The sequence below is a fragment of the Candidatus Avelusimicrobium aviculae genome, from assembly GCF_949292495.1.
GTDB classification, from domain to species: Bacteria; Elusimicrobiota; Elusimicrobia; order Elusimicrobiales; family Elusimicrobiaceae; genus Avelusimicrobium; species Avelusimicrobium aviculae.
On the sequence record NZ_CASEZB010000003.1, the window covers coordinates 56411 to 112855 of the forward strand.

Genomic DNA, 56445 nt, shown 5'->3' on the forward strand with positions numbered 1-56445 from the left:
GGAAGCACGCTCAAACTTGCGGCCGCGGCGTCTTGAGTCTCTGCGTTCGGAAGAGGCGTAAGCGTCTCTTTCGCGCCGTTTGCCGCCGCTGCGCCCGCGTCCGCCGCGTTTTTTGCGCGGTACGTCCATATAAATTTGGGCGTCCAATTCACTGGCGCTCCAGCGTTTTTGGCGTATTTCCACCAACGCCGGTTTGGCGCCTATACCCAAAAAACCCTTTTTGGGGTGTTCCAGTACGGTTACTTCCACTTGGTCACGTCTTAACCCTAAATCTTTCAACCCCTTCGCAATAGCGGAGGATACATCTTTTGCTTGTATTTTTACTTTAGTAGGCATATCAATAAACTCCTCTAATTTTGCTTGGCTACTTGTTTATTAACAACGGTTTGGATACCAAAGCTGATTAAACTGTTGGTTAACCAATACAACACCAAACCGGACGGAAAATTCATAAACAGCAGGGTGAATATAAGCGGCATATACTTAAACATGGCCGCTTGGGCAGGATCCGTACCGGGGGGCATGTTCCCTTTTTGCTGAAAGAACATCACCACACCCATTAAAATAGGCAGTACATAGTACGGGTCTTTGGAAGACAGGTCCGTAATCCAGCCCACAAACCCGGCCCCGTGCAGCGCCCATGAAGTGCGAAGCGCATTGAACAAAGCCAAAAAGATAGGCAGCTGTATCAGCATGGGCAGACAGCCGGAAAGCGGGTTTACATTATACTTGCGGTATAAGTTTAACATCTCCCGGTTTAAGGCTTCCTGATTACCTTTGTATTTTTCCTGCAGGCGTTTCATCTCCGGCGCGATTTTGCGCATCTGCGCCGTGGATTTAAGAGACATCATCGTCAGAGGAAACATCAGCGCCTGTACACACACGGTAAGCAGAATAATGGCCACGCCGTAGTTACCGGTCCAGCCGTAGAACGTTTCCAATACTTTACGGGCAATTTTACCCAAAGAACCAAAAAAGCCGAATTCTATGCTGCGGTCCAAATGATACGGCAGAGCCAAAAACTCTTGGTAATCTTTGGGGCCAAAGTAAAAGTCGGAATTATATTCTTTGGAAGAGTTGGCCTCCACGGTAACGGAAGGCATTTGAACCGTCATCTGCGGGCCTTTTTCATCAGCTTGGCCAAAAAGCCCCCACATGCGGTCCTTTTTTCCCACAACGCTGGCCGTGGCTTCCAACACGCCGGGCGTCCAATCCTGCGGGATAATGACGCTTAAAAAGTAGCGGTTTTGCACGCCGGCCCAAATCCAGTTAAATTCGTCTTCATCGGCGGATTTTTCTTCTTCACGCTCGGCGGCGGGGTTATATACTCCGGCGTTGTCCCCTTTGGGTTTTAAGGTTTCCAAAGTGGCTTTTTTGCGGCCTTCGTACTGTACCAAATAAACGGCTTTGGACTCGCGCTCGTTGTCTTTTTCTTCACTCTTTACCGTACCCAACCCGGGGCCAAAGTTAAAGGTCCACGGTTCCAGGGTGATATCATGGGCGGTATTGTTAACGAAGGATACTTTCAGCGCGTTCAGGCCGTTTTCGGCAAAGGTGTAGGTTTTGCGCACTTCAAAACCGGGTAAAATATCCCCGGTGAAAGTAATGGAATTTTGGGTGCGGGAAAATTCTCTAAAATCCAACTCCGGCAGGGTGGCAAAAAAACCTTTGGTGTCAAAAGGCGTAAGGTTTACGTCTTCCACCACGTCTTTATAAATGTATTTTTTAATGCCGGCCCCTTTGGAAGAGAACGTTACGTCCGCGTCCTGATAGTCAAAAGAAATCAACTCTTCCGGCTGGGAAGAAGCGGCCGCGGCGGCAACGCTTGTTCCTCCCTCGGCAGTGGCCAGCACGGCAGGGGTTTGTTCTTTAACGGCTTGTTTTAATTTTTCTTCCGCGGCGGCTTTTTCGGCGCGTGCCCGGGGAAGCGCTACAAACTGGTTATAGCCGGTAATGACCAAGAGAAACAGCATCAAGGTCGTTAAAAACTGTCTGTTCATAAGACTCCTTTCAAATCCTTCCCGGTTTTAGCGGGACGGCTTTTAAAAGAGCGCTAAACACTAACAGAAAAATGATGTATTACGGCACCGGATCGTATCCGCCCGGGTGCCACGGGTGGCATTTTAAAAGCCGCTTAACGGCCAGCCACCCCCCTTTAAAAACGCCGTGTTTTATGATTGCTTCCCGCGCGTATTGGCTGCAAGTGGGGCGGAAACGGCACACCCCGCGGGGCCCCAGCAAGGGGCGTATTAACAACATAAACGCGCTAAGCAAAAACAGCGCTGTTTTTTTGAACAAATGCGAAAATTTGTGCATCAGCCCTTCAATAATTTACAAATTGTCTGAAGAGTGTAATATACCGGCTTTCCCGCAAAGCGCCAATAATGCGCGCTGGGCGGAATGTACATCCGCTAAGATTTCGCTGGAACGCGGGCTGACTATTAAGTCAGTGCCGGGTTTTAGTTTTTCCCTGTTAAGTCTAAAACTTTCTCTTAAAAGCCTTTTGACGCGGTTGCGTACCACCGCGCCGCCCAACTTACGGCTTACTACTATTCCCAGGCGGGTACGCGCGCCCGGATAAGAAGACGGCCTCCACCAAATTACCATTCCTTCACCCTGCAAGCGGTAAGCGTTGCGGATAATTGCCTCAAAATCTTTCTTTAAGTGCAAGCGGAACGGTTTGGGAAGGCCGTAAAGCATAAAACTAGGCTCTGATAAGTTCGTGGCGGCCTTTGGCGCGGCGCGCGCTTAAAACTTTGCGGCCGCCGGCGGTGGCCATTCTGGCTCTGAAACCGATGTGTTTAGCTCTTCTTCTTTTATTAGGTCTATAGGTAGGTAACATACTCACATTTATACGTAATTTCTGGCACCGCTAAGGAACTGGAAAAAACGTATCTCCCATTAATTAATTTAAAATCGTTTCTGCTTGAAACTTACAGATATTATATCTTTTCTGGCGTTTCTTTGCAAAACTTTTAGACGCTAAAACCACGTCTTTCTTTATTATCCCAAATATGAAGAAAAACGGCAAGTTTTTATTTAGGGGCATATATAAACACGGGGCTAAAATTTTGCTATATTTATTATATGGTTTTTACAGATGAAGGCATTGTGCTTTTCCGCCAGCCTTTCCGCGAAGCGGACCGCGTGGCCTGCCTTTACACCCGCCGGCACGGACGGGTGAACGTGCGTTTCCCCAGCGTGGCAAAACCGCTTGGCAAATTAAAAGCCTTAAGCGAGCCTTTTTCTTACGCGGATTACCGCGTATACGTGCGCCGCGGCGGCGTAATGGGCACGGTAACCGGCGGGAAAACGCTCAACGTGTTTAGCCGCGTGCGGGCGGATTTAAAACGCCTGTCTTTAGCCATGCACTTTTGCGAACTGGTTTTGCGCCTAACCCCCCAGCACCAGCCCAGCGAAGAGAAATTTGAGCTTTTGCTAAAAAGCCTGACGGAACTGGAATATGGGGAACCTAACCCGGCTTTTGCCGCGGCGTTTACATTGCGCTTAATGCGCGCGGCCGGTTTTGGTTTGGAACGCCCTGTTTTAAAAATTTCCCCCCGGTTTTGGAAGCGCATCCACGAGGACAGCCTGTCTTCTTTAACGTTTAACGAGCCGGAAGACCTGCTTTCCTTATCCAAATGCAACAGCGTCTGCCGACGTTTTTTAAGCCAATATTTGGCGTATCCGCTTAACACGCTTAAAAATTTCACACTGGAAGAAGCGGAGCTGTTGCCCGAAAACGCCACCTATACCCTGCAAGAAGAAATCGTTTTTCCCCAACCAACGCTTTCCAATGTGCGTTAGCCCCGGTCCTAGAATCATTTAGGCCCAAAGACCCTTGTAAAACAGAAACTTTTTCTGATACTAATATTGATTAGTATATTTTTTGGGAGGATAGCATAAATTATAAATTATGGGCGGGAGTATTGTTCGCGCTGGCTGCCTGCGTATACCCGGCGGCACTGCGTGCAGAGCAGCAGGATGCCCCAAAACTGTTTTTTTGGCAACGGGTTTTGGAAAAGGAAAACCAAAATGTAAACAGCAGGGTCTCTTCCTCGGTACTGGGCACGTCGGCTAATGCCAATATACGCCTAATCAGCGCGCAGGCGCAAGCCGCCAAAGTAATGGAAAATTTATTTGCCTCTTTACTGAAAAAACAGCGCAAGTCAGAAAGTGAAATTCAAAAGTGCAAAGCCAATTATCAAGATTTGCAAAAAAGCGCAAATACCAATAAATTATTTAAAGGCTACGTGCTAACAGCCATAGTCCCTAGTGATTTTTGTCTGCTTTCCAACGAAGAAAAAGCCTTTTTAAAACGCTTTTTTAACAACATAGAAACCCCGCAGGAGGCCCGCCAGTATAAAGGGGCGCTGCTGCTTAGCCTAAATTATCAGCATGCGGACATGTGGCTGGTCATTAAACCGAAGGAAAAACTGATTATCTTTAATTATAATGACCCGGCGGATTTGAAATCCATCAAAGAATTAAACGGCAAATCAATCGTTCTTTCCGTCAAATAATAAAAACCCCGCTTAACGGCGGGGTGTTTTATGGGCAGTTATTACGCTAAAAGCTCGTCCATATCTGGGTAAATGTCTTCTAAGGATTTGTAAATTTTAAACGCGTTTTGCCTGACAAACGTGTCCGGCTGCCTAAGCTGGGGCACCACGCAGGTGCGCATTCCGGCCGAAATAGCCGCCGTGGCCCCGGCTACGGAATCTTCAAACACCAGGCATTGCGATACGTCCGCCCCCAGCTTTTTGGCTGAAACCAAGTAAACCTCGGGGTCCGGTTTGGGGCGGGTAACATCGTTGGAAGTGGTAACCGCCATAAAATAGTGGCGTATTCCTCCCGCTTTCAAAAAGTGTTCCGCCCAGCGCGTAATGTTGGAAGAAGCCAGCGCCAGTTTTAACCCACGGCGGTGAAAAAACTCCACCGCTTCTTTAGCCCCGGGGCGGAAGTGTATGGGGCCGCCGTCCTGCAGGTATTTTTCAAAATGGGCGTATGTGCGGGCATGCAGGGCTTGGGTGTCAAAATCCGGGCCGAAATGGTGGCGGATTAGGCGCGCCGCGTCCGCCTGGCTGATGCCCACGCAAGCTTCAAACAGTTCTTCCGGAAAAGTAAGGCCTTTTTCCCCCGCCGCTTTTTTGTAACACTCAAAATAAAGCGGCTCTGTATTAAAAAGCAGGCCGTCCATATCAAAAATAACGCTGGTAATCATAATTATATTTTATAAAAAATAGTTATTTTACGCTTACAAGCATTAAGCGCGCCGCCTTTGTATTTTATATAATGTAATTACTTATGAAATACGGTATGAATTTTCAGGATATGATATCCGCTTTAAACGAATATTGGACTAAGCAAGGCTGCGTCCTTGTTCAGCCCTATGACGTGGAAAAAGGAGCCGGCACCTATAACCCGGAAACCTTTTTCGGGTCTTTAACCAAAAAACCCGTACGCCGCTCCTATATAGAACCCTGCCGCCGCCCGGCGGACGGCCGCTACGGCGAAAACCCCAACCGCCTGGGCAAATATTACCAATACCAGGTAATTATGAAACCCGCACCCGAAAACGTGCAGGAATTGTATTTGAATTCTTTAAAAGCCCTGGGCTTAGACCCTAAAGAACACGACGTGCGCTGGATTGAGGATGATTGGCAGTCCCCCACGCTGGGCGCCTCTGGCGTAGGCTGGGAAATTTGGCTGGACGGCATGGAAATTACCCAGTTCACCTATTTCCAAAATATGGCCGGATATTCCTTAAATCCCATTACCGTAGAAATTACTTACGGGTTGGAACGCATTGCCATGTACTGCCAAAAAATTGACAATGTGTTTGACATCCGCTGGAATGATGAAATCACCTACCGCGACGTACATTGGGAAGGCGAACGCCAGTTTTCCCACTATTATTTTGAGGAAAGCAATATAGACCACCTGCGCCGCTATATTGAAGAGTGTGAAAACGAATGCTACGCCCTTTGCAAAAAAGGCCTGTACCTGCCCGCTTACGACGACGCCATGAAAGTTTCCAACTATTTTAATATGCTGGAAGCCCGCGGCGCCATCAGCGTGTCGGACCGTACCAACATTATCACCAAAATCCGCAATTTGGCCAAAGCTTGCGCAAAAGCCTATGTACAAAGCGTAGAGCCCAGCCAGGAAAAGGAGGCCGCCTAATGAACGCGCTTTTAGAAATTGGAACCGAACACCTGCCTTCCCGCTTTGTGGAACCGGCATTAAAACAACTGGAAACTTTGGCGGCGCAAATTTTACAGGAAAAACGCCTGGAGTATAAGTCCGTACAATCTTTCGGCACCTACCGCCGTTTGGTTCTTTTTATAGAAGACTTGGCTGAAAAATCGGCCGATGTACAAAAAGAAGTAAAAGGGCCGCCCGCCAAATTATTAAAAGACGCAAACGGGCAGTTTACCCCCCAAAGCGCGGGGTTTGCGCAGAAAAACGGCATCGCTCCGGAAAAATTATCCATTGTGGAAACGGACAAAGGCCCCTTTATTTACGCCAAAATCAAAATAAAAGGAGAGAAAACCCCCAAACTGCTTCCGGAAATTTTCACCCGCATCGTAACCGGGCTGGAATTTGCCAAAAACATGGTGTGGGAAGAAAGCGGCCTGCGCTACGGCCGCCCGATTAGAAGCCTGATTGGTTTATACGGCGATAAAGTAATTAAATTTACCGTAGCGGGCGTACAATCCAACCGCTACACCTACCCGCTTTCTTCTTTTGGGCGCAAACCCATTAAAGTGGAAAGCGCAGACAAACAGGCTTATGTGGACCTGCTTAAGAACCAGCCGCAGCCTATTTTGGTGCTGCCGCAGGAACGGCGGGAAGCGCTGATAAAAACCGTCAGCGCGGAAGCGGCCGTGCGCGGCTACAAGGCGGATTTAGACGAAGACCTGATTAAAGAAACCGTTTATTTTACCGAACACCCGGTAGCCGTTGGCGGAGATTTTGACCTTAAATTTTTAACCCTGCCCAAAGAACTTATTACCACGGTGCTTAAGAAACAAATTAAAATGTTCCCCGTGTTAAATGACAAGGGAGAAATACAGCCGTACTTTATCGCCGTGCGGGACGGGATTTCCGTCAACCAAAACGAAGTGCGCGACGGGTTTAAAAAAGTCATGTCCGCCCGCTTGGCCGACGCCGTATTCTTCTTTGAGAACGATAAAAAGGAAGGCTTGGAACATTTCCAGCAGAAACTATCCCAAGTGCTGTTTTTGGAAGGCCTAGGCTCCATGCTGGACAAAGCCTCTCGCACGGAAAAATTGGCCCTTTGGTTGTGTGACAAAACCCAAAACACGGCCCTGCGCCCGGCGGTGCAATACGCCGCTTTGCACGCGTACGCGGATTTAACCAGCCACGTGGTGTATGAATTCCCGGAATTGCAAGGCTATATGGGCGGTGAATACGCCGCTCTCTTGGGCAAAAAGCAGGAAGCCGCCGCCATGCGGGATTTTTATCTGCCGCTTACGTCTTCTTCCCCCCTGCCCGCCACGCTGGAAGGCAACTTGGTGGCTTTAGCCGGTAAAATAGACACCTTATGCGGCAACTTTTTAATAGGCCAAATTCCCAGCGGCAGCGAAGACCCCTTCGCCCTGCGCCGCCAAGCGTTTGCCGTGGTGCGCATTCTGCTGGAAAAAGGCCTAAACGTAAGCTTAAAAGAATTGGTGGAAGCCGCCGCTAAAGAATATCCGCAAAACACGCCGGATAAAGGCTTAAGCCAATTGCCGGGTTTCTTATTTCAGCGTTTAGCGCTGGTACTGGAACAGCGCGGCCATGCCGCCGGCATCATCAACGCGGTAACCAACTGGTATGAATTGCCGCTTCCCCAAGTGGAAGCTTTGGTAAGCGCGTTGGAAACGGTCAAAAACGGGGAAGAGTTCGCTTCCGTGCTGGAACCCGCCAAACGGGTTTGCAACATCCTTAAAAAATCGCCGGACGTAAGCGAAACCGTAACCGAAAGCCTGCTGGAGCTGCCCGCGGAAAAAGATTTGTACAACCAAATCCACGAGGTAGACTCTTCTTTAGGCTGCCGCGTAAACACCGCCAAAACGACTGACGATTACCTGTCTGTGCTAAAGACCTACGCTTCCTTTAAAGAGCCGTTGGAGCGGTTTTTTACGGACGTAATGGTAAACGCGCCGGAACCGGCCATACGCAACAACCGCTTGGCCTTGTTAGCCCGGGTGCGCCGCTATTTAACGCAAACCGTGGCGGACATTACCAAACTGTAAAAAAGCTTGTATTCTTTAAAACCGCTTGGCTGTTATAGCCAAGCGGTTTTTTATTGTTAAAACGCAAAAGGCCAAAGGACCTATTTATCATATAGGTCTAAGGGCCCTGTCGTCGGGATTTTAAACTTTTTATAATGTATAAATACTACAAAAATTATGAAAAAAATCTTTATCTTTCTAGTGCCGGTTACGGCGCTTTTTTTTCCTTTCGCCCTGCAGGCGGGGCAACAAGAATTGGAGTGGTTCCCCTGGGCCCAATCCATTATGGAAGAAACCCAGTCCGCGGATTTTATATATAAGATAAAATCCGTCTTTAACACGCAGCATAAAAGGCCCTCTTTTGCCGAGGTTTACCGCAAATTGCAAAAACAGGTGTCTATATCTTCGCAGGCGGATTTATTTTTAAACCGCGCCCGGCAGTTAAACGCCGCGTTAAACGAAAACCCGATATTTAAAGATTATGTTTTTACCGTGCAATTCGCGGCGGATTTGGGGCCTAATTTAACGCAAAGCGATTTTGAATACTTGCATCGTTTTCTATCTTCACCCCATACGGTAAAAGATTTTAATTCCCATTATTTGCCGCAGGAAGCGCTGCATTATGAAAATGGAACGGTGTTTTTCCGTTTAGTAAACCCGGATTCCAAGACACAAGATCCTATTTTCCTGATAGTCAATCCAACCTCTAAAACCGTAGAATTTGTTTATTCAGACCCACAGTTTGACCGCCAAGCCCTGCAAGGCCGTTCTTACCGGCTGTGGTAAAACTTCCTACATGCCCGGCCTCAGCCGGGTTTTTTAATATTTTTACGTCGAAAATTATAAAAATTTACGTCGCAGAAATTTAAATTTGGGGTTTTAAAATACCCCTTGATTTTTTTTCTTTTTTTATTATACTGTAAGTATGAAGTAAAGCCCATGGCGTTTTTCTTGGGCATAAGGCTGTTACAAGCGGAAATGCGAGAAACTGTGAAGTGCTTGGCTGTACGGGACGCATTTCAAGCGGCGAAAGGCAGTTGTTATGGCAGTTACGTGGTTGCAGGTTCGGTGTCGGGAAAGCCGATAGCGGAAGTTGTAAAGCGGAAACTGTAATGATAATAGTTGTTGGACGTTGTGCCCGCCGGGCGGCCGTCCGTACCGGGTGAACGGGAGCTTGAAATACGTAACGGATGTAGTTGGTTGTATCCGTGCTCAGCCGAAGGAGCGGTGGGTTACATATGCTTCACCGTGAAGTAGGCGGCACCGGTAGTAAAGCGGTTGACGGTTGTTTGCCTGACAATTGGTTGATGTATTGGTTCGGCCAATGGGGCAAATGAAAAGTAACGGTAAGTCCTTATGTTTAAGAGGCGCTAACCAAAAGAGAAGGAAGGTAATAATGGAGACGTCAAGATGAACCCCTCGGTTTAGTTAAACCGGGGGGTTCTATTTTGCGTACTAAAAAGAAGTATTAATCCATTAATACGCTGGGCACCGGCAATTCAGAAGAGGCATCCGGCGCGGACGGAGTAATGTCCATCGTGTTGGAAGAAGCGTCTTCCCCTCCGGCCGGCTCTTCGGTTTCTTCGTCCTGCATGGGGGTTAAAATCATTTCTTCGTAGGAATCATCCGGTATAAAAGAAGCGATATTTTCCTCCTGCACTACAGGCATTTCCTGTACCGGCGCAGGCCGGGCGGAAGGCGGAGTGCTCCCCGCGGAATGGGAAACAGCGCTTGCTTCATTGCCATATGCGCCGCTTGGGTTCCACCACTGGGGCGGATTCCCGGCGCAGGCGGCCGTTAACCCCAAGGAAAAAAACATTATTAAAAATCTTTTCATATGTATATTATATACTATTTAGCCTGTAAACTGCCCACCGCGCGGCGGTACAATGCCCCCGCCCGGTAGCTGCTGCGCACCAACGGGCCGCAGGCTGCCCCCTTAAAACCAATAGACAGGGCGTATTTTTCCCATTCCTGATATTCCTGCGGCAGGGGATATCTTTCCACCGGGTGATGGGCGGAGGACGGGCTTAAATACTGCCCTATGGTTAATAAATCCACACCGGCCAAACGCAAATCCCGCAAAGCGTTTTTTATTTGCTGGTCAGTTTCACCTAACCCTACCATAATGCCGCTTTTGGTCAGCACATGCGGCGCCAGTTTTTTGGCGGTTTCCAACACGGTTAAAGAACGGCGGTATTCCGCCCCCCCGCGTATTTGTTTGGAAAGTTCCTCCACCGTTTCTATATTATGCGCCAAAACGGCGGGGTTCGCGTCCAAAACGGTTTGGATGTCCGCCGGGTTGGCTTTTAAATCCGGGATAAGCGGTTCGCAAAGAACGGAGGGATTTATTTGGGTAATCCGGCACATGACAGCCGCAAAATGCCCGGCGCCTCCGTCCGGCAAATCGTCCCGGGTGGGTGAGGTAAGCACCACATAGCGCAAATTCCAGTCTTTTACCGTTTGGGCAACGCGCAGGGCTTCCCCTTCGTCCACCGGAGAAGGACACCCCTTACGCACGGCGCAAAAACGGCAGTTGCGGGTGCAGGTGTCGCCCAAAATCATAAAGGTGGCGTCCCCGCAGTTAAAACATTCCCCGCGGTTGGGGCATTTTGCTTCTACGCATACCGTATGCAGGGCGCATTTATCCAGTTCATGCTGCGCGTTTAATGCCGCCTGCGTACGTAAGGCGGCTTTATTTTTGCCTACTAAATCTTTAAGCCATTGTGGTAGTTGTTGCGTCATAGTTTTGTAAAATATAAAAATAATATACGTTATATCTTACAAAATTTCATTCACGGGGCGAATATGGGATTAGGCTATAAAATAAAAACTTTTTGCGTGTTTACAGCCAGTTTTTTGCTGTTTGCCGCCGCAACGCACGCCGCCCCGGCAGATACTGAAAATAATGACGCACAAACCCAGCTAAAAGAGGCGGCGGATTTATATTTTTCTTATAAACCGAAAGAAAGCTTGGAAAAATATTTGGAAATATCCAAACAAACTCATGATAAAGACGCTTTTTTAAACGCCGCTTTTATCGCTATGGAGCTGGGCAGTCCCAAACAGGCGGTAGACATTATGAGCGCCGCCCATAAATATTATCCCAACGATGAAACCATTACCGAGTTTATGGCGGAAGCTTACCTGGCTGACGGGCAATACTCCGCGGCGGAGATGCTGTTGTCTTTGCTGGTAAGCAAACCAGGGAGGGCGGAATTTTTATATATTAATCTGGCGCGCGCCCAAATGGGCATGGGGGAAGACAAACTGGCCCTCTACAACCTGCAAACCGCCGCCAAAGGCAAAAACCACCGGGCTTTATCCAACTACTTATTGGGGCTGTTGTATGAGAAAGAAAAAAACTATCAGAAGGCGGCCCAGCATTTTAAAAAAGCGTCCACGTACGACCATCAAGCCTTGGAAGCAAAAGAACATTACGCCGCCGCACTGGCCAAGCTGGGGGATTATAACGAGGCTTACCGCCAATACCGCATGATTTATTCTTTAGAAAAGAACTTGCCCTCCGTTAACAAAGCCATGGCGGATTTGCGCCCGCGGCTGACAAAATCAGAAAAAGAATTAACCCCCACCAAAGAATTAACCCAGCACACGTTCATAAAAAAATTCATTGTTCCCCCGCAAGACGCGCAGGAAATACGCATCGGTTTGGGAACCCGTTCCAGCGGCCGCCCAAGCGCGCGCAAAACGGTTAAATTCTCTCCCTCACATGATTTTACGGTAAAAGAATTAGCCGGCGGGAAAAAGCTGCTTCGCGGAAAAGCCAAGGAAGAATGGACCGCTGAATTAAAAGACGGAAAACCCTTTTTGCTTTCCCCTTCCGGCAAAAAATACCCTTTTAAAAAAGGAGTACGCGTCACGGTGGACGTTCCCTCCGGCGAAGACGCCCCCACCATTATCGTGCGCGCGTTGATGAGCGGCGCCGGCATGACGTGGGCCAGCGTGGACGACAAAGAATACCGCGGCGATTTGGAAATACTGCATAATACGTCTTTAAACGCGTTGGTGCCCGTCAACGTGCTGATGTTGGAAGAATACCTGGAAGGCGTGATTTCTTCTGAAATGCCTATTCCTTTTCCCATTAACGCGCTGCGCGCGCAGGCGGTGCTGGCGCGCACATACGCTTTAAAACACATGGGCAAGCACAACGCTTACGGTTATGATTTGTGCGACACGCAAAACTGCCAGGTTTATAAAGGCGTCAGCGCGGAAAGCGAGCGGGGAAACGCGTCGGTAGAATCCACCATGGGCGAAATTATGGTCTATAATAAAAAACCGATAGAAGCCGTGTTTTCAGCCAATTGCGGCGGCATTACCCAAAGCGCTAAAGAAGCGGGCTGGTTTGAACACGTGTATTTACACCCGGTGTCTGACTATAAAGATTTTGATTTTGACCATTTACAGCCCTATCATTTTAAAGACCTTCTCCAACACGCGCACGACGCTTACAGCCGCTATGATAAGAACGTAAGCCTGGCCGCTTACCGCTGGACCCGCGTGGTGGAAGAGGAAGACCTGCGCCAAGTCATCCGCCGCAAACGCCGCAAAGACATAGGCTCCATTACCGCCATTATTCCGCTTCGCCGAGGGCGCTCCGGCTATGTAAACCGGGTACAGGTAAAAGGCACGAAAGGCAGCGTTATTTTAAATAAAGAAAACGTCATCCGCGGCAATTTGGGGCCCGGCATGCTTAGAAGCAGTTATTTTATCGTACAGCCCAATTACGAAAATAAAAAACTGAAAAACTTTGTTTTCTACGGCGGAGGATGGGGACACGGCGTGGGATTTTGCCAAACGGGCGCCGCCGGCCGGGCCGAAGCCGGGCAGGATTACAAAACCATTTTGTACCACTATTTCCCGCAGGCAAAATTAAATAAAGATAAATAACCCCGCCGCGGTAAGCCGGTATTTTTTAGGGTCTGTTTTACAACAGACCTTCTTTATTTTACTCTACCAAGTCAAATACCCTGTCCATAAAACAGGGAGAAATTTTCTCACTCATAAACACGGCGTTAAACATTTGTCTTATTGCAAAAGAAATAAAGACACCCGGAACCTAAAATCCCCCTTTGAAACAGGCGGGGCGGGTTGCTGGGTTAAGCTTTGCGCCGCTATGTATACAGGAAATAGTTTAGGGGTATTTAGTTATCCCTATAAAAAACCCCGCAAAAAGCGGGGTTTTGAAATAACTTGGATATTGTTTACTGCGCCGGCTGGGGCTGAGGCACAGACACCTGGATATTTTGCAGCTTTTGTTGGGCCGCCTGCTGAATGCGCTGGGCGTCCTGCTCGTACGATTTTTGGTCTTTGGCGTTAACAGCCGCCTGGGCAAGCTGTTTGGCCATATCGTCCAAAATGGCGCGGGCCTGTTTTTCATACTCTTTCTTTGCGGAAGAAGGCCATTGGCGCATTTCTTCGCTTTGCATGATTTGGGAAAGGGTTTGCTCGTTTTGTTTCTTTATTTCCGTTTCCATTTGCGCGGCTTGCTTTTGTTTAAAAGCCGGGTCATTTTGGGCTTTTTCCAGCAAAGCCTGCACCGCTTGGTTGCGCTTTTCCACAGCGGCTTGGTTCTTTTCGTTTACGGACAAACGCCCTTCCTGGGAATCAAAATTTTCCAGCACTTCTTTTTCGTACGCCATATCAATTTGCTCAAACTGGGCCGCCACTTCCGGGCCGTAAGCCTGTGCTACTGCTTTTACATCTTTGGCTCGCTGAGCGGCAAAATTATCGCGGTATTTTTGTTTTACATCTTCAGAAACATAGACGGTTTGGTCCTGCTTTAAGCCGGCCTCCACGGCGGCTTTGTCACGCTCCATTTGCGCTTTGGCGGTTTGGCGGTTGATGTTTTCCAACACTTCCGCCGTATCCATACGGGTGGGATTGGCTTTAAAGACGGCTTCTTTTACTTTGTCATCAGCCTCTTGTTTGAGTTTCAAATATTTTTCCTGAAAATCCGCCGCGGGCAGCCCTTGCTGGATAAGCTGCATTTTTTGCGTGGTGAAATTATCCAATATTTCACGGGCGGCGGATTCCGTTTCCGGGTTAAAATTGCTGCGAAGCAAAGCCAAATAGTCTTCATTTTCCTGGCGTTGTTCCGCTTCCATTTTTTGCAAGGAGCCGGCACGCGTCAACTCGTTTAACTGGCGTTGGTATTTATTGTTTAATTTGCGTATTTCATCGCCTTTTTGCTGTTGGGTTAAATCCGTACGGTTAGCCACGGCGGAAGCTTCTTTTTGAAAGCTGTCCATAATTTTACCCGCCTGCTGCCCGGCCGCGGCGCCAAAGTTATCCGTCATGCTTTGCACCACGGAAGATTTTTGGGAAGCAATTTGGCTTACTACGTCCGCAAACGGATTATTGTTCCCTTTTAAAGCCTCCGGCCCGGAACGGCGGGTATATTTTTCCACCATGGCCTGGCGTTTGGATTTAGGGGCCATGGCGCGCGCCAGAGCGTTACTTAAATTATTGCTTAAAGTATCCATTTCCCGCATAAGCGCTTCTTGTTTTTGGCGGTCCTTAGGGGCTAAATAAGACAAAAGCGTTTCATTGGCTTTTTTATAAGAGTCGCTATCGCGCAAATCCGCGCCGCCCTGAACCGCGCCGCCTGAGCTGACTTCCATGGCAGAAGAAGCCCCCCCTTTCCCAGCCGTAGAAGCGGAAGCAGATCCGCCCGGCAGCCGTCCTTTTAAACGGGTCTCTTGCTTGGGCCCGCGCGCCGGCGCATAAGCGGAAACCGGAAAAAAACTTTCCTCCCGGCCCGAAGGCAAACCGGCCTCCAGCAAGGGTGCGCGCCCGCTGGCGGCAATACCAGGCCCGGCCGGCGGCAAAGATTGAGGGGCGGGCAAGCCCAATAATTCCTGGTCTTTTAAATCCGCCAACGTACGTTGAAAATGGGCGGGAGAGGCCGGGTCTGTTACGGCGGAAGATGAACCCATATACATCGGTTGTTCCTGGCGGTTGGAAGGAGATGAGGACACCAACGCCAACACCCCCGCGCATAATAAAAGAATAATAAAAACGGCTAAGTAAATTAATATTTTGTTTTTCATAATCTAAATATGCTCAAAACCCGAATTCCAACACACCGGGATTTATTTTTTATCTTTTTGCTCTTTGTTTGATACGTTCGTTAAAACGTTTTTGCATATTGGCCAGCTGCTCTTGATAAATCTTATTTAAACGGTCCAATTCTTCCCGTTTATAGCTTTGGCGCGTATCCGCCGCGCCTACAGCGGCGGCATTTTTTAAAATTTGATTAAAAAACGGGCGTATTTGCGCCACGGCTTCTTGCCCGTACAAACGCTCAAACTTGTTTTCCACTTCCTGATAGGCGGCAATCATTTCCGCGCGCATAGCCTGCAGGTCTTCCTCGCTCATGGGGCCTTTCGGGTCCCCGTATTGGGCCACAATGGCGGCCAGCTGCGCGTCTGAGTCTTGCATAACCTCCCGGCTGCGCCGCTGCATTTCCGCTCCGTCTTTGGCAGAGGCAAACACCTGCATATAGTTTTCAACCGCCGTTTTTAATACCGGTTCCGCTTTTTGCGCGCAGACGGGCCCGTATAATTCCCCTATATTTTTTAACATCTCTTTATTTTTATGTTCCATTTCCGCGCGAGCCAAATCCAACTGCTTTTGCGTGGGAATAACCCACTTCAGAGCCACTTGCTCATCTAAAAAAGCGTTTAATTTTTGCTGGTATTGTTCATCCAACCGGCGTAAAGCGGCGGCCATTTCTTGCGGGTTTTGGGCTTGCTTGGCGGCGGCTTGCGCGTCTTTATGGTAGGCCAAAATAATAGCGCCCGCTTGGGCGGCGGCAGCCTCACCGTATTCATCACGCACGCGTTTTTCTAAATTGGCTTTTACCGCGGCCATTTCCGCAGGCAGGGTAGGAAAGAAGTCCTCCCCCGCCTGGGTTTTAACCTGCTCCACATTAACCGGTTTTTGGGCGTTAATAGGTTGGCGGCGTTCTTGCGCCAAGCGTTGGTTTTCTTTGGCTTTGGCCAAATAACGCGCCACATTGGCTTCACGCGTGGGCCGGGCGGAAGCCAAGTCGTCCCCCTGTCCGGAAGGAGAACAGGCCGCCGCAAAGAGTAAAACAGAAAAGCAAAAACGCGTTATCTTCATACTATTTTTATTATGCCATAAAACGCTAAAGCGTGTAAAAATAACCCCGGGCGAGCCCGGGGTATTTACTATTCTTTTACAATAGCTAAAGCCAATTCTTTTAACTGGATATCGTCCACCACGTTAGGGGAATCCGTCAACGGGCAGACGGCCTGCGCCGTTTTGGGGAAAGCGATAACCTCACGGATAGACTCTTCCCCCGCCAAAAGTGCGGTAATGCGGTCCAGCCCCAGGCCAATGCCGCCGTGAGGAGGCGCGCCCGCTTCCAACGCGTTTAACAACATGCCAAAACGGCGGGCGGACTCTTCTTTAGAGTGTTTCATCAAAGCCAAAATGCGTTCCTGCACGTCCCGGCGGCAGTTGCGCACGGAACCGGAGGCCAGCTCGTTGCCGTTAAGCACCAAGTCAAACTGATAGGAACGCACGGAGCCGGGGTCCGTTTCCAGCTTATCCAAATCTTCTTCGTGGGCGGCCGTAAAAGGGTTGTGGGCCGCGTCCCAGCGGTCTTCTTCCGGCACGTATTCCAAAAGCGGGAAATCCGTAATCCAGGCAAAAGCCCACTTACACTTGGGGGTTAAATTTTTAACCAATTCTTTGCGCAAGGCCCCCATAAAAGCGCACAGCGGGGCGAACTGGTCGCTCCCCAGTAAAATTAAATCTCCCTCTTGGGCGCCGCTGTGGGTGATTAAATCTTTCAGTTCCTGTTCGGTAAAGAATTTGGCGGAAGGGCTGTCCAGCTTCCCTTCTTTGTATTTGAACCATACCAAGCCTTTGGCGCCGTTCTTTTTAGCCAAATCCACCAGCTTATCCACCTGCGCGCGCGGCGTGGCGGCCCCGCCTTGGGATACGAGAGAGCGAACTTCCCCCCCTTTTCCCAACACGTCAGCAAATACTTTAAAAGAAGTATTTTTGAACACGTCGGAAACATCTTTCATTTCCAAATCATAGCGCAAGTCAGGCTTGTCGGAACCGTATTTGCTCATGGCTTCTTTATAAGGAATTTTTGGGAACGGAACGGAAATATCTTCCCCCGCGGTGGCAAAAAGCGTTTTCATTAAGCCTTCCACCACCTCGTGAATATCATTAATGGTAACGAAAGACATTTCCATATCAATCTGCGTATGCTCGGGCTGGCGGTCCGCGCGCAAGTCTTCATCGCGGAAACAGCGCGCCAGTTGGAAGTAGCGGTCAATCCCGCTGGCCATTAACGTTTGCTTAAACATCTGAGGGCTTTGGGGAAGGGCGTAAAACTCCCCATGGTGCACGCGGGAAGGAACCAAATAATCGCGCGCGCCTTCCGGCGTGGAGCGGGTTAAAATAGGGGTTTCCACTTCTAAAAAGCCCTGCCCGTCCAAATACCGCCGGGCCGCCTGGGACAAGCGGTGGCGCAACAATAAATTGGCGTACATTTTTGGGTTGCGCAAATCCAGGTAGCGGTATTTTAAGCGGGTTTCTTCCGTTACCGAGCGGGATTTTTCCACATCAAAAGGAAGAGGAATAGACGTGTTTAAAATTTTAAATTCTTCCGCCACCAGTTCAATTTCCCCGGTTTTTATATTTGCGTTTACGGCGCCCTCAATACGTTTGGTTACCGTGCCGGTAACTTCTATTACATATTCGTTGCGTACGGTTGACGCTTCGTTAAAAAACGGTTTGGAAGGCTCCACCACCACTTGGCATATGCCGCTGCGGTCACGCAGGTCTATAAACAGTACGCCGCCGTGGTCGCGGTAGCTGTTCACCCACCCGCAAAGGGTTTGGCGCGTGCCTAAAAATTTGGAGGTTACCTCCCCACAATAATTGGTTCTTTTCATAATGCTTTTTTTACCTCTTGGGTTAATACGTCAAATGAAATCTTTTTCTGTTCCCCGGTGGCCAAGTCTTTAAAAGTGGCTTGGCGCTGAGCCAGTTCGTCCGTCCCTAAAATAACCGCGTAAGAAGCGTGGCAGCGGTCGGCCTGTTTCATTTGGCCTTTGATGTTTTTATCAAAAAGTCCGCCTTCGGTGCGGATGCCCGCCTCACGCAAAGACTGCATGATATTAAAAGCTGTTTCGTTGCATTGTTTGTCCATAGACACCACACACACGCTTTTTGGCTGCGGGCGGGTTACTTCCCCCCGGGCGGCTATCACGCGTTCTGCCCCCATCGCCCAGCCGATAGCCGGCGTGGCGGGCCCGCCCATATTTTTAACCAGCGTATCATAACGGCCGCCGGCCGCTATGGCGTTTTGGGAAGCGTCCCCCGCTTGAAACTCAAACACGGTGCGGGAATAATAATCCAGCCCGCGCACAAGCATAGGGTCTACCACAAAGTCTATCTTGCCTTTTAAAAGGGATTGCACTTCGTCAAAATGGGCTTGGCACTCCGGGCAGAGCTGCATGGTGGGCACGCGGCCGGCAAAGCGGGCGCCGTCTATCTTGCAGTCTAAAACGCGAAGAGGGTTCTTCTCCAAACGGGTTTGGCAGTTTTCGCATAAAGTGTCTTTTTCTTGAGACAAGAAATCAATTAAAGCTTGGCGGTAAAGCGGGCGGCATTTGTCACACCCCAGGCTGTTAATTTTAACGCAATAGTTTTTTGCGCCAAAACGCGAAACGATGTCTTTTAACATCAAAATCACTTCCGCATCCGCCGCCGGGGCGGAATTGCCGATATATTCCGCGCCGATTTGCTCAAACTCACGGTAGCGGCCCGCCTGGGGGCGTTCCGCGCGGAACATATTGCCGATGTAATAAAATTTTTGCACGGGCGCGGCCTGCACAAAGTTATTTTCCAAATAGGCGCGCACCACGCTGGGAGTGCCTTCCGGGCGGATAGCCAACTGGCGGTGGCCGGCGTCCTCAAACGCATACATTTCTTTTTGGACGATATCCGTCGTTTCGCCGGTGGATTTAATGAATAATTCTTTCAGTTCCACGGTAGGCAGGCGCAGTTCGCCAAAGCCATATAAGGAAAATACGCCGCGGGCGCAGTTTTCCAGCTCAGTAAAATTTTGGGATTGGGGTTCAAAAATATCTCTAAACCCGCGTACTAATTTAGCCATATAGTTTTATTTTAGCATTTTAAGAGGAAAGAATAGAAATATCTCCGTCAAAACCCGGATTAAACAAGCCGCCCTGCGTTTGCAGAACAGCTTTTGGAAAGCGGTCCCAAACAAGAGATAAAGCGGAGGTTGGGCCATATGTATTAAAAGCGCTACTTCGGAAGCGTTCCAGCGCCTCTTATGAAATAAAAAACCACGCTTAAGCGTGGTGTTTAAAATGGTGGACGTGACCCGGACCCGCCCGAGCGACCTCCTGCGCTCACTTCGGAAGCGTTCCAGCGCCTCTTATGAAATAAAAAACCACGCCTAAGCGTGGTGTTTAAAATGGTGGACGTGACCCGGACCCGCCCGAGCGACCTCCTGCGCTACTTCGGAAGCGTTCCAGCGCCTCTTATGAAATAAAAAACCACGCTTAAGCGTGGTTTTTAAAATGGTGGACGTGATCGGGATCGAACCGACGACCTCCTCGTTGCGAACGAGGCGCTCTCCCAGCTGAGCTACACGCCCGAAATTTGGTTGGATTTCTTAGCGCGGGAACTTCTAAGAACATATTTATTATAGCATATACAAACCTAAAAATAAAAATTTTTTACTGTACTCCTCGGCGGAAAAAAATAAAAATAATCGTTTCTTCTTTTCCCTGTAAATGAGGCGGTTTTATTTTCCCCCTCAAAAAGCTAAAATATAATAAGTATTTTATTTCATTGTAAGAGGAAGAATATGTCTAGTAAAATTCGCGTCAAAGACGTGGGCCAATATCTAGGCCAAGAAATCACTTTAAAGGGCTGGCTGTATAACAAACGCTCCAGCGGAAAATTACACTTTTTACAGCTGCGTGACGGTAGCGGCATTATCCAATGCGTCATGTTTAAAGGCGAAGTTTCTCCCGAACAATTTGAATTGGGCGATAAAGTAACCCAAGAGTCCTCTATCCTGGTTACCGGCACGGTGCGGGAAGACAAACGCTCCCCCCTGGGCTATGAACTGGGCGTAAAAAATTTGGAAGTGCTGCAAATGGCGAAAGACTACCCCATCTCCCCAAAAGAGCACGGTCCGGAATTTTTAATGCACTACCGCCACTTGTGGCTGCGCTCCGCCAAACAAACGGCTATTTTGCGCATACGCGATGAAATCATTTTTGCTATCCGTGAGTATTTACACAAAAACGGTTTTATCCTTTCCGATTCCCCTATTTTAACCCCCGCCGCCTGCGAAGGAACCAGCACCTTGTTTGAAACCGATTACTTTGGCGAAAAAGCTTTTCTCTCCCAAAGCGGTCAGCTGTATGGGGAAGCCTCCGCCATGGCTTTGGGCCGCACCTATTGCTTTGGCCCCACCTTCCGCGCCGAGAAAAGCAAAACCCGCCGCCATTTGACTGAATTTTGGATGGTGGAACCGGAAGTGGCTTATAATGATTTAGACGATAATATGGACTTGGCTGAAGACTTTATTAAATACATTGTGGGCCAAGTGCTTAAAAACCGCGCAGACGATTTAAAAACCTTGGAACGCGACACCGCCAAACTGCAAGCCACGGTGGAAAAGAAATTTCCCCGCATTGATTATACGGACGCGATTGAAATCCTGCACAAAAAAGGCAACAATACCCCTTGGGGCGGCGATATAGGCGGGGACGAAGAAACCCTGCTGGGTGAAGATTACGATACCCCGATTATGATTCACCGCTACCCGGCCGCCATTAAAGCCTTTTATATGAAACGCGACCCCAAAAACCCCAAAGTGGTGCTGGCGGTGGACGTGATTGGGCCGGAAGGCGCCGGGGAGATTATCGGCGGAAGTGAAAGAGAAGCCGATTATGACGCCCTGCTTGCCCGTATAAAAGAACAAGGGCTGGACCCGCAAGGATACGATTGGTATTTGGATTTGCGCCGCTACGGCAGTGTGCCTCATTCCGGCTTTGGTATGGGAATTGAACGCATGGTACGCTGGATTTGCGGTTTACAGCACGTGCGTGAAACAATTCCGTTCCCGCGCATGATGGATAAAATCCATCCGTAACCCTTCTGTTGTCAAAAACCGCACGCTAAAAAGCGTGCGGTTTTTTTATTGCCTGTTTTAAATAAATATCCATCCGTTTATGAACGGCTTTTTATAGATAATGCGGTGCCTTATCAATGTACCCATTTCGGCGTATTTTGAACGCTTTATGAAATACTATGGGGAATTTCTTGGTTTCCCGTCCTGAATATCATTAACATAGGCAAATCCTTCGCTTAATTGACCACTGGGGTTATATTTGGGCTTTATTGTGCAATGTATTTACGAAGCAACGCCCCCGGCTTACTTCCTGAGGTGTAAAATATAAAAAAAATCCGCCCCAATTATTTGTTGGGGCGGATTGAAAAACGTTTAGACGTCTTATTGACGGTTGCGGCGGGAAAAAGCATTGCGGGTAGGAGCTTGCTGGTCCAGCGCGGAAGTGGGCTGCACCATTTCCTTCTTTTCCTGGCGGCGCCGGCGGCCAATATAGCCGGCCTGCTTTTGGGCTTGGGCCTGGGCGGCCTCTTGCTTCTGTTTTTCAGCAAGCTCTTTGGCTTTGGCGGCTTCTTCCTGGCGTTTTCGTTCGGCAATACGGGCATTATCCATTTCTGTCACCATATTCTTTAATGCCGTAGGATCCATATCAAACAAAGCCACAATGTTGCGGCGGCCTTTTTTTTGCGCTATGTCACGCGCGGTTAAGCCGTCTTTATCCTTCAGGTCACGGTTGGTATTAGCGGCCAGCAAACGCTTTACCGCTTCCTCATACCCACGGGAAGCCGCCCAATACAAAGCCGTTTGCCCCTGTTTGTTTTGAATATTCACGTCTACCGGAGCCACCAATGAGTAGGGGCGCATCAATTCATAAATAATTTGCGGGTGGTTATAACGGGCGGCATAAATTAAGGCGGTGTTCCCGTCTTTATTTGCGGCATTGGGGTCAGCCCGATAGGCCAGTAAATTGCGCACGGCCTCCACATCCCCCAAAGAAGCCGCGATAATAAGCGGGGTATTGCCCTGTTCATTTTTTACATTGGGGTCAATACCGCCTTTTAACATAGCCAATATGCCTATTAAATTGCGTTTGGTTACCCAGCGGAACAGATTATCGGAATTAATACCCGACTGCGCGCCGGAAGTAATAAACAAATCCACAAATTCGCCTTTTTGGCGTTCCACGGCTACAAATATGGGTGAATGACGGTAGTTGTTTTCTAAATTCAAATTAGCGTCAGACGCCACTAACAAGCGGGTAATATCATCATGATTGGTATATAAACTGCGCAGAACAGGCGTGTCGCGCGTGTAAGAATTTTGCTTATTTACGTCCGCCCCTAAAGACAATAAGCGAAGCACCGCATCATAATTTCCTAAAGAAACAGCTACCAGGAGCATAGAGTCCCCCTTGCTGTTGACCAAATTATAATCTTTGGCTTTCTCTATAATGTCAAAAAAACTTTGCACGTCATTACGCTGCAAAGCCTGGGTGGCCTCTTCGGCCATTTCCATAGGGGTTTTAGATACGATGATTTTTTCTATCTTTCTGTTTCCGTCAGAAGGAGTAAACCCGCTTTTAAATGTAAAAGCAAACATTATTACAAAAGGAACCACCGCCAAAATACCCAGCCATACCAAGGGTTTACGGAGCAAAGATTCTTGTACTTTGACCTGTATCTTCCCGATAGGGGCGGTTATTTTAGAGGTGGTTTTTTTATCCATAAACTTATTTTTTTAAGTGCTCAAACGCGTTTTCCGCAGCGCTTTGCTCTGCCTGTTTTTTATTGCGGCCCTTGCCTATGCCCAGTTCTTTACCGTCTAAACTAACCCGTACGGTAAAAACTTTATCATGTTCCGGTCCAACGGTTTGTATCACTTCATACAACGGGGTGTGTTTGCTGCGTTTTTGCACAAACTCCTGCAATAAACTTTTAAAATCCCCGCTGTCCTGCGTTAAATGTTGGGTTTTTACCCAAGGCAAAACTACCGCTTCGGCCGCTTGGTATCCGCCGTCTATATATACGGCGCCGATTACGGCTTCCACCGCGTTGGAGATAATACTGTCGCGCGTACGGCCGCCCGTGGCAATTTCACCGTGACCCAAGGCAATAAAAGACCCTAAGTCCATCTCTTTACCCCAAAAATAAAGATTATGGCGTGAAACCAAGTTAGATTTAATTTTAGAAAGCACTCCCTCTTCCACATGAGGGCATTGGTTGTAGATATAATCCGCAACGATAGCTCCTAATATGCTGTCCCCTAGGAACTCCAGGCGCTCGTTATGTTTGGCGCTGCGGTGTTCCCCGGCAAAAGACTTGTGAGTGAGTGCTTCCTTTAAAACTTCTTTATTTTTGAAGCTGTATCCAATGATACGCTCAATTTCCGTAAACACGATTATTTTTTGGCGTTGGCTTCAATGTATTCAATGGCTTCGCCCACGGTTTTAATCTTTTCGGCTTTTTCGTCAGGGATTTCGATGTCAAATTCCTCTTCCAAGGCCATGATGAGTTCCACCGTGTCCAAAGAATCGGCGCCTAAGTCGTTGACGAACTGGGCTTCCGGTTTTACTTGGTCGGCTTCTACGCCCAACTGTTCAACAATGATATTTTTGACTCTTTCTTGTATATTTTCAGACATTTTGTCCTCCGATGTTTTTAAAAAGGGTATCCCCTTATCCCAACTAAATATAAAGTCCGCCGTTGACGGACAGAATATGCCCCGTTATATAAGAGGCATCTTCGCTTGCCAAGAACAACACTGCCTTGGCAATGTCTTGCGTTTCTGCAAATCTTTTAAGCGGCACGTTTTCCAAGGCTTTTTCTTTCACGTCCTGCGGCAGTGCGTCCGTCATAGCCGTACGCACAAAGCCCGGCGCCACCGCGTTCACGCGGATATTGCGGGAACCAAACTCTTTGGCTAAGGTTTTGGTAAGACCGATAATACCCGCTTTGCTGGCCACGTAATTGGCTTGGCCCGCATTGCCCATTTCCCCCACCACGGAGGAAATGTTTACTACATTGCCCGCGCGTTTTTTAAACATTACCTTTAGCGCCGCCTTAGACATAAAAAACGTTCCCGTTAAATTTACGTCAATCACGGCGCGCCAGTCTTCTTCCGTCATACGCACGGCCAAGTTATCCTTGGTAATGCCGGCGTTGTTTACCAGCACGTCCAAGGACCCAAATTCTTTTACTACGTCCGCCACAAAGGCGTCACACTCTTGGGCGCGGGAAATATTTACCGCGCGGCCCAGTACTTTACCCCCAAAAGCGGCTAAATTTTCCGCCGCTTTGTTTACGGCGTCTTCACGCGTGCCGCAAATGGCCACATTGGCCCCTTGCTTGGCAAACGCCTCGGCAATGGTTAAACCAATGCCGCGGGTGGCGCCGGTAACAATAATATTTTTTCCTTTAAAATCCATTATTTGTCTTCCTCCTGCATTTCTGCTTCTATGGCGGAGAAAGTGTCTTTTAACGAAGCGATGCGGGAAGCAATATCCCCCACAAAGTTCTTTTCCACCAACCGCTTGGCCGTTTTAAGCGCGTGAAAAATGGCCGTTTCGTTGGATTTGCCGTGGGAAATAATAGCCACGCCGTTTACCCCCACTAAAGGAGCGCCGCCGTAACAATCGGGGTTAGTGTGGTCTTTCACCGCTTTGAACGCGCCGCGCGCAAGCAAAGCCCCCAGTATGGCAAGCGGACGTTTTTTAATTTCCCGCTTAATCATATGAATCATGGTTTTGGCTAAGCCTTCTGCCATTTTAAGCACAATGTTTCCCACAAAACCGTCGCAAACAATCACGTCCGTTTCGCCGGTGTTTACATCGCGCCCTTCCATGGTGCCCAGGAAATTTACCCCAATTTCACGCATGTGGGGTATGGTGTGTTTAACTAAAAAATTCCCCTTCGTTTCTTCTTCACCAATAGAAAGAATACGTACGGAAGGGGATTTTAAATCAAACACCTTTTCCATATAGGCCGAACCCATTACCGCAAACTGCAATAAATGAATGGGTTTGCAGTCCGCATTGGCGCCGCCGTCTAAAAGAAGGCTTACGCCTTTATAGGTGGGCATGGGGGTTGCAATAGCGGGGCGAAACACCCCTTTAATGCGTCCCATGCGGAAAAGGGAAGCTACCATAGCCGCCCCGGAGTGGCCGGCGGAAACAAACGCATCGGCCTCGCCTTTATGCACCAAATCGGCGCAGACAATAATGCTGGCTCCTTTTTTATTGCGGCACTCTTTAGCGGGTTCCGCACCCATGTCAATGGTATCCGGAGCATGTACAACAGAAATCCCGGCGGGCAGGGAAGTATCATATCCCAGCTCTTTAAGCTCGCGCTTAATAACGGTTTCATCTCCCACCAGTATTACTTCAATACCCAGGGTTTTTGCCGCTTTCAACGCGCCCAATACATTGGGTTTAGCGCCGTAATCTCCGCCTAAGGCGTCCAGGGCTATTTTCATAAGAAAGATTTATTTAGCTTCAGTGTTTTCTTCGGTTTTGGCCGCTTTGGGAGCCACAACCACCCGGTCTTTATAAAAACCGCATTTCGGGCAAACATTGTGCGGCAAGCGAGCGGATTTGCAGTTAGGGCATTCCACCAACTGGGCCACTTCAATCACAGAATTGTGCGATCTTCTCAAATCCCGGCGGGAACGAGTGTGTTTTTTCTTCGGATTCGGCATTGTTTATTACTCCTGTATACATCAGTAAAAATCAATTAATTCTTACTTGAATTTACCTTTTAATTCGGCAAAAGGCGACAAACACTCCGGCTTGCATCCGCACTGGGCGGCGTTTAAGTCTTGGCCGCATACGGGGCACAGCCCCTTGCAGTCCGGCTTGCAAAGAAAGCGTATTTCTTCGGTCAAAGCCAGCGTTTGTTCCACAAGTAACATTATATCAATTATTTCTGATTTCGTGCTATATGTTTCTACAAATTCTTCTTCAAAATTCTGCGCGGCCATTTTTAAACAGCGTGCGCATTGAACGTCTCTCTTGCCCCAAACGCGCCCGCGCACCAATATATTTTTATCCGCCACGGAAAAAGAAATCTCCACCGTAACGGCCGTTATTTTATTGGGGGCGGTAAACACCCGTTCAAAATATTTGGGGCTTAACTGGGCGGAGCACTCCAACCCGCCCATGCGCAAAATATCGGCGGTTTTAAATTTTAAATCCTGCGGTACGTCGTAATCACGGTAAAAGTCGTTCATAGGCTATATTTTAGCAAATTTTAAGCTTTGCGCCGTGCAAAGGCTTTGCTTTGCCATTTGCGGCTTTTCCAGCGGCGCTCAAAAATCACGGCGCGGATGTTTTCATCAAGGGCCATCGCCAGCCATATGCCGGCCAGCCCCCAGCCCCACCACACGCCCAGTATGTACGCGCATAATGTGGCCACGCCCCACATAACAATAATGCCGGTAATAAACGGGTAAAACACGTCCCCCGCCGCATTGAGGGAATTGACGGAAGTGATATTCACCGCCCGGCCTATTTCCAGCACAATGTCAATATATAATACCACCGCGCCGATTTTAATAACGTCCGGATTAGCAGACAGCATTTTAAAAATATTCGTACCCACCAAAGCGGTTAAAATAGAAATAAGCACGCTGATAAGAACAGACAAATGAATGGAATATTTCTCAACCGAAAAGGCCGCGTTGTCCCTATCCGCCCCCACCAAATGCCCAATGGATATGGCCGCCCCCTGCCCCAGCGCGATGGAAAACACGTAAGAAAACATCACAATATTCATGGCGTAAGTGCGGGCGGTTAAAGCCGCCGTGCCAATCAGAACGGAAAAATAGGTAATCACCACCTGGGACAAATTGTAAGACACCTGTTCCCCCGCCGCCGGAAGGCCGATAATCATCAGATTTTTTACCTTATCCCACGGGAACGGCCTTAAGCAAGAGAGGGTGAACTGAGGCACCACTTTTTTAAACAGAATATATCCCAAAAGCAGCAGCGCAATAAACCGGCACACGGATGTGGACACGGCCGCCCCCGGCGCGCCTAAAGCCGGGAACCCCCACTTGCCAAAAATAAGCAGGTAATTGCCGGCTATGTTTAAAATATTCATTAGTAGCGTAACATACATGGGGTAATAGGCTTTATTGTGGCTTCTTAAGACGGAGGACATCGTCATAGCCACCGCCTGTATAAAAGAAAACCCGGCCACAATTTGCATATACGTTTTCCCGCGCCCGATTAATTCGTCCGACAGGCCCATCAGCCCCAGCAACTGCGGCGCCAGCAAATAAAGCCCCGCGCTGACCGCCAGCCCCACCACCAGGTTTACCGTAATGGAAACGCCGATGGTTTGCATCACATTGTTTTTTTGACGGGCGCCCAAATACTGCGCGCACAAGACGGACGTGCCCAGCGTGGTAATACCGTATAAAATAAACACCAAATTAAGCAGCTGGTTCACCACCCCCACGGCGGCGACGGTATCATCGGAATACCGGCTGAGCATCACCACGTCCGTAGCCCCTAAAAGCATAATAAGCAGCGTTTCCACAAAAATAGGGCTGGTAAGACTAAAAAGCTGGCGGCGCAGCGGTTTATTTTTTAACCATTTCTTCATACTATACGCAGGCGCGCAAAAAAACCGGGCAGAATGCGGCATCTTACCCGGTTTGCGGCGTTTCAAATTAAAGATTTATTTTTTTGGTAACGGGACGCTGTAAATCCGTAAACAGACGGCGGGTTACTTTTAAAATAGGCGCGGTTTGGGCGCGTTTATAATCAGCCGCGTCTATGCGGCGGCACACGTCCGTCACCGTTTCCAGCGGGGCTTTGCACTTGCGGGCAATTTCCTGCGGGGTCAGACCCTGGGCCACGTACAGCGGGATAATTTTATCCAGCAGCGGATAGGCGGGCAGGGTGTCCTCGTCCTTTTGGTTGGGGCGAAGTTCCGAAGTGGGCGCGCGGTCTATAATCCCTTGGGGGATAATTTCCCGGTTCTTGTTAATGTAAGCGGCCAAATCGTACAATTCCGTTTTAAACACGTCCCCAATAGGCAGCAAACGCCCGGCCGTATCACCGTACAGCACGCAGCTGCCTACGGAAAGTTCGCTTAAATCATCGGTAGAAATAGGCATGGCGCCGTATTCTCCGCCCAGTGTAAACAAAATATTGGCGCGCAGGCGGGAGTGGAGTTTCTGTTCCGTTACGTCTTTTAAGTGGGAAACGATATGCCCCACGGCATTTTTCATACCCTCCAGCACCGGTTTAACGGCTACTTCCTCTAAATTAATGCCCAAATTGCGGGCCAGCTGGCCGGCTAAGGATTTGCTTAAATCACTGGTGCAATAAGACGGAAGAGAAACGGCATACACGCTTTCCCCCCCTAATGCGCTGGCGGCCAGTACAGCCGTTACGGCGGAATCCAACCCGCCGCTTAAACCAAAAATTACTTTGCTGTAACCGGCTTTTTGCACAAAATCGCCTAATCCAAAGGAAAGCGCGTCCAACACTTCCCCGCGCGGGTCCGCTTTATAGGTAAGAGGCTGGGATTTTTCCTCACTGTCCCACAGGCTTACCCGTTCGCGGAAGAGTTCCCCCAGCAAGGTAAGCTCCCCTTTTTTGTTGGCGCAGGCGCAAAGGCCGTCAAAAATTAAACCGTCCCCCCCTCCTAACAAGTTGCACTCCAGCACCGGCACCCCGCGCTTTTTGGCAAACTTTTTAAGCGCGTCCAAACGTTCAGGCACGTTGCCTTTTTCATACGGGCGGGCGGAAAGGTGGATAATGATATCGGCGTCTTGGGCGGGCGCGTCTTGCAAGTCACCCAATATAATTTGCAAATCTTTCCCGGCCAGAGAAACGACTTCACTGTCATAAATTTTGGTAATTTTACCCTTATAAATAAAAGCCGCCGCGGACACAAAATCCTTGCCCAGCTTATCCTGAAAGCCAAGTAAGCAGGCCGTGTTTTTGGTTTCTTTGGCGATTTCTTTTAAAGAAGAAAGGGTTTCTTTCAGCAGGCGTTCATCTTCAAACAAATCCAACATGGGGCAGCCGCACAAGGCCGCTTCCGGCAGAACCAGCAAATCCGCCGCGGGGGCGGGGGCCTTAAGCAAAGCGATGATATGTTCTTTATTTCCGCGTATGTCTGCGGTTAAAGGGTTAAAAGACGCCAATTTTATTTTCATAACCATACCTCAATATTATTATATATTTTAGCAATTTATACACTTTTTTGCCTTTCTTAACGCTAAAAAGTGATAAAATAAAATATCTGTAAATTAAGTTAAGGAGGGTTCATGAAAAAAGTTGTACTGTTGGTCTTATGCTTAATGTCCGCCGGCGCCTCTTTTGCCGCCAGCAACGCGGGGGTTTTTAAACTTTCGTTGTGGAACAATTTGGCTATCGCCGCACCGGCCAATACCCAAACCATTCACGGGATTGATTTTGGTATCGGCTCCCACACCAATGAAGTTTATGGTGTCCAGCTGGATTTGGTAATGGCCCAAACCCGCTATGAACTGCGCGGCGTAAGCGCGGCGTGGCTTATCAGCTTGGCCGAAGACGTAACCGGCGCCCAATGGGCCGCTTTTACCAAAAACACCCATTTAACCGGGGCCCAATTAGGTTTGGTGAACTTGTCCGGCCGCCACGTAAGCGGCGCCCAGCTGGGCTTCTTTAACCAAGCCGAAGACATGAACGGCTTGCAGTTTGGTTTTGTAAACTATGCCAAACAAATTTACGGTTTGCAAATCGGTATTTTAAACATTGCCGAAAACGGCTGGTTCCCCGCCATGGTGTTGGTGAACGGACGCTTCTAAACATAAACACAAACCTCAAAAGCCGCGTTCCTTATATAATAGGAATGCGGCTTTTGTTTATTTATGCTATAATGAGCATAGGGTGTATTTTGAGCGGGAGAGCGAAAAAGTTAGTAAATCAAAGCCTGTCCCGACGACACCCAAAGCGAGCCGCCGCCGGGGAAACCCCTTCCCTAATTTGGGCGGACGCTTACAGGAGAAAACATGAGCAACGTATCTATGAAAGCCATGCTGGAAGCCGGCGTGCACTTTGGGCACCAAACTTCCCGCTGGAACCCCAAAATGGGCCGCTTTATCTTTGGAGAAAGAAACGGCGTACACATTTTGGACCTTCAAAAAACCGCCAAAGAACTGAAAAAAGCCTGCGCTTTTATCAAAGAAGAAACCAAAAAAGGTTCTAAATTCTTGTTCGTTGGCACCAAAAAACAAGCCCAGGAAGCCATTCAGGCCGAAGCTGCCCGCTGCGGCGCTTACTGCATTCACGAAAAATGGCTGGGCGGCACGTTAACCAACTTCCAAACCGTTAAGAAATCCGTAGAAAGACTTAACGAACTGGAAAAATGGGAAGCTTCGGGCGTCTTCAAGGCCATTTCCAAAAAGGAAGCCAGCAGACTGACCAAAGAAATGCTCCGCTTGCAAAAATTGCTGGGCGGCATCCGCGATATGAAAGTATTGCCGGACGTCGTTTTTGTAATTGACCCTGTGGACACCGCCGGCGCCGTGCGCGAATCCCGCGTATTGGGCATTCCCGTGGTAGCCGTGTGCGATACCAACGCCGACCCGGACTTGATTGACGTACCGATACCCGGTAACGACGATGCGGCCCGCTCCATCAAATTATTCTGCGGCGCTATTGCCGACTCTATCCTAGAAGCCAGAGCTGAAATGGAAGCCGTCAATAAACCCGCCGAAGCCGCCGAAGAAGGCAAACCGGCTGAAAACCCGGTAATGGCTCAGGCCTTTGAAAGCGTTATGCTGGCCGGCGAAAAAGCCGCCCTGGAAGAAGAAGCCAAAGCCGAAGCTGCCAAACAGGAAGCTCCTAAAGCGCAAGAAGTAAAAGCCGAAGAAGCCCCCAAAGCAGAAGAAGCCAAGGCCGAAGAACCGGCCGCCGAAGAAGCCGCGGAAAAGAAAGTAAAGAAAACCGCCGCTAAAAAACCGGCCGCCAAAAAAACGACCAGAACCAAAAAAGCCGCCAAGGAAGAAGCTCCTAAAGCGCAAGAAGTAAAAGCCGAAGAAGCCTCCAAAGAAGCGGAAGCAGCCAAATAATAGTTTATAAACGTCCGTTTCCGCTTGTACGCAGGCGGAAACGGACTTTAAACAGATTTACCCTATTAGTCGTACAGGAGAGAACATGTCTTTAGCAGAAGATATTAAAGTATTAAGAGAAAAAACCGGCGCGGGCCTTATGGACTGCAAAAAAGCCTTGCTGGAAACCAAAAACGATATGGAACAAGCCATCGTTTTCCTGCGCAAAAAAGGCTTGGCGGATATGGCCAAACGCTCCGACCGTGAAACCAAAGAAGGCCGCGTTTCCGTTAAAACCAACGGCAAAAACTACGCCATGGTATACTTAGGCTGTGAAACGGACTTTGTAGCCAAAACCGAAGATTTCATTAAACTGGCCGACGAATTGGCCGAATATGTGTTGGCCCACCCCGAAATTACCGACTACGCCAACGACGAACACATCAAATCCATGATTGCGGAAAAAGCCCCTAAATTTGGTGAAAACACCACTTTAAAAGGCGCTTATAACTGGACCCCGGCCAAAGACGCGGTAATTGAATATTACATTCACGCCGACAATAAAAAAGCTTCCCTCTTGGAGCTTGCCGTAACCGGCACCGCCAAAGACGCCGCCAAAGTGAAAGACATCGCCCGCGGCCTGGCCATGCACACGGTGGGTATGCAAAGCTGCTGGGTGGACGCGAAAGACATTCCGCAGTCCGTCATTGATAAAGAATTGGAAATTTACAGAACGCAGGCTTTAAACGAAGGCAAACCGGAAGCCGCCATTGAAAAAATGCTGCCCGGCAAAGTAAAAAAATTCGCCAAAGAAAACTGCCTGTTGGAACAAATGACCATTAAAGACAACAAAAAAAGCGTACTGGATTATTTAAAAGAAGAATCCAACGACTTGGGTTGTGAATTAAAGGTTGTGCGTTTCGTTCGTTTCTAATTGAAAGCCCCTCTTCGGAGGGGCTTTTTTCTGTCCGTCTGCCATATCGGCGGGCGGAGAGAAAAAAGCGTAAACCTTAAAGTACGCACTTTTTACTGTTTTTGTGATAGAATAGATAAAAGATTTTAAGAGAGGTTACCTGTATGACAAATGCCGCCGATCCGCACAATAAAAAAAGAGTACTTCTGAAACTTTCCGGGGAAGCTTTAATTAATGAAGGACACCGGGGGATTAACCCCCAAGCACTAAAAGAAATTGCCGTGGAAATTGCGGACGCGTACCGCTGCGGAAATTGTGAGCTGACCATTGTGCTGGGTGGCGGAAACATTTGGCGCGGCCTGCGCGACGGAGGCGGAGTAATTGACCGCGTCAATTCAGACAATATGGGCATGCTGGCTACGGTAATCAACGCTTTGGCCCTGCAGTCCGCCCTGGAAGAGGCCGGTGCCCCCACCCGGGTATTAACCTCTATTAACATTTATCAACTGGCGGAACCTTTCGTGCGCCGCAAAGCCTTGCGCCATTTGGAAAAAGGCCGCATTGTTATTTTTGCGGGCGGGACCGGTAACCCGTTTTTTACTACGGACAGCGCCGCCGCGCTGCGCGCTTCGGAAATTAATGCCGATGTGCTGTTAAAAGCCACCCAGGTAGACGGCGTATACGACAGCGACCCCAAAAAGAACCCCAACGCCAAGCTAATCCATAAAATCACTTATGCGGAAGCCATTGCCAAACAACTACAATTTATGGATACGGCCGCTTTGGCTTTATGCTTGGAAAATAAATTGCCTATCCAAGTATTTAATCTCCATCAAAAAGGCAATATTAAACGCGCCCTGGCCGGGGAAGAGATAGGCACGCTCATTTACTAAATGGGAACATTTATCAAATTATTCTCTATACTTGCATGAAAAATAAAGCCCTTAAAATTTTTTTAAGCATTGTTTATCTCTTTTATGTTTACTTGATGATAAGCGGGAAAATCCCATGGAATCTGTGGACGCTCTACGTCGCCTTGCTGGCGGCTTGGTTTTTGGTATGTTCTTGGCTTCCATTTAATGCCAAAAACTATCAAACAAGTTTTTCTTTTAAGTTAATATTTGCCGCTATTCAAGCCCTATTGGTCTTTATTTTTACCGGAGCAGCATGGCAAGTTTTTAACCTGCCCCAACTGTTTGTTAAAAAAACGCAGTCCGTACCGTACGCTTCGGCCCCGGCAACCCAAACGGCTCCCGTAAATCCTTTACAAGAAGAAGATGTGTTATCCAACACAAGCCAAACAACAACGCTGGCTCCTTCCGCCGCTACAAAAGAGGAGTCTGAAACGCCTTTGCGGGAGGAGAAAGTCTTATTTCCTCAGGATACGACTTCCCCGGCAAACATCTCTGCCGACGATGGCTTGCCGCCGGATTTTATGCCCCCCTCCGCCCAATTATACGTGCCCCTGGGCACCGAGAGGGAAACAAGTTTACTAGAAGAATTAAAAAAACAAAGAGAAAAAGCTTCCGCCTCTAACGCGACCGAATACAAAGCAATATCCCCCATTCCCGCAAACAACACGGCAGAACAAATGCCGCCCGCTCCTGCCGCGCAGACCTACGGCGAGGAGCAAAATCCTAAAATGCAAGACCCAGCTTACCGTCAAGCCGCCACTGAAGTACAAGCCGAAATTATCAAACAAGATGCAAAGGCCATACAAAGCATATTCTCCCAACAGGAAATGGCTTCTGTTAATAAAATGATTCCTTTTTCGCGCTATCCTTTGATAAAGGTCCTCATACAAAAACACATCAATTTTACAAAAGCTAACATAGAAGAAGCGCAAAAACAAGGCTTTCCGCAGAAAGAAATTGATTTCCTGCGGCAGAAACTTAACAAACTGGAAACGACGAAACAAGATTTTCTTAAACGCCACAGCAAAGAATATCAGCAACAAGCCATTAATCAAAGACTGGCGCAGCTGAAACAAAAGGCCCAATAAACGCCCAAACCGTTTTGTTTTTGGCATAAAAATCCCCTGGAGCAAACCGGGGGATTTTTTAATATGCAAGCCGCGCTGTCAGCAAAGCGCTTGAAACAAAAAAGAAGAACTAAAAATTAATTCTTTCCTTTTCTATCACAAGCGGGCGTTTTAGCACCTGGGTAAGAATAGCGCCAATGTATTCCCCAATAATTCCAATAAAAAACAACTGCACGGAAGAGAAAAACAATACCGCCAATAAAATAGGCGCCGTGCCCATGGGGAAATAATCCCAATACAACAGCTTTAATACCAAATAGACCAACGCCAAAACAAAGCTAATCATACCCAATATAAACCCACCCAAAGCGGCCAAACGCAAAGGCACTTTGGAATGATTGGTAAAACCCGTCATAGCATTATCGTACAATGTATAAAAATTATTTTTGGTAATACCGCGTTTGCGCACCGGCTGAACAAAAGGGACTAACGCAAGAGAATACCCCAACTCACATACCAGACCCCTTAAATACGGGTAGGGTTCGTCCAACTTGCGCAATTCAGCCACCACGCATTTATCATATAAACCAAAACCGGTGCAATTAGAAAGCAAGTGGGCGCCGGAATCATTTACCAAATTAAGCAACCAATAATACAGCCGGCGCACGGCAAAAAAGAGCCAAGACTCTTTACTTTGGTTTTTTTGCGCCAAAACCACTTTATACCCCTCCTCCCATTTGGATAGAAACTGTGGAATAAGGGAAGGCGGATCTTGCAAATCAGAAGCCAAATAGATAACCGCGTCCCCCTGGCACTGTAAAATACCATAATAAGGGGAACGGATATGCCCAAAATTACGCGCGTTCACAATCACCTTAAAACGCGGGTCTTGCGCGGCTACTTTGCGCAGCTCAGTTAAGGTGTTGTCCGTAGAGGCATTGTCCAGCACAATTTGCTCATAGTCATATTTATCCGCCAGCAAAGCCATTTGGCTTTTTACCTGCTCGTATAACTCGCGGATATTTTCTTCTTCATTATATGCGCTGGAAATAATTGATATTTTCTTTTTCATATTACTTGTTAAACACCCATTTTTTGTTTAGAAAAAAACCTAAAAAGGCCAAAGGCAAAACCAATATGGCGCCGGATATATATAAATTTTCTATTCCGCACCAAGCAAGCGCCTTAAGCCCCGATACATTACATATGTATACAATAGCATATACGCCAAAGAACTTAAAAATCAAGCGGTTATCATGGCTTTTAAACACAATGCCGCCTATGGTTTTAAAATTAAAAAGCACCCCCAATACCGTGGAACAAAAAGGAGCCCAGATATAATTAAAACCAAGCCATACAAAAAATACATACAGCCCATAGCCAACCGCCGTATTTAAAACCCCTACAAACAAAAACGTAATGAATTGGGCGGATAACCCCGTTAAGCGGTGTATAAAATTTATTAAGCAGTTAAAAAATTGTTTAAAATAATTCATTTGAGCCCCAAAAGTTTATTTTTCTTTCCGGGAGATGGACATATTTTCCGCCAGTTCCTCACGCTCCAAAAACGGGAACATATCTTCCAGCGACGGGCTGACCATGCTTGCGTCTTCCAGCTTGCGGGCGGAAAGCTTGGGCGCAAAGGTATAATTTTCCGTACACTCCAACTCACAAACTACCGGGCCCGGGGTGTTTAACACTTCCTGTATTTTATCCGCCAGTTCGTCATTTTTAACAATACGTACGGCGGGTAAACCAAACGCTTGGGCCACTTTTACAAAATCCGGAACTTCCACCCCGCTGTCTTTATTACAGGCGGTTAAACGGCCTTCAAAAAAGTTGCGCTGGGTTTGAATAATGGAAATATACTCCCCATTTTTAATCACAAACAATTTAACGGGCAGCTGATTGGTCTTTAAAGTTTGCAATTCCTGCAAATTCATCATCAGGCTGCCGTCCCCCTCCAAGCAAACAACCGGAGCGTTTTTCTCTGCCGCGCATACGCCTATGGCCGCCGGCAGGCCGTAACCCATAGAAGCATCGCCCGAGTTTAACAACAGCCGCTGGCCTTCTTTGGACTCAAACGCTTGGAAAAACGCCACGCACGCCGTCCCGTTGGAAGCAACCACCCTGGCATTTTCCGGCAAAATACGGCTCAGCCGCTGCATAAACAAATAGGGGTGCACTTTGTCTTGCCCTTGGATAGAAAACTCCCGCAGAGGCGGGTATTTGGCCTTCATTTGGCGGCAATACTCCCGCCAAGGCTCAACGGCAAGCGGCCCCGTTAATTGCTCTGTTAAAGAAGAGAGCACTTGCCCCACGTCCGCGCATAAGGCCACATCCGGATGGACGGTAGGCTTTTGCAATTCGGCCGGGTCTATATCCACCACTATTTTTTTAGCGTTTTTAGCAAAATTTTCCCAGTTATAACTTACCTGGCGTATATTATTGCGCGTACCCGCAAACAAAATAACGTCGGCATTTTGCAGTACAAAGTTTCCCGCGCGCTGCCCTACGGTGCCGATACGCCCCGCAAAAAGCGGATCCTCTGAAGCGACCAAATCAAACCCGTTAAAAGTGGTTGTTACGGGTATGTGGGTTTTGTCTAAAAAAGCCCGCAACGCTTTTTGCGCCTTGGCGCAATGAATCCCGTTTCCCGCCACTAACAGCGGGCGTTTGGCGTTTTGCAGCAAATGGGCCGCTTGCGCTAAAGCGGCGGAAATGTCTTTATTTCCCGCCGCCGAAACGGCAAATTTTTTTAATTGGGAAGGGTTGATGAGGGCCGCCTGTACGTTAAGCGGTATATCCAGCCATACGGGGCCGGGGCGGCCGGAAACGGCAAAGTAAACGGCTTCTTCTAAGGCGGCGTCAATATCATACGGATCCGTCACCATGCGGGCGTATTTGGTAAGCGGGCGCACCACGCTGATGATGTCCACTTCCTGGTCACCCAGCTGGCGCAAAGATACTTGCGGGCAGGAAGCCGTGGTGGTGGTGTATTTTACCTGTCCGGAAATAAACAATACAGGGGCGCTGTCCGTCCATGCGCCAAACACCCCGTTTAAACAGTTCAGTCCGCCGGGGCCGGTGGTAACGCAAGCCACCGCTAATTTTTGATTAGCGCGGGCATAGCCCTCGGCGCACATGGAGGAGGCTTGCTCGTTATGGTTGCAAATCAGGCGGATTTTTTGACTTCTGCCAAAGCTGTCGTCCAAATGCATGGCGCCGCCGCCGGACACCATAAAAACCGTATCCACTCCCAGCGTTTCCAACTTTTGAACCAAATAATCCGATGTTTTAATCATAAATCAAATTTTTCAGCCGCTGCAGTAACAAAGAAGCGCTTTCTAAAGAAACATCCGTTAATTTGCGCAGCTGGTAGTTATCCTCTAAAATAATTAACGCCAGCCCTTTGCCCACATTTTTTTTATCATGTTTCATGGCGGCAACGGCTTCCTCCGGCCGGGAGGGGAGGTCACCCGCGTTTATTTTTAAAATAGGCAAAAGCATTTCTTTTCTAACAAATTCTTCCTGTTGTTTTTGCAGCATGCCGTTTTGGGAAGCGTATCTGTTGGCAAGCAGCATGCCCAGCACCACCGCCTGCCCATGCGGGATTTTAAAGCAAGACGCGCTTTCTAAAGCGTGCCCGAAACAATGCCCGTAGTTTAATAAATTGCGTATCCCGGTATCAAACTCATCTTTTTCTATATAACTTTTTTTAATGCGCAGGCAGGCGGATATAAAATCCAACAATACGGCCTCATCTCTTTTATCCAACGCAGGTAAATTGGCGATAAATTTTTGGGTGGTGTCTTCCCCCGCCATTAAATGCAGTTTGGCCATTTCCCCAATGCCGGAATAATAATCCAGCGTTTTCAGCGTATTTACAAACCCGGGCCATACGCGCACGCGGTCCGGCGGGTAAAAAGAACCTATTAAATTTTTATAATGCAAAAAATTTAAAGAAGTTTTTGCCCCAATGCAGCTATCCACCTGGGCCAATAATGTGGTGGGGATAAAAGTCCACCGAATACCCCGGTATAAAGTGGAGGCTACAAAGCCGGTTACGTCCTGTACAATGCCGCCCCCCATGGAAATTAAATGCAAATTTCTTTTAGGAGCCAAAGTTAAAATTTTTTTATAAATTTCACATACGCAATCCAGCGTTTTGTTTTCTTCTTTAGCGTCTAATATGTAAAAATTATCCGTTTTGGCGGAAGAAAAAAGCGGCTCTTTATATAATTGCCAAACATTTTTATCCACTACCCAAAAACTCAATTCTTCTTTCAGTAAATCCTGGACAAACCGGGGATTAGGTTCTAATTGAACCGTATAATCGCGTATATGGGAATGTATGGGCAAAGTTTCTAAACGCATGAAAAACCTCCGTCAACATACAATACCTGCCCCGTCATAAAAGAATTTTGTTCCGACGCTAAAAACCCCACTAATTGCGCTATTTCGTCAGGCTGGGCTAAACGTTTAACGGGCAGCTGCTGCACAATCTGTTTAATTTGCTCGGGCGTATTGTTTACGCAGGTCATTTCCGTATTCACAAAACCGGGAGCCACCGCATTGACTAAAATATTATACGGGGCCAATTCCACCGCCGCGGCGCGGGTTAAGCCGTTTATTCCCGCTTTTGCCATGGAATATAACAGCCTTCTGGTTTTGGAAAATTCCCCCCAAATAGAAGAAAAATTAACAATCCGTCCGTATTTTTTTTCCTTCATAAAAGGGGCGGCCCACTTAATTAAATGCAGCTGCGCCAACAAATTAACAGACAACATTTTGTTTATTTTCTCGTCTGTAATTTCCTCTAAGCCGGCCAAATCGTTCACGCCGGCGCAATTAACCAACACATCCACCCCATGGGGGATTGTTGCCAAATACGCGTTAATAGAGGTTTCTTGGGTCAGGTCCATATCCTGACGGGAAGGGGCGTACACGCTAAACCCCCGCTCCTCCTCTAAAAGCGCTTTTATGGCCTTGCCTATGCCCCGGCTGGCGCCCGTTATCAAAGCGGTTTTCATAAATGGCCCCCCGCCTGCTCAATTAAATTTTTATAGCGGGCTTCCAGCATTTCAATGCGTTGGGCGTCTTCTTTAAAAATCATGCCGTAAAAATCCCGTTTGTTTTTAAGCCACATCAGTTCAAACCCAACGGCCTTTAAAATGCCTTTATCCGCATTAGGGTCCCGCAGGGCGGACTGCGCGTCAAAAATAATTTTGCGGGTTTCAAACTTGGTTAAAGCCCCTTGGGGCAAGCGTTTAAAAAACGGCAAAGAAGCGGCGGAAACGCCCCCTCCTATTACCATTTTTTTACCGGCTTTTTGCATTTTAAGGCTTACTTCCTGCGCGATGGAAAAAACTTCCTCAGAGTTAATGTCTTCCCGCGTTAAGCCCATGCTGCCCGTTAAATCCACACGGCCCAGCACAATACCCGCCAAGTCATTAAATTCCGGCAAGGCCATCATTTCGTCTAAATTTTTTATCCCGGTTTTTGTTTCCACGTTTACAAAAAATTCCGTTTCTTTTCTTTCATCTTCCGGGAACACAAAACGCGTGGCTTTTACATATTTGCTCATGGCGTAGGCGGTTTCAATCATCGGCCCCACAATGCCTTTTACGCCTATGACACGCGCGTCAAACATGTCTTTAATGGCTTCACATCCGCCCACTTTTATCACCAAATCCAGCCCCGCTTTAGTAACCACTTCTTTTAACCGCAATGCTTCTTCCATACGGGTGCCTTCGGCCTCAAACTCGGCTTTAATGCCCAAAACATGATGATTTTGTTTTAAATCTATTAAGGTTTCCAGCATTTGTTTTTCTAACGCGTTCATAGATTCTCCTTCATTTATCCCTCAATAAAAATTCTTTGTTTAGCATGGTTTTATTATCCGCGTACCAGCGGTATAATTCCCGTACGGCCTGCGTGAATGGGGTAAAGCGCAAAGAGGGTATCTCCTCCCTCAGCCGCGCGTTATCCCCGCTGTAATTTAAGCCATACCCTTCTTTTGCCACCTGTATGCCACTTTGAGCGCCGCTTACCTCGGCCACCGTTTGGGCGGCGGATAGAAGCTCGGTTTCCTCGTCCGGCACCACGTTATAGCTTTTATAACGGGCAGTGTTTTCTATAAAATACTCCAAAACGGGCATTAAATCATTTACGTACAAATAACTAAAACGGCGGTTTTGGCGCAGCGTGATAGGCAAGCCAAACAATGTTTTGCAAATGGCGTTAGAAATAAAACGTATTTGCCAGTCCTCATATTTGCCAAAAATGCCAAAAATATTTAAATCAACAAAATGATCCAAATGTTCTATTCGCTTATGCACTACGTACGTGCAAAAGCTGTGCTCGTCTTTTCCCATGCGCAGGCCGATTTGGCTTTCTTTTACCCGGCGGTTATCGGCCGAAACGTCATACACCGCGCCGGAACCAAAATGAATCAGCTTGCCAAAACGGCTTTTGTTACGCACCAAATTTTCAAACATTCTTACATTGGTGTAAAACAGGTTGGAAGGGTCCTTGGCGTTGCGGTGGCCGGGCTTGGCGGCGGCGTGGAGGACAACGTCAAACTGATGCGCGGAAAAATACGCGTCCACCGCGTCCGTATCCGTTAAGTCTAACTCAAAACTGCGCGGGGCGGTAATTTCATACTTTTGGCTCAAATAGCTTTCTTGTATGTTTTTGCCTATAAAACCGTTGCCGCCCGTAAGCAGGATTTTTTTCATTTCAGCGCTCCGGCAAACCGATGGATTAAAGCGGCTGTTTTTTCCAGCTCTTTTTTGCCCAACCGAGGGAACGTTCCCACCCAAAAAGTGTGGTTCATAATAAAGTCCGTATTGGGGAGGAGGGCAAAGTCCTTCTCTTTTAAATTGCGGGAATTAAGCAGCCCGGAATTTTTAATGCGAAGAGGGATATCGTTCTCCGTCATCATCGGCTGGCGCAGCAAATTGCCGGCAAACAGCTGGCGCGTTCCCACGCCGTTTTGCTCCAAAAATTCAACCAGCTGCTGCTTGGTAAAAGGAGCGTCTTTCCTGACGGAAATTAAAAACCCGAACCAAGACGGGCGCACGTTTTCAGCCGCTTTGGGCAAAATGAAATATTCATTTAAATCCGCCAGCTTTTCAGCCAAGAACTCCGCGTTTTGTTTGCGTTTTAATAAATAACCGGGCAATTTTTTTAACTGGCTTACACCTAAAGCGGCTTGCCAGTCCGTAATTTTTAAGTTAAAACCCACGTGGGAATAAGTATATTTGTGGTCATAGCCAAAGGGCAGTTTGCCAAGCTGCATGTTAAAACGGTTTTTACAGGTATTATCCACCCCCGGTTTGCACCAGCAGTCCCGCCCCCAGTCTCTAAAAGAAAGCAAAATACGGTACAAAGCCGGGTCGCTGGTAACCACGGCGCCGCCCTCGCCCATGGTCATATGGTGGGCCGGGTAAAAGCTGTATGTGCCTATATGGCCAAAGGTCCCCGCTTTTTTGCCGTTCCATTGGGCGCCAAGCGCGTCGCAGGAATCTTCAATCAGCCATAAATTATGTTTTTGGCAAACATCCAAAACGGTTTGCAAATCAAACATATTTCCCAGCGTATGGGCGATAAAAACGGCTTTGGTTTTTGGGGAAAGAGCGGCTTCTATCTGGGAAGCGTCTATATTATACGTGCCTATTTCACAATCCACAAACACCGGCACTAACCCCTGCTGGATAATCGGGTTTACCGTGGTGGGAAACCCCGCCGCTACGGTGATCACCTCATCGCCTTTTTTAAGGCGTCTTTCCCCCAGCTTATGCGAAGTAAGCGCGCTAATCGCCAACAAATTGGCGGAAGAACCCGAATTGGTGGACAAAGCAAACGGAACCCCTAAATACTGGGCAAAGTCTTTTTCAAACTGGTCATTAAAACGCCCGGAAGTAAGCCACATATCCAAGCTGGCGTCTATCATGCCGGCCAGGTCGTCTTCGTCCAACAATTTGCCTGAGGCGGGAATATAGGTTAACGCTTTCGGGTCCCCGTAAACGGCGCGGTAATAGGCGCGGGCCGCGTCTTGTACGGCTTTTCTTAATTCTTTTTCCATGCTAAACTTCCTTCAAAATTTTTAATTTGCTCTTCAGTAAAAGGCAACATCTCTTCCCCGGAGTAAAACCGTTTATACCATTCCACCGCGGCGGCTACGGCCTGCGTTGCCGTGTAAGTGGGTATCCAGCCAAGCCGCTTGCGCGCTTTGGTAATATCCAGCGTAAGCAAAGTGGCTTCATGCAAATTATCCCTGCGCTGTACCCGCACGGAACCTTGCCCATAGCATTTTACGGCCAGCCGGGCCATTTCCCCCACTGTAAACACGCTTTTTTCATCCGGGCCGAAATTAAACCCTTCCGCATAAGCCCTGCCTTCTTCCAACAGTTTTTGCCCTAAAAGCAAATAGCCGGACAGCGGCTCCAGCACGTGCTGCCAAGGGCGGACGGCACTCGGGCAGCGGATTTCAATTTCTTTTCCCGCATTCAACGCGCGCATGCAATCCGGCAGCAACCGGTCTGCCGCCCAGTCCCCCCCGCCAATCACGTTTCCCGCCCGGGCCGTAGCCAAGGCAAACCCGCTTTCCTGCAAAAAAGAACGGCGGTATGAGGCGGACAAAATTTCCACACATCCTTTGGAAGAAGAATACATATCATACCCACCCATGGGGTCATCTTCTTTGTATCCGCGGGCGGTTTCTTTATTTTCGTAGCATTTATCGGTAGTAACATTTACAAAAGCCCGCACGCTAGGCACGGCGCGGGCGGCTTCCAACACGTTTAGCGTGCCCATTACGTTAACGGCATAGGTGCGCACCGGCTCCGCGTAAGAGAGGCGTACCAAAGGCTGGGCGGCTAAATGAAAAATAATTTCCGGCTGAAAATCTTTTACCGTTTTATGTAAATGTTCGGCGTCCAACAAATCCCCTATATGGTGGCTGATGCCTTCTTGCCCGCGAAGCACATGAAACAAAGCGGGTTCTGTTTCCGGAGCCAAGGCATAGCCGCATACTTCTGCCCCTAAGCGCTTCAGCCAAACGCAGAGCCAGCTTCCCTTAAAACCCGTATGCCCGGTAACCAGCACCCGGCGGCCTTTATAAATATGGTTGAACATAGGCTACTTCCAAATCTTCCAAGGGGCTTTGCCCTCTTTCCAAAGGGCGGTAAGGTCATTTTTGTCACGCAAGGTATCCATGGGGCGCCAAAAACCGGTGTGTTTATAAGCGTGCAGCTTGCCGCTGGAAGCTAAATTTTCCAAGGGGGCGCGTTCAAAAATAACGTTATCCCCTTTTGGTATAAAATCAAAAACTTCCGGCTCGCACACAAAAAAGCCGCCGTTAATCCAAGCGCCGTCCCCTTGCGGTTTTTCCATAAAAGAGGTGATGTTGTCCTCCCCGTCCAGCCGCAAAGCGCCGAAGCGGCCCAAGGGTTTCACCGCCGTCATGGTGACGGTTTTCCCGCTGGCTTTATGGGACTCCAAAAGCGCGGGAATATTAATGTCGCTCACGCCGTCCCCGTAAGTAAGCATAAACGGTTCTTTGCCCAAGTATTCCTGCGCCCGTTTGATGCGCCCGCCGGTCATGGTATCCTGGCCGGTATAAAGCATGGTAACCGTCCACGGTTCATGGCGGGTCTTATGCACCTGCACGGAATTATGCACCATATCTATGGTAATGTCAGAATAACGCTGATAATAATTTACAAAGAAATCTTTAATAACGTGGGATTTATAACCGGTAAGAATCACAAAATCATTGTATCCGTAAGCGGAATAGATTTTCATGATATGCCATAAGATGGGATAACCGCCGATTTCCACCATTGGTTTAGGTTTCAATTCGGTTTCTTCGCTTAAACGGGTGCCAAGACCCCCGGCAAGAATAGCAACTTTCATAAGAACAAACCCCTTAGCTCCCGGCAGACAGGGTAAAAAGGTTGCTCTGCCCTTTAGCAAAAACTTGCTGCCGGCAAAAATTTGGATAGTACAAAAAAATGATCAACAACAAATAAAATCTCTCGTAAAATCCAAGAGGAATTTATTTTTTAAAGTCTACCAAATAACCCCATAAGGGTCAAGAAAACTAAACCTACAAAAAAGGGACTGCTTTTCTAAGCGGTATAATAAATTTTCCAGTATTTTAAAGAATTGCTATAATGGGAATATATTTAAACTAAAACTGTAAAGAGGAGTTTATGGAAGCAATCAGCGCCCTTATCAGCAAAACCAAAACGGAAATGGCCGGCCACGTCACCCGTTTATCACACGATTTGGCCACCATTCGCACCGGCCGCGCCAGCGCCGCCCTGTTGGAAAATATCCGTGTAGATTATTACGGCACGCCCACCCCTATCAAGCAAATGGCCATGATTAACGTACTGGACGCCAAAACGTTGGAAGTACAACCCTGGGACATGAGCGCTTTGAACGATATAGACAAAGCCCTGCAAAAGGCGGACTTGGGCGCCAGCCCGGTAAATGACGGCAAAGTAATCCGCATTACCTTGCCTTCCATGACGGAAGACCGCCGCAAACAACTGGCCAAAAACATTGCCAAAATGAGCGAAGATTTTAAAGTGGCCGTGCGCAACAACCGCCGTGACATACTGGAAAAACTCAAAAAAGCCCAAAAAGCCGGTGAAATTACCGAAGACGACTTGAAACGTTACGAAAATGACGTTCAAAAAGCGACTGACGGTTTTATCGCCGATATTGACCAGACCATCAAAGCAAAAGAAGCCGAGATTATGAAAATTTAACCGCTCTTTGCGAACCCCAAAAACCCGCTTTCAGAAGCGGGTTTTTTATCTTCCGCATTTTAAGTGCATTTTGGCAAAATTGCCCAAAAAAGATAAAATCTATTTTATGTCTATTACAAAATCCACCCCCCGCCATGTGGCCATTATTATGGACGGAAACGGACGCTGGGCCAAACAAAAAAGCCTGCCGCGTTTAGCCGGGCACAACGCCGGCGCCAAAGCCGTTGAACGCGTGATTAACGCCGCGCAAAAATACGGGGTGGACGTGCTAAGCTTTTACGCCTTTTCCACGGAAAATTGGTCCCGCCCCCAAGAAGAAATTGACGGCTTAATGCGCTTACTGGAACAAACCTTGGACAAATACGCCCAAACCGCGCAAAAGAACAATCTCCGTTTATTGGTAAGCGGGCGTAAAGAGCCGCTTTCCCCCGCCATACAGGAAAAAATTGCCCGCGTAACCCAAGCCACCGCGCAAAAAACGGGGCTTACGGTAAACTTGGCGTTAAACTACGGCTCCCGCGCGGAATTACTGGACGCTTTTGCCCAGCTGGCCTCACAAGGCATCACCAAACCCACCGAGCAAGACTTGCAGCGCTGTTTATACCAGCCCGCCCTGCCGGACCCGGATTTGCTGATACGCACCTCGGGTGAAAAACGGCTTTCCAATTTTTTGTTATGGCAATGCGCGTATACGGAGTTTTATTTTACCGATACCCTGTGGCCGGATTTTTCCGAGCAGGATTTTAAAAACGCCCTGGACGAATACGCCCGCCGCACCCGCCGCTTTGGAGGCATCTAACCATGAACCCGCTTACCCGTGCCCGCGCGGAAGAACTGCTCCGGCGCATAGAACGCCACTCTACCCGCGCCTCTAAACAACGGCAAACCGCCCGGCTTGGAGAACAGGCGGACGGAGCCACTTTAGGCATTATCAGAAGCTTATCCAAAGCCCTTCCCCGGCCGGACCATGAACTAGCCTTGGCGCTTTGGCAAACCCGCCGCCACGGCGCGCGCTTGATGGCCGCCTTGCTGGCGGACGTTTCCTGCATGACGCAAACCGCCCTAAACGCTTGGGCGCAAGACATAGAAAGCCAAGATGTATGCGATTTATGCGCCGCCGAACTTTTTACCAAAACCAAAAATCCCCTAAAACTGGCCGAACGCTGGATAAAACAGGAAAGAGAGCTTACCCGCCGCGCCGGGTTTATGATGGTATGCGCACTGGCCGCTCCGCGCGCCAAAACGCCGGCGGCTGACTTGCAAAAAATGCTCCCCCTTATAAAAAACGGCGCGGCGGACGCCCGCCCCGCCGTATACAAAGCCGTAAACAAAGCGCTGCGCGCCGTGGGAGCCAAAAGCCCCCAATTATCCAAAAAAGCGCTGGCTTGCGCCGAAGAAATATGCTACCTTTTTGAAAACAGCCGCACTGCGCTTTGGGTGGCAAACAACGCAAAACTAACGCTTACCCCCAAACCCGCCAAACGGAGGAGTTAATGATTATCCGCCCCTGCACCGCAGCAGACATTCCCCTTGCCTTGGACATTATCCAACAGGTACAGGCCGAATTTTGCCGCAAAGGCATTAATCAGTGGCAGGACGGATACCCCGCCCTAAGCGATTTGGAAAAAGACCTCTCCCGCGGCTACGCCTATATCATAGAACAAGAACAACAGCCCGTAGGCTACTTTGCTTTGTGCTTTTGTGATGACCCTTTTTACTCCTCTATTTACGACGGCGCTTGGCTTTGCGCCGGGCCTTACGGCGTGGTGCACCGCTTGGCGGTATTGCCCTCCATGCGCCGCAAAGGGCTGGCCCAGGCCGTGTTGGAATATTCCGTACAAGAAGCCCGCAAACAAGGCATGCAGTCTTTGCGGGTAGACACGCATGAACAAAACACCCCCACCTTAAATCTGCTCAACAAAAACGGCTTTACCCCCTGCGGAACGATTTTTGTGCGCAAACACGGCAAACGCGCCGCGTTTGAAAGACTCATCTAAAAAATCTTTTTCCTCCCTGCGCGGCGTAGTGAATTATGCTAAAATAAATATATGCTATTACCCAGAGTAATCACCGCCGTTATCGGCTTAGGCGTAATCCTTCCCGCCATTCATTACGGCGGTTTTTTCTATATGGCCTTGGTGGGCTGTATCATCGCGCTGTGCCTGTATGAATACGGGCTTGCGCTTACCGCCGGGAAACATCCGGTGCACCGCTTCAGCTTGCTGTTTTTTGGCCTGCTAATGGCGCTGGCCGCCGTGTTGGGCCGCACCCAGCTGGACGGGGTAGACATGCCGGATAATTTATACCCCCTGGCCATGAGCATCATCATCTTTGGCATATTATTTGTGGAAATCTTAACCCCCCACCGCTCTTGGGAACGGGTATGCAATACCTTTACGGGCGTGTTTTTAATCCCTTGGTCTTTGGCGCATTTAATTAATATACGTGAAATTGCCCACTATGGGGAATACCTTACTTTCTTTATGTTCATTACCGTCTGGGTAAGCGATACGGGCGCCTATTTTACCGGCCGCTTTTTGGGCCGCCATAAATTAAACCAAGAAGTAAGCCCTAAAAAAACATGGGAAGGCGCCATTGGCGGCACGGTGCTTGCCATTGGGGCGGCCATTGCCATGCAAAAATTGCTTTTGCCCACTTTATTTACCGTGCAAAGCGCGGCCTTAATGGGGCTGTTGGTGGCGGTAATCGGGCAAGTGTCTGATTTGGCTGAATCCGTACTGAAACGCTCCATGGGGGTGAAAGACTCTTCCAACCTGCTGCCCGGACACGGCGGTTTTTTAGACCGGTTTGACTCGTATCTTTTATTAGCCCCCGTATTCTATTATACGGTGTTGTATACGTTATGAAAAATATCGTCATTTTAGGTTCCACCGGTTCTATCGGCACGTCTGCGCTTTCCTGCATTGCCGGGCTGGGGGCGGATTACCGCGTCATCGGGCTAACGGCAAATAATAATGTGGACTTGTTTTTAAAACAAATCCATGACTTTAAACCCCGCTTTGCCGCCTTAATGAATCCGCAAGCGTACGAGCAGGTAAAAGACCAAATGCCCAAAGGCACCCGCCTGTTGCCGCCGGAAATGGAAAGTTTTACTTTTTTGGCTTCTTTACCCTCGGCCGATTTGGTGATTAACGGCTTGGTGGGCGCGGTGGGCTTTATGCCTTTAATCAGCGCCATCAAGGCGGGCAAAACCATCGCCTTGGCCAATAAAGAACCAATGGTCATGGCCGGAAAAACCATTATGGAAGAATGCCAACGCTGGGAAGCGGCTATTATTCCGGTAGACAGCGAACCCTCGGCCATTTTTCAATGTTTAACCGACGCGGACGAAACCACCTACAACAAAATGCAGGACCGCATTTCCCGCGTCTTTTTAACCGCTTCCGGCGGGCCGTTTGCCAAACGCAAAGCGGCGTTGTCCACCGTCACCCCGCAGGAAGCGTTAAAACACCCGCGCTGGAAAATGGGCAAAAAAATTACCATAGACTCCGCCACCCTGATGAACAAAGGCTTTGAAGCCATTGAAATTATGAATTTATTCAATTTGCCGGAAGAAAAAGTGCAAATTGTCATTCACCCGCAGTCTATCATACACTCCGCGGTGGAATATGTGGACGGGTCTATCCTGGCGCAAATGGGCGCGCCGGACATGCGCCTGCCCATACAATACGCCATTACCTACCCGGAGCGCAAACCCTCCCCCGCCCAAAAATTAAATTTATTTGAGGTAGCCAAGCTGGAATTTATGGAGCCGGATTTTGAACGCTTTCCCTGCTTGTCTTTAGCTTTTGAAGCGTACCGCTTGGGCGGTATTTATCCGGCGGTGTTAAGCGCGGTGGACGAAGTGGCAGTAGACAGATTCTTAAAAGAAGAAATTAAATTTACGGATATCCCCAAACTAATTTACACCGTGCTTAAAAACACGCACAGCGGCGGCGGCAAGGTAAACTTAAACCAAGCGGCCGAGGCGGACGCCATGGCACGGGAAGCCGCCTTGGTTTCTTTGCAAAGCAAAAGCTACCGCAAAGCCATTATTTAGGAGGAAAAATGCTTTTATCCGTTATAGCCGTTATTGTTGTACTCAGCCCGATTGTGATTATACACGAATTTGGGCACTTTCTGGCCTGCCGTTTAACCGGCATACGCGTGAAAGAATTTTCATTTGGGTTTGGCAAGATTTTATGGCATAAAAAGAAAGGCGATACGGATTACCAAATCCGCGCCATTCCTTTTGGCGGGTTTGTGGAGCCCGCCGGGCAGATGTTCCACCCTAAGGACGCGAAAGAAGGCCCCAAATCCTATGAATTTGCCGCCAAAAAATGGTACGCCAAGTTTTTTATGGTGGTAAACGGCGCTTTGTTTAACTACGTACTGGCGGCTATTGTGTTTGCCGGGATTATTTACGTAAAAGGCATGCCGGAAACGGACACCGCCCTGCTGCCCGCCCAAGTGGGCGCCGTAAGCGAAAACTACCCCGCCGCCAAAGCCGGCTTAGAACCCGGAGACGTCATTTTAAGCGTGGACGGGAAAGAAATTTCCTCGTGGAAAGAATTAACCCCCGCCGTTGAGGCCCGCAAACAAGATTTGGCTTTAAGCGTAAAACGCGGGGATGAAACCCTGCAGTTTACGTTAAAAGACGCGGACTTTTTGCCCGAACAGCCCCATATTATCGGCATTACGGCCGCGCCGGTAATGAGGCCGGTGGGTATTTTTGAATCCGCCTGGCTGGGCGTATACCAGTGCTGGTACTGGACCAAATTTTCTTTAGTTTCCCTGTGGGAAAGCTTTACCCACAAAAAAGCGCCGGATTTGGCCGGCCCCATCGGCATTGTAAACATTATTCATAAAACGGCGCACGGGGAACTGGTAAACTTTATATTTTTAATTGGGATGCTGTCCCTGGCGGTGGGAATGTTTAACTTGTTCCCTATCCCCATACTGGACGGCGGCTACGCCCTGGTGTTTTTGCTGGAAGGGCTAACCGGAAAGTTACCTTCAGAACGGGTGGTAAACGCGGCAATGAACTGCGGTTTTTACGCACTGATATTGTTAGTGCTGTATGCGTCTTACTCTGACGTAAAACGCATTTTCTTTGCGCCCAAGGCTCCCGCGGCCGAGGCTTCCGCCCAACCGGGTACGCAGGAAAACGCACCCCAATCAACCCAAGAGGCAAACTAAATGTATAAAACCAGATTGGTAAAAGTAGGCCCTTATACGCTGGGAACCGGCCACCCCGTGCGCGTGCAAAGCATGTGCAATACCGATACGCGCGACGCGCAAACCACCGCCGCACAAATCAACCTGCTGGAAAACGCCGGCTGTGAAATCAACCGCGTAGCCGTACCTGATATGCAGGCCGCGCAAGCCATAGGAGAGATAAAAAAACGCATACACTCCCCCCTGGTGGCGGATATTCATTTTGACTACAAACTGGCTTTGGAAGCCGTAAAACAAGGCGTGGACAAAGTGCGCATTAACCCCGGCAACATCGGCAGTATAGAAAACACCAAAGAAGTGGTGCGCGCCTGCAAAGACCACGGCGTAGCCATACGCATTGGGGTGAACGCGGGTTCGGTTAAATATTTAAAAAGCGTGTCCGGCCAGGTGGAACTGACGGACGAGAAATGGGCCGAAGTTATGGTGCAGGAAGCGTTGGAACAGGCCAATGTGCTGGAACAGCTGAACTTTCACGATGTGGTGGTGTCTTTAAAGTCTGACAATTTTTACCGCACCTTAAAAGCCAATGAGCTTTTTGCCTCCCAGTCTGACATTCCGCTTCACATCGGCCTGACCGAAGCCGGCAGCTTTTTAAGCGGCACGGTAAAAAGCGCCATCGCGCTGGGGACGCTTTTACAAAAAGGCATTGGGGCCACCATCCGCGTTTCCCTGACGGAAGACCCCCGCATGCAAGTACGCGCCGCGTATGAAATTTTAAAAGCGTTGGGGTTAAGGGAATACGGCCCCAATTTAATTTCCTGCCCCACCTGCGGGCGCACGCAAGTAAACGTAAAAGACACCGTGCACGCGCTGGAAGAACGCATTTATAACGACAAAGCCCTGCTGCAAAAAGCCACCGGACTTAAAATAGCCGTTATGGGCTGCGTGGTAAACGGCCCCGGCGAAGCGCGCGACGCCGATTTTGGCATAGCCGGCGGCGTGGGCGAAGGTTTGTACTTTGAAAAAGGCCAAACCATGTTTAAGCTTCCCCAAGAAAAATGGGTGGATTTTTTAATAGACAAAATTAACACTTGGAAGAAATAACCAAAAGGAAAAAACAAAATGAAACTCTCAAATTATTACATTCCCACTTTAAAAGAAGCGCCAAAAGACGCGGACAATCTTTCCGCCAAGCTCATGATACGCGCGGGGCTTATCCGCAAGCTGGCCAGCGGGCTGTATGAATGGCTGCCGCTGGGCATGAAAGTGCTTAAAAAGGTGGAGCAAATCATACGCGAAGAGATGGACCGCGCCGGCGCGTGCGAATTGTGGCTGCCCGTTATCCAGCCCAAAGAACTGTGGGAAGAAACCGGCCGCTGGGCCCACTTTGGGGACCAGTTATTAAAAATTAAAGACCGCAAAGGCGGAGAATTCTGCGTAGCCCCCACCGCCGAAGAAGTAATTACCGATTTAGTAAGAAAAGACATTTCTTCTTACAAACAGCTGCCCAAATGCCTGTATCAGTTTGGCACTAAATTCCGCGACGAAATACGCCCCCGTTTTGGCGTGATGCGCGCCCGGGAATTTTATATGAAAGACGCCTATTCTTTCTGCGCCACGGACGCGGACGCTTCCGACTGGTACCAACGCATGTATGACGCTTACCAGCGCGTATTTACCCGCTGCGGGTTTAAATTTAAAGCGGTGGAAGCGGACACCGGCGCCATCGGCGGGAATTTTTCGCACGAGTTTATGGTGCTGGCCGATAACGGCGAAGACGCCATTGCCGATTGTTCCTGCGGTTATGCCGCCAATACGGAAAAAGCCGAAGTAAAATGCCCTGAATTCGCCCCCTTAAACGAGGCCGATTTAAAACCCATGCAAAACGTGCCCACCCCCAAGGCCTACACCATTGAGGATGTGGCCAATATGCTGCACGTACCCACCAGCAAGCTGATTAAGCTCTTACTGTTTATGGCGGACGGAAAACCCGTGGTGGCCTTGGTGCGCGGGGACCATGAACTAAACGAGCCTAAATTCCGTTCCCTGCTTAAATGCACGGAACTGGTAAAAGCGGACGAAGAAACCTACACCCAAGTCACAGGCTCTTTTGTGGGTTTCGCCGGGGCGCAGGGGCTCAAAGAAAAACACCCGGAAATTATGATTTACGCCGATAATTACGTAAAAGGCATAGTAAACGGCGTATCCGGCGGGAACGAAAAAGACGTACACACCTTAAACGTTACCCCCCTGCGCGATATTCAGGTAGACGTATACGCTGATTTAAAAATTGCCTCCGCCGGTGATTTGTGCCCCCGCTGCGGCAAACCCTTCCAGTTTACACGCGGGATAGAAGTGGGCCACGTATTTAAACTGGGCACCAAATATTCCGACGCTATGGGCGCCACCTATTTGGACGAAAACCAAAAAGCCCAGCCGATGATTATGGGTTGTTACGGCATTGGTGTAAGCCGTGTGGTGGCTGCCGCCATTGAACAATCCCACGACGATAACGGCATTATCTGGCCGGAACCCATCGCCCCGTTTGACGTGTGCCTGATAGCCATTGATTATGACTCCAACCCGGACGTTAAAAAACACGCGGACGAAATTTCCGCCGCGTTGGAAGCCAAAGGCATATCCGTCTTAATGGACGACCGGGACGAACGCGCCGGCATTAAATTTAAAGACGCGGACCTTATCGGCATTCCCCACCGCCTGGTGGTAAGCAGCCGCACCGTAAAAGACGGCCAATGCGAATACAAAAAACGCACCGACAAAGAAGCAACCCGCTGGGACTTGGCGCAAGCCGCGGAGAAACTGGCCGAAATGATAAAAAAATAATCTAAACGCTTGCTGATACAAAAAACCCCGTGCCCAACAACAGGCCGGGGTATTTTTTATACCAATAAAACCCCGGGTTGGTTGTTACCCGGGGGTACTGCATGCCTAAGGGCGTAGGTTAAAACCGCATACCTACCCTAAAAAATACATCGTGGAACTGCAAGTTGTCGTCTTTGGCAAAGTTGGAAAGATGTTTATCGCTGATAAAAGCGTACACATAGCGGTATTCCAACCCGGCAAACAAATAAGGGCAGAAATCATACTGCACGCCTAACCCGGCATAAAGGGAAGCGCCCCATTTGTCTTGGCTGGTACTTTCGGTACCGGCGTCGGTTTTTAAACGGGCGTTCATCATGCCCGCGCCAAACGGAATGTACAAGCGTAAATTATCCCAAGCGTTTACGGTGTATTTTCCAGCCAGCGCAATATTATGCGCGCGGAATTGGTGGAAGTTTACCCCTTCGCTGGCATACTCCCGCCCGTCCGGGTTTAAGAACATGTAATCCAACCCAACAGCCATATGCGGGGTGGCTTTCCACAACATATTCACCCCGGCGCCTTGGCCCGTTTTGGCGTAATTTTTACCGCCTTTTACTTCATTGGGAGAATAAGAAGCCCCATACGCGTAGGAAACTTCCCACGGCAAATCATTGGCTAAAGAAGAGCGGCTTGGATCGTAAGAAGCATACGCCACGCTGGCGTCTACCTGCCCGTCTACGGTTTGGGTAACGTCACCATAGCTGGTGGTACCGCGTTTATTTTTATCCGTTACTTCATAAGAAGTAGTGGTAACGGTGGTATCCATAGAACGCACCACCGCTTCCACCTGTGCGTTTGCCTTTTGCACAGCGGCGCTGGCGGCCGCCTTTTGGGCAAAAGCCGGGCAAACCCCTAATACAAACAGGAAAAATACAACTGTTTTTTTCATGTAATTCCCCTTTTCTAATATATTTGCACTACATTTTAAGCATAAACCTTTTAATCAAGCTTTAGCAAGGGGAAAAAAGGATTAGACGTTTAAGAGAAGCGTTTTCCTAAACGAAGGAAAAAGTGATGCATCTGAAAATAGCGGGAAGAACCGGCCAGCGGGTCCAAATCACCGGTTTGGATAAAGGGCCGTACGTAGCGATACTCCACCCCCGCAAACACCGTAGGCGTAATATCCACTTCCGCCCCGGCACCCGCATAGGCGGCAAAAGCCCATTTGCCGCGTTTTAACTCCATGCCGTCTTTACGCTGGGTAAGGCTCAAATAGGCAGCTCCCAACCCTACCGGCAAGTATAAACGGAAGCGGGGCGCTATGTCCCATTTCAATTTAAAGGCGGCAAAAACTTCCTGCGCCTCCAGCGTATAACGCACATTTTGCACCGGGGCCGGCGTGCGAAAGCCCGCGTAGGTATAATCAAACCCGCTGGAGATATGCGGCGTCATCGTTACCAGCCACGTGCCGCCAACCACCGCGCCGTTTTTGGTATAGTTGCCCCCACCGTCCGGAGAATTGGGGCTTGAGGTAACCCCCATGCCAAAAGAGAACTCCCCCCCGTGATAGGCGCCCCAGTCCGCCAAATCGGCAAACTCTTTTTGCCCGTTTACCACGGTGTATTGTTGGGCAAAAAGACAGGGTGGCAGCAGAAAACTAACAATCACAAAAACAATTTTAAATAGACGCATCGTCCTTCTCCGGCAGTAATAATTTTTGGCGCAAGTTGCCTTTATATTCCGGCTGTTTCCAATACCCGCAAAAAAGGTAGCCTTTGGTGCGGTAATAGGCATTTAATTTGCGGGCACCGGTTAGGCAGTCTAGCCGCAAGTAGCGTTTGCCGCGGCGGGCGGCTTCCTGCTCGGCCAGTGTCAAAAGCTGGGCCCCGGCCCCCGGGCAATGGGGCCAAGAAGCTAAATTGTGCACGTACCAGGCAGGGGTATTGTCCTGCCCCCAACGCTCGTCCTGCTCCAGCAGTACGGCACAGGCCGCGGCGCGTCCGTTTTGCTCAAGCAGCCACAGCTCCCCCTTTTCCTGGGCTTTTTTAAAATAGGCCTGGTTAAATACGGATAAATAATGCCCCCGAGGCCATTGGCTAATGCCTTTTTGCTCAAGCCACGTTACCCGCGCTTCTATTATATTAAAAGCGGTTTTTTCTTCCCCTTCTTGGGCGGGGCGCAAAACAGCGGGTGTGCGGCTTGGTAAAAATGTCATGGTTTTATTATAGCTTTTTTGGGGTAAACAAGGGTTCTTTGCATCCCCCTTGACAAAGGCCATTTTTACAGGTAGAATATGACTGACAGTCAGTCATATTCACCTTTTTTACAGCAAAGAGGTTCAATGGATACCAAAACAAAATTGGTTCACGCCGCTATGGCGGTGTTTAAAAAGCAAGGTTTAGAAAAAACAAAAGTTTCAGACATTGTAAAAGAAGCCGGGGTGGCTCAGGGCACGTTTTATTTATATTTTCCTTCCAAACTGGCCGTTATGCCGGCCATTGCGCAGGATATGGTGGCAAAAATGGAAAAAGAAATAAAACGCACCGTAAACCCGCAGGCCCCCCTCCGGCAGCAGCTAAACCAAATCGTAGAGGCCGTTTTTAATGCCGTTGGCAAATACCGGGATATATTGGCCTTCTTATATACCGGTTTAACCCAAAGCCAGCATATTACCAGGTGGGAAGCGTTATACACACCCATTTACGAGTGGATAAAAAACTTTTTAAATCAAAACATCCGCCAGCTGGCCGTGGGTACCCGGCCGGAAATGACGGCCCGCATATTAATCGGCTGTATAGAAGAAGCAGCCGAACAAGTTTACCTGTTTAACCAAGTAGACGAAGAAGAGATTGCTACTCAAAAAAAAGAAACCTGTTTGTTTATTGAACGCGCTTTGGGGGTGCCTATGGACTAACTGCCAGAGGTGTTTTATGAAGAAAGTGAATCCTTGGATATTTGTTGCCCTTACTTGTTTGTTTGAGTTATTGTGGGTCTATGGTTTTAACAGCGCAAGCAAGTTTTGGCACTGGGCACTGGTAGTATTGGTAATTGTAACGGATTTTTATTTCCTTACCAAAGCATGCCAGGGCCTGCCCACCGGAACCGTATATGCCGTGTTTGCGGCGGTGGGCTCAGCCGGGACGGCTCTGATGGATTGGCTGCTGTTTAAAGAGGCGTTCCAGCCGCTTCAGCTGGTTTTTATTGCGGTGCTGATAGCGGGCGTAATTATTTTAAAACTGTCGGACAGGCCCCAAACGCCGGGAGGTGCATTATGATGTGGCTTTTAGTATTTGCGG

Annotated in this window: 58 protein-coding genes and 1 tRNA gene (2 of these 59 only partly in view); 24 read left to right on the plus strand and 35 right to left on the minus strand. The window is 48.8% G+C overall.

Annotated features, from left to right (window positions below; translation table 11 throughout):
- The 5 genes from jag to rpmH all read right to left on the minus strand — a co-directional run.
- A protein-coding gene (jag, locus tag ACQY33_RS00645; RefSeq protein ID WP_428073223.1) for an RNA-binding cell elongation regulator Jag/EloR crosses the window boundary here: on the minus strand, positions 1 to 336 show its start. 1008 nt of this gene lie to the left of the window's left edge; only the first 336 of its 1344 coding nucleotides appear in the window; its start codon is at positions 334 to 336; its stop codon lies off the left edge, out of view.
- 14 nt (positions 337 to 350) lie between these two features.
- Positions 351 to 2000, minus strand: coding sequence for a membrane protein insertase YidC (gene yidC, locus ACQY33_RS00650; RefSeq protein ID WP_428073224.1), 1650 nt, complete (start codon positions 1998 to 2000; stop codon positions 351 to 353).
- A 79-nt stretch (positions 2001 to 2079) separates the two neighbouring features.
- Positions 2080 to 2316, minus strand: a complete 237-nt coding sequence (gene yidD / locus ACQY33_RS00655) for a membrane protein insertion efficiency factor YidD (RefSeq protein WP_428073225.1) — start codon at positions 2314 to 2316, stop codon at positions 2080 to 2082.
- A 15-nt stretch (positions 2317 to 2331) separates the two neighbouring features.
- A complete protein-coding gene (rnpA, locus tag ACQY33_RS00660; protein WP_428073226.1) occupies positions 2332 to 2700 on the minus strand; it encodes a ribonuclease P protein component in 369 nt (122 codons plus the stop codon).
- 4 nt (positions 2701 to 2704) lie between these two features.
- On the minus strand, positions 2705 to 2842 hold the full coding sequence (gene rpmH / locus ACQY33_RS00665; RefSeq protein ID WP_087287867.1) for a 50S ribosomal protein L34: 138 nt from the start codon (positions 2840 to 2842) through the stop codon (positions 2705 to 2707).
- A 245-nt stretch (positions 2843 to 3087) separates the two neighbouring features.
- On the opposite strand from rpmH, the gene recO reads away from it, so the two are divergent.
- On the plus strand, positions 3088 to 3807 hold the full coding sequence (gene recO, locus ACQY33_RS00670; protein WP_428073227.1) for a DNA repair protein RecO: 720 nt from the start codon (positions 3088 to 3090) through the stop codon (positions 3805 to 3807).
- Positions 3808 to 4016: 209 nt separating this feature from the next.
- Positions 4017 to 4523 carry a hypothetical protein gene (locus ACQY33_RS00675; protein ID WP_428073228.1) on the plus strand — a complete coding sequence of 169 codons (507 nt, stop codon included), beginning with the start codon at positions 4017 to 4019 and terminating at the stop codon, positions 4521 to 4523.
- Between the two features lie 41 nt (positions 4524 to 4564).
- Here the strand turns inward: ACQY33_RS00675 and ACQY33_RS00680 are convergent, their stop codons facing one another.
- Positions 4565 to 5224, minus strand: coding sequence for an HAD family hydrolase (locus ACQY33_RS00680; protein WP_428073229.1), 660 nt, complete (start codon positions 5222 to 5224; stop codon positions 4565 to 4567).
- A 95-nt stretch (positions 5225 to 5319) separates the two neighbouring features.
- Between ACQY33_RS00680 and ACQY33_RS00685 the strand changes: the two genes are divergently transcribed.
- From ACQY33_RS00685 to ACQY33_RS00695, 3 genes are all read left to right on the plus strand, one after another.
- Complete coding sequence (locus ACQY33_RS00685; protein ID WP_428073305.1) at positions 5320 to 6186, plus strand: glycine--tRNA ligase subunit alpha; 867 nt, start codon at positions 5320 to 5322, stop codon at positions 6184 to 6186.
- On the plus strand, positions 6186 to 8264 hold the full coding sequence (glyS, locus tag ACQY33_RS00690; protein WP_428073230.1) for a glycine--tRNA ligase subunit beta: 2079 nt from the start codon (positions 6186 to 6188) through the stop codon (positions 8262 to 8264). Before ACQY33_RS00685 ends, glyS begins: the two co-directional genes overlap by 1 nt.
- A 156-nt stretch (positions 8265 to 8420) precedes the next feature.
- Positions 8421 to 9029: a hypothetical protein gene (locus ACQY33_RS00695; RefSeq protein ID WP_428073231.1), complete on the plus strand. Its 609-nt coding sequence runs from the start codon at positions 8421 to 8423 to the stop codon at positions 9027 to 9029.
- Between the two features lie 682 nt (positions 9030 to 9711).
- On the opposite strand, the gene ACQY33_RS00700 is transcribed toward ACQY33_RS00695, so the two are convergent.
- Together ACQY33_RS00700 and lipA are read right to left on the minus strand one after the other, a co-directional pair.
- Positions 9712 to 10080: a hypothetical protein gene (locus tag ACQY33_RS00700; RefSeq protein ID WP_428073232.1), complete on the minus strand. Its 369-nt coding sequence runs from the start codon at positions 10078 to 10080 to the stop codon at positions 9712 to 9714.
- 14 nt (positions 10081 to 10094) lie between these two features.
- Positions 10095 to 10988, minus strand: coding sequence for a lipoyl synthase (lipA, locus tag ACQY33_RS00705; protein WP_428073233.1), 894 nt, complete (start codon positions 10986 to 10988; stop codon positions 10095 to 10097).
- Between the two features lie 63 nt (positions 10989 to 11051).
- Here lipA and ACQY33_RS00710 point away from each other — a divergent pair, with 63 nt between their 5' ends.
- Positions 11052 to 13151, plus strand: a complete 2100-nt coding sequence (locus ACQY33_RS00710; RefSeq protein WP_428073234.1) for a SpoIID/LytB domain-containing protein — start codon at positions 11052 to 11054, stop codon at positions 13149 to 13151.
- A gap of 314 nt (positions 13152 to 13465) precedes the next feature.
- Here the strand turns inward: ACQY33_RS00710 and ACQY33_RS00715 are convergent, their stop codons facing one another.
- From ACQY33_RS00715 to ACQY33_RS00735, 5 genes are all read right to left on the minus strand, one after another.
- A complete protein-coding gene (locus ACQY33_RS00715) occupies positions 13466 to 15313 on the minus strand; it encodes a hypothetical protein (RefSeq protein WP_428073235.1) in 1848 nt (615 codons plus the stop codon).
- Positions 15314 to 15362: 49 nt separating this feature from the next.
- The gene (locus ACQY33_RS00720; RefSeq protein WP_428073236.1) at positions 15363 to 16388 is read right to left on the minus strand and encodes a hypothetical protein; all 1026 of its coding nucleotides are present in this window, start codon (positions 16386 to 16388) and stop codon (positions 15363 to 15365) included.
- Between the two features lie 68 nt (positions 16389 to 16456).
- Positions 16457 to 18202: an aspartate--tRNA ligase gene (gene aspS / locus ACQY33_RS00725; RefSeq protein ID WP_428073237.1), complete on the minus strand. Its 1746-nt coding sequence runs from the start codon at positions 18200 to 18202 to the stop codon at positions 16457 to 16459.
- Entirely contained in the window at positions 18199 to 19428 is a 1230-nt protein-coding gene (hisS, locus tag ACQY33_RS00730) for a histidine--tRNA ligase (RefSeq protein ID WP_428073238.1), read from the minus strand. Before hisS ends, aspS begins: the two co-directional genes overlap by 4 nt.
- Before the next feature lie 431 nt (positions 19429 to 19859).
- Positions 19860 to 19935 (minus strand) — tRNA-Ala (locus tag ACQY33_RS00735).
- Between the two features lie 213 nt (positions 19936 to 20148).
- Between ACQY33_RS00735 and asnS the strand changes: the two genes are divergently transcribed.
- Complete coding sequence (asnS, locus tag ACQY33_RS00740; protein ID WP_428073239.1) at positions 20149 to 21447, plus strand: asparagine--tRNA ligase; 1299 nt, start codon at positions 20149 to 20151, stop codon at positions 21445 to 21447.
- A gap of 360 nt (positions 21448 to 21807) precedes the next feature.
- Here the strand turns inward: asnS and ACQY33_RS00745 are convergent, their stop codons facing one another.
- The 9 genes from ACQY33_RS00745 to nadE all read right to left on the minus strand — a co-directional run bounded on the left by ACQY33_RS00745 (position 21808) and on the right by nadE (position 29598).
- Positions 21808 to 23148: an ankyrin repeat domain-containing protein gene (locus ACQY33_RS00745; protein WP_428073240.1), complete on the minus strand. Its 1341-nt coding sequence runs from the start codon at positions 23146 to 23148 to the stop codon at positions 21808 to 21810.
- A 4-nt stretch (positions 23149 to 23152) separates the two neighbouring features.
- A complete protein-coding gene (gene rnc / locus ACQY33_RS00750) occupies positions 23153 to 23818 on the minus strand; it encodes a ribonuclease III (RefSeq protein WP_428073241.1) in 666 nt (221 codons plus the stop codon).
- Between the two features lie 2 nt (positions 23819 to 23820).
- The gene (acpP, locus tag ACQY33_RS00755) at positions 23821 to 24093 is read right to left on the minus strand and encodes an acyl carrier protein (protein WP_428073306.1); all 273 of its coding nucleotides are present in this window, start codon (positions 24091 to 24093) and stop codon (positions 23821 to 23823) included.
- Positions 24094 to 24106: 13 nt separating this feature from the next.
- On the minus strand, positions 24107 to 24847 hold the full coding sequence (gene fabG / locus ACQY33_RS00760; protein ID WP_428073242.1) for a 3-oxoacyl-[acyl-carrier-protein] reductase: 741 nt from the start codon (positions 24845 to 24847) through the stop codon (positions 24107 to 24109).
- Positions 24847 to 25893 carry a phosphate acyltransferase PlsX gene (gene plsX / locus ACQY33_RS00765; protein WP_428073243.1) on the minus strand — a complete coding sequence of 349 codons (1047 nt, stop codon included), beginning with the start codon at positions 25891 to 25893 and terminating at the stop codon, positions 24847 to 24849. The genes fabG and plsX overlap by 1 nt, the downstream gene beginning before the upstream one ends.
- A gap of 9 nt (positions 25894 to 25902) precedes the next feature.
- A complete protein-coding gene (gene rpmF, locus ACQY33_RS00770) occupies positions 25903 to 26115 on the minus strand; it encodes a 50S ribosomal protein L32 (protein ID WP_428073244.1) in 213 nt (70 codons plus the stop codon).
- Between the two features lie 42 nt (positions 26116 to 26157).
- Positions 26158 to 26646 (minus strand): YceD family protein, encoded by a 489-nt coding sequence (locus tag ACQY33_RS00775; RefSeq protein ID WP_428073245.1) that lies wholly within the window; start codon positions 26644 to 26646, stop codon positions 26158 to 26160.
- 20 nt (positions 26647 to 26666) lie between these two features.
- Positions 26667 to 28025, minus strand: a complete 1359-nt coding sequence (locus tag ACQY33_RS00780) for an MATE family efflux transporter (protein ID WP_428073246.1) — start codon at positions 28023 to 28025, stop codon at positions 26667 to 26669.
- Positions 28026 to 28092: 67 nt separating this feature from the next.
- Positions 28093 to 29598: an NAD(+) synthase gene (gene nadE / locus ACQY33_RS00785; protein ID WP_428073247.1), complete on the minus strand. Its 1506-nt coding sequence runs from the start codon at positions 29596 to 29598 to the stop codon at positions 28093 to 28095.
- A 105-nt stretch (positions 29599 to 29703) separates the two neighbouring features.
- On the opposite strand from nadE, the gene ACQY33_RS00790 reads away from it, so the two are divergent.
- The 5 genes from ACQY33_RS00790 (at position 29704) to ACQY33_RS00810 (ending at position 34385) form a co-directional block, all read left to right on the plus strand.
- A complete protein-coding gene (locus ACQY33_RS00790; RefSeq protein WP_428073248.1) occupies positions 29704 to 30225 on the plus strand; it encodes an LA_2272 family surface repeat-containing protein in 522 nt (173 codons plus the stop codon).
- 204 nt (positions 30226 to 30429) lie between these two features.
- Positions 30430 to 31491 carry a 30S ribosomal protein S2 gene (gene rpsB, locus ACQY33_RS00795; protein ID WP_428073249.1) on the plus strand — a complete coding sequence of 354 codons (1062 nt, stop codon included), beginning with the start codon at positions 30430 to 30432 and terminating at the stop codon, positions 31489 to 31491.
- Between the two features lie 85 nt (positions 31492 to 31576).
- Positions 31577 to 32404 (plus strand): translation elongation factor Ts, encoded by an 828-nt coding sequence (gene tsf / locus ACQY33_RS00800; protein WP_428073250.1) that lies wholly within the window; start codon positions 31577 to 31579, stop codon positions 32402 to 32404.
- A gap of 143 nt (positions 32405 to 32547) precedes the next feature.
- The gene (pyrH, locus tag ACQY33_RS00805; protein WP_428073251.1) at positions 32548 to 33276 is read left to right on the plus strand and encodes a UMP kinase; all 729 of its coding nucleotides are present in this window, start codon (positions 32548 to 32550) and stop codon (positions 33274 to 33276) included.
- Positions 33277 to 33371: 95 nt separating this feature from the next.
- The gene (locus ACQY33_RS00810) at positions 33372 to 34385 is read left to right on the plus strand and encodes a hypothetical protein (protein WP_428073252.1); all 1014 of its coding nucleotides are present in this window, start codon (positions 33372 to 33374) and stop codon (positions 34383 to 34385) included.
- Between the two features lie 109 nt (positions 34386 to 34494).
- Here the strand turns inward: ACQY33_RS00810 and ACQY33_RS00815 are convergent, their stop codons facing one another.
- From ACQY33_RS00815 to rfbF, 10 genes are read right to left on the minus strand one after another with little or no spacing between them, the layout of a single operon-like run.
- Positions 34495 to 35436 carry a glycosyltransferase family 2 protein gene (locus ACQY33_RS00815; RefSeq protein WP_428073253.1) on the minus strand — a complete coding sequence of 314 codons (942 nt, stop codon included), beginning with the start codon at positions 35434 to 35436 and terminating at the stop codon, positions 34495 to 34497.
- Between the two features lies 1 nt (position 35437).
- Positions 35438 to 35860 carry a GtrA family protein gene (locus tag ACQY33_RS00820; protein WP_428073254.1) on the minus strand — a complete coding sequence of 141 codons (423 nt, stop codon included), beginning with the start codon at positions 35858 to 35860 and terminating at the stop codon, positions 35438 to 35440.
- Between the two features lie 15 nt (positions 35861 to 35875).
- Entirely contained in the window at positions 35876 to 37669 is a 1794-nt protein-coding gene (locus tag ACQY33_RS00825; protein WP_428073255.1) for a thiamine pyrophosphate-binding protein, read from the minus strand.
- Positions 37662 to 38741: an AroB-related putative sugar phosphate phospholyase (cyclizing) gene (locus ACQY33_RS00830; RefSeq protein WP_428073256.1), complete on the minus strand. Its 1080-nt coding sequence runs from the start codon at positions 38739 to 38741 to the stop codon at positions 37662 to 37664. The genes ACQY33_RS00825 and ACQY33_RS00830 overlap by 8 nt, the downstream gene beginning before the upstream one ends.
- Positions 38732 to 39397: an SDR family NAD(P)-dependent oxidoreductase gene (locus ACQY33_RS00835; RefSeq protein WP_428073257.1), complete on the minus strand. Its 666-nt coding sequence runs from the start codon at positions 39395 to 39397 to the stop codon at positions 38732 to 38734. The genes ACQY33_RS00830 and ACQY33_RS00835 overlap by 10 nt, the downstream gene beginning before the upstream one ends.
- Complete coding sequence (locus tag ACQY33_RS00840; protein WP_428073258.1) at positions 39394 to 40209, minus strand: aldolase/citrate lyase family protein; 816 nt, start codon at positions 40207 to 40209, stop codon at positions 39394 to 39396. The genes ACQY33_RS00835 and ACQY33_RS00840 overlap by 4 nt, the downstream gene beginning before the upstream one ends.
- 10 nt (positions 40210 to 40219) lie before the next feature.
- Positions 40220 to 41104, minus strand: coding sequence for an NAD-dependent epimerase/dehydratase family protein (locus tag ACQY33_RS00845; RefSeq protein ID WP_428073259.1), 885 nt, complete (start codon positions 41102 to 41104; stop codon positions 40220 to 40222).
- A complete protein-coding gene (rfbH, locus tag ACQY33_RS00850) occupies positions 41101 to 42453 on the minus strand; it encodes a lipopolysaccharide biosynthesis protein RfbH (RefSeq protein ID WP_428073260.1) in 1353 nt (450 codons plus the stop codon). Before rfbH ends, ACQY33_RS00845 begins: the two co-directional genes overlap by 4 nt.
- Positions 42438 to 43505: a CDP-glucose 4,6-dehydratase gene (gene rfbG / locus ACQY33_RS00855; protein ID WP_428073261.1), complete on the minus strand. Its 1068-nt coding sequence runs from the start codon at positions 43503 to 43505 to the stop codon at positions 42438 to 42440. The genes rfbH and rfbG overlap by 16 nt, the downstream gene beginning before the upstream one ends.
- Before the next feature lie 3 nt (positions 43506 to 43508).
- On the minus strand, positions 43509 to 44285 hold the full coding sequence (rfbF, locus tag ACQY33_RS00860) for a glucose-1-phosphate cytidylyltransferase (RefSeq protein WP_428073262.1): 777 nt from the start codon (positions 44283 to 44285) through the stop codon (positions 43509 to 43511).
- A 308-nt stretch (positions 44286 to 44593) separates the two neighbouring features.
- On the opposite strand from rfbF, the gene frr reads away from it, so the two are divergent.
- The 9 genes from frr to ACQY33_RS00905 all read left to right on the plus strand — a co-directional run bounded on the left by frr (position 44594) and on the right by ACQY33_RS00905 (position 53170).
- Positions 44594 to 45148: a ribosome recycling factor gene (frr, locus tag ACQY33_RS00865; RefSeq protein ID WP_428073307.1), complete on the plus strand. Its 555-nt coding sequence runs from the start codon at positions 44594 to 44596 to the stop codon at positions 45146 to 45148.
- A gap of 106 nt (positions 45149 to 45254) precedes the next feature.
- Positions 45255 to 45947, plus strand: a complete 693-nt coding sequence (gene uppS, locus ACQY33_RS00870; RefSeq protein WP_428073263.1) for a polyprenyl diphosphate synthase — start codon at positions 45255 to 45257, stop codon at positions 45945 to 45947.
- Between the two features lie 2 nt (positions 45948 to 45949).
- Entirely contained in the window at positions 45950 to 46642 is a 693-nt protein-coding gene (locus ACQY33_RS00875) for a DNA alkylation repair protein (RefSeq protein WP_428073264.1), read from the plus strand.
- Positions 46642 to 47145, plus strand: coding sequence for an N-acetyltransferase family protein (locus ACQY33_RS00880; protein ID WP_428073265.1), 504 nt, complete (start codon positions 46642 to 46644; stop codon positions 47143 to 47145). Before ACQY33_RS00875 ends, ACQY33_RS00880 begins: the two co-directional genes overlap by 1 nt.
- A 51-nt stretch (positions 47146 to 47196) precedes the next feature.
- The gene (locus ACQY33_RS00885) at positions 47197 to 48015 is read left to right on the plus strand and encodes a phosphatidate cytidylyltransferase (RefSeq protein ID WP_428073266.1); all 819 of its coding nucleotides are present in this window, start codon (positions 47197 to 47199) and stop codon (positions 48013 to 48015) included.
- Positions 48012 to 49208: a 1-deoxy-D-xylulose-5-phosphate reductoisomerase gene (gene dxr, locus ACQY33_RS00890; RefSeq protein WP_428073267.1), complete on the plus strand. Its 1197-nt coding sequence runs from the start codon at positions 48012 to 48014 to the stop codon at positions 49206 to 49208. Before ACQY33_RS00885 ends, dxr begins: the two co-directional genes overlap by 4 nt.
- 8 nt (positions 49209 to 49216) lie before the next feature.
- Complete coding sequence (locus ACQY33_RS00895; protein ID WP_428073268.1) at positions 49217 to 50347, plus strand: M50 family metallopeptidase; 1131 nt, start codon at positions 49217 to 49219, stop codon at positions 50345 to 50347.
- Entirely contained in the window at positions 50348 to 51430 is a 1083-nt protein-coding gene (gene ispG / locus ACQY33_RS00900) for a flavodoxin-dependent (E)-4-hydroxy-3-methylbut-2-enyl-diphosphate synthase (protein WP_428073269.1), read from the plus strand.
- 18 nt (positions 51431 to 51448) lie between these two features.
- A complete protein-coding gene (locus ACQY33_RS00905; protein WP_428073270.1) occupies positions 51449 to 53170 on the plus strand; it encodes a proline--tRNA ligase in 1722 nt (573 codons plus the stop codon).
- A gap of 118 nt (positions 53171 to 53288) precedes the next feature.
- Here the strand turns inward: ACQY33_RS00905 and ACQY33_RS00910 are convergent, their stop codons facing one another.
- The 3 genes from ACQY33_RS00910 to ACQY33_RS00920 all read right to left on the minus strand — a co-directional run bounded on the left by ACQY33_RS00910 (position 53289) and on the right by ACQY33_RS00920 (position 55364).
- A complete protein-coding gene (locus ACQY33_RS00910) occupies positions 53289 to 54098 on the minus strand; it encodes an outer membrane protein (RefSeq protein WP_428073271.1) in 810 nt (269 codons plus the stop codon).
- A gap of 89 nt (positions 54099 to 54187) precedes the next feature.
- The gene (locus tag ACQY33_RS00915; protein WP_428073272.1) at positions 54188 to 54841 is read right to left on the minus strand and encodes an outer membrane protein; all 654 of its coding nucleotides are present in this window, start codon (positions 54839 to 54841) and stop codon (positions 54188 to 54190) included.
- Complete coding sequence (locus ACQY33_RS00920; protein WP_428073273.1) at positions 54828 to 55364, minus strand: GNAT family N-acetyltransferase; 537 nt, start codon at positions 55362 to 55364, stop codon at positions 54828 to 54830. Before ACQY33_RS00920 ends, ACQY33_RS00915 begins: the two co-directional genes overlap by 14 nt.
- 126 nt (positions 55365 to 55490) lie before the next feature.
- On the opposite strand from ACQY33_RS00920, the gene ACQY33_RS00925 reads away from it, so the two are divergent.
- The 3 genes in view from ACQY33_RS00925 to ACQY33_RS00935 are tightly spaced (at most 16 nt apart) and all read left to right on the plus strand, a layout consistent with a single transcriptional unit that may run on beyond the window.
- Positions 55491 to 56063 (plus strand): TetR family transcriptional regulator, encoded by a 573-nt coding sequence (locus ACQY33_RS00925; protein ID WP_428073274.1) that lies wholly within the window; start codon positions 55491 to 55493, stop codon positions 56061 to 56063.
- A gap of 16 nt (positions 56064 to 56079) precedes the next feature.
- Positions 56080 to 56424 carry a DMT family transporter gene (locus ACQY33_RS00930; RefSeq protein ID WP_428073275.1) on the plus strand — a complete coding sequence of 115 codons (345 nt, stop codon included), beginning with the start codon at positions 56080 to 56082 and terminating at the stop codon, positions 56422 to 56424.
- A protein-coding gene (locus ACQY33_RS00935) for a DMT family transporter (protein ID WP_428073276.1) crosses the window boundary here: on the plus strand, positions 56421 to 56445 show its beginning. It continues 290 nt past the right edge of the window; 25 of the gene's 315 nt are visible here — the first part of the coding sequence; its start codon is at positions 56421 to 56423; its stop codon lies off the right edge, out of view. Before ACQY33_RS00930 ends, ACQY33_RS00935 begins: the two co-directional genes overlap by 4 nt.

Coding starts and splice junctions, on each gene's coding strand:
- ACQY33_RS00810 (WP_428073252.1), top strand. CDS start 33,372: ATGATAAGCGGGAAAATCCCATGGAATCTGTGGACGCTCTACGTCGCC.
- glyS (WP_428073230.1), top strand. CDS start 6,186: ATGAACGCGCTTTTAGAAATTGGAACCGAACACCTGCCTTCCCGCTTT.
- ACQY33_RS00720 (WP_428073236.1), bottom strand. CDS start 16,388: ATGAAGATAACGCGTTTTTGCTTTTCTGTTTTACTCTTTGCGGCGGCC.
- ACQY33_RS00915 (WP_428073272.1), bottom strand. CDS start 54,841: ATGCGTCTATTTAAAATTGTTTTTGTGATTGTTAGTTTTCTGCTGCCA.
- recO (WP_428073227.1), top strand. CDS start 3,088: ATGGTTTTTACAGATGAAGGCATTGTGCTTTTCCGCCAGCCTTTCCGC.
- ACQY33_RS00685 (WP_428073305.1), top strand. CDS start 5,320: ATGAATTTTCAGGATATGATATCCGCTTTAAACGAATATTGGACTAAG.
- ACQY33_RS00815 (WP_428073253.1), bottom strand. CDS start 35,436: ATGAAAAAGAAAATATCAATTATTTCCAGCGCATATAATGAAGAAGAA.
- lipA (WP_428073233.1), bottom strand. CDS start 10,988: ATGACGCAACAACTACCACAATGGCTTAAAGATTTAGTAGGCAAAAAT.
- pyrH (WP_428073251.1), top strand. CDS start 32,548: ATGACAAATGCCGCCGATCCGCACAATAAAAAAAGAGTACTTCTGAAA.
- ACQY33_RS00680 (WP_428073229.1), bottom strand. CDS start 5,224: ATGATTACCAGCGTTATTTTTGATATGGACGGCCTGCTTTTTAATACA.
- ACQY33_RS00920 (WP_428073273.1), bottom strand. CDS start 55,364: ATGACATTTTTACCAAGCCGCACACCCGCTGTTTTGCGCCCCGCCCAA.
- dxr (WP_428073267.1), top strand. CDS start 48,012: ATGAAAAATATCGTCATTTTAGGTTCCACCGGTTCTATCGGCACGTCT.
- ACQY33_RS00845 (WP_428073259.1), bottom strand. CDS start 41,104: ATGAAAAAAATCCTGCTTACGGGCGGCAACGGTTTTATAGGCAAAAAC.
- aspS (WP_428073237.1), bottom strand. CDS start 18,202: ATGAAAAGAACCAATTATTGTGGGGAGGTAACCTCCAAATTTTTAGGC.
- uppS (WP_428073263.1), top strand. CDS start 45,255: ATGTCTATTACAAAATCCACCCCCCGCCATGTGGCCATTATTATGGAC.
- ACQY33_RS00715 (WP_428073235.1), bottom strand. CDS start 15,313: ATGAAAAACAAAATATTAATTTACTTAGCCGTTTTTATTATTCTTTTA.
- ACQY33_RS00825 (WP_428073255.1), bottom strand. CDS start 37,669: ATGATTAAAACATCGGATTATTTGGTTCAAAAGTTGGAAACGCTGGGA.
- tsf (WP_428073250.1), top strand. CDS start 31,577: ATGTCTTTAGCAGAAGATATTAAAGTATTAAGAGAAAAAACCGGCGCG.
- rfbF (WP_428073262.1), bottom strand. CDS start 44,285: ATGAAAGTTGCTATTCTTGCCGGGGGTCTTGGCACCCGTTTAAGCGAA.
- ACQY33_RS00830 (WP_428073256.1), bottom strand. CDS start 38,741: ATGCGTTTAGAAACTTTGCCCATACATTCCCATATACGCGATTATACG.
- ACQY33_RS00745 (WP_428073240.1), bottom strand. CDS start 23,148: ATGGATAAAAAAACCACCTCTAAAATAACCGCCCCTATCGGGAAGATA.
- ACQY33_RS00775 (WP_428073245.1), bottom strand. CDS start 26,646: ATGAACGACTTTTACCGTGATTACGACGTACCGCAGGATTTAAAATTT.
- rpmF (WP_428073244.1), bottom strand. CDS start 26,115: ATGCCGAATCCGAAGAAAAAACACACTCGTTCCCGCCGGGATTTGAGA.
- rpsB (WP_428073249.1), top strand. CDS start 30,430: ATGAGCAACGTATCTATGAAAGCCATGCTGGAAGCCGGCGTGCACTTT.
- ACQY33_RS00700 (WP_428073232.1), bottom strand. CDS start 10,080: ATGAAAAGATTTTTAATAATGTTTTTTTCCTTGGGGTTAACGGCCGCC.
- nadE (WP_428073247.1), bottom strand. CDS start 29,598: ATGGTTATGAAAATAAAATTGGCGTCTTTTAACCCTTTAACCGCAGAC.
- rfbG (WP_428073261.1), bottom strand. CDS start 43,505: ATGTTCAACCATATTTATAAAGGCCGCCGGGTGCTGGTTACCGGGCAT.
- ACQY33_RS00840 (WP_428073258.1), bottom strand. CDS start 40,209: ATGAACGCGTTAGAAAAACAAATGCTGGAAACCTTAATAGATTTAAAA.
- hisS (WP_428073238.1), bottom strand. CDS start 19,428: ATGGCTAAATTAGTACGCGGGTTTAGAGATATTTTTGAACCCCAATCC.
- ACQY33_RS00695 (WP_428073231.1), top strand. CDS start 8,421: ATGAAAAAAATCTTTATCTTTCTAGTGCCGGTTACGGCGCTTTTTTTT.
- ACQY33_RS00930 (WP_428073275.1), top strand. CDS start 56,080: ATGAAGAAAGTGAATCCTTGGATATTTGTTGCCCTTACTTGTTTGTTT.
- ACQY33_RS00820 (WP_428073254.1), bottom strand. CDS start 35,860: ATGAATTATTTTAAACAATTTTTTAACTGCTTAATAAATTTTATACAC.
- ACQY33_RS00790 (WP_428073248.1), top strand. CDS start 29,704: ATGAAAAAAGTTGTACTGTTGGTCTTATGCTTAATGTCCGCCGGCGCC.
- rfbH (WP_428073260.1), bottom strand. CDS start 42,453: ATGGAAAAAGAATTAAGAAAAGCCGTACAAGACGCGGCCCGCGCCTAT.
- yidD (WP_428073225.1), bottom strand. CDS start 2,316: ATGCACAAATTTTCGCATTTGTTCAAAAAAACAGCGCTGTTTTTGCTT.
- ACQY33_RS00905 (WP_428073270.1), top strand. CDS start 51,449: ATGAAACTCTCAAATTATTACATTCCCACTTTAAAAGAAGCGCCAAAA.
- yidC (WP_428073224.1), bottom strand. CDS start 2,000: ATGAACAGACAGTTTTTAACGACCTTGATGCTGTTTCTCTTGGTCATT.
- fabG (WP_428073242.1), bottom strand. CDS start 24,847: ATGGATTTTAAAGGAAAAAATATTATTGTTACCGGCGCCACCCGCGGC.
- ACQY33_RS00880 (WP_428073265.1), top strand. CDS start 46,642: ATGATTATCCGCCCCTGCACCGCAGCAGACATTCCCCTTGCCTTGGAC.
- rnpA (WP_428073226.1), bottom strand. CDS start 2,700: ATGCTTTACGGCCTTCCCAAACCGTTCCGCTTGCACTTAAAGAAAGAT.
- ACQY33_RS00885 (WP_428073266.1), top strand. CDS start 47,197: ATGCTATTACCCAGAGTAATCACCGCCGTTATCGGCTTAGGCGTAATC.
- ACQY33_RS00925 (WP_428073274.1), top strand. CDS start 55,491: ATGGATACCAAAACAAAATTGGTTCACGCCGCTATGGCGGTGTTTAAA.
- ACQY33_RS00835 (WP_428073257.1), bottom strand. CDS start 39,397: ATGAAAACCGCTTTGATAACGGGCGCCAGCCGGGGCATAGGCAAGGCC.
- ACQY33_RS00710 (WP_428073234.1), top strand. CDS start 11,052: ATGGGATTAGGCTATAAAATAAAAACTTTTTGCGTGTTTACAGCCAGT.
- asnS (WP_428073239.1), top strand. CDS start 20,149: ATGTCTAGTAAAATTCGCGTCAAAGACGTGGGCCAATATCTAGGCCAA.
- ACQY33_RS00780 (WP_428073246.1), bottom strand. CDS start 28,025: ATGAAGAAATGGTTAAAAAATAAACCGCTGCGCCGCCAGCTTTTTAGT.
- rpmH (WP_087287867.1), bottom strand. CDS start 2,842: ATGTTACCTACCTATAGACCTAATAAAAGAAGAAGAGCTAAACACATC.
- ACQY33_RS00910 (WP_428073271.1), bottom strand. CDS start 54,098: ATGAAAAAAACAGTTGTATTTTTCCTGTTTGTATTAGGGGTTTGCCCG.
- plsX (WP_428073243.1), bottom strand. CDS start 25,893: ATGAAAATAGCCCTGGACGCCTTAGGCGGAGATTACGGCGCTAAACCC.
- ACQY33_RS00875 (WP_428073264.1), top strand. CDS start 45,950: ATGAACCCGCTTACCCGTGCCCGCGCGGAAGAACTGCTCCGGCGCATA.
- ispG (WP_428073269.1), top strand. CDS start 50,348: ATGTATAAAACCAGATTGGTAAAAGTAGGCCCTTATACGCTGGGAACC.
- ACQY33_RS00895 (WP_428073268.1), top strand. CDS start 49,217: ATGCTTTTATCCGTTATAGCCGTTATTGTTGTACTCAGCCCGATTGTG.